Here is a 57,195-nt window from a genome sequence, read left to right as displayed (position 1 = left end):
CCGCGGCATCCGGGAAATCGTGTTCGACCGTTTGCAGACCACGGAAAGCGAACAGTGGGACTACATTATCGCGAACCTGGGCTTCAACGAGCATAATCCGCCCATCGTGCAGACGGAAGCGGCCGCGGCCAAGACGCCGACCCCCAGCGAACTCGCGGAAGAAGCGAAGCGCCAGGCCGAGGAAGGGGCGGCGCCGGAAGAAGAAGCCGTCATCACAGGTGGCTTGGAATGATTGCCGGGTTCAACGTCCGTTGCAACGTGGGCCCCGTCGAAGTCCTGCGTACACCGTTTCTTGAAATTGTTTACAAGCGGCGCGCCGTCCTGACCCGCTCGACGATTGAAATTCCCGACCCGGAAGGCAAGGTTCGCGCTTCAATCGCCAAAGACGACGCCATGCATCTTCGGTTCGGATACCGCGGGGAAACGACGCTCTGGCACGAATGGCAAGGAACGGTCGACAGCATCGACCAGCCGCCGCGGCAGGATTCCGGGCGTGACGCGGTCATCGTCCAGGGTATCGGGCTTGAAAAGACGCTGTCGACGACCATCGTCACGGAATCGTTCACCTCGGAAGCCGCTTCGGCGGTCGCGGCCCGGCTGCTCGCGAAAACCGGGCTGGCCGTCGCGGGCGTCGACATCCCCGGTGACGTTCTTCCGCATCAGGTCTTTTCCGGCGTCACCGTGGCCCGCGCCATCAAACAGCTTGAAATCACGCTTTCCCGCCAGTTCGGGCATGACCTGAAAAAACACGCCGCCTGGCTCGGCCAGAACGGCTTGCGCTGGTCGGCGGACGGGGAACCCGGCGACGTGTACGTCATCGAAACCGCGAAAAACCTTCTGAACCATACGCCGCCCGTCCGCCCTGGTGAAATGGGCGTCGTGCTGTCCGTTCCTCTTCCCGGGTTGATTCACAGTATGGATGTCCGAATCCGCGACGTGCGGCGCGACATCGTCGCCCTGGTGCGGGCCGAGGAAGTCCGCCACGTCATTTCCGAACGCCTGGGGAACAGCACGGCGGTTCTGTACGGCAAGGAAGCGGGATGGGGGTAGCGGTGGAAGAAGACAAAAGCGACGTTCTCGACCTCTTGCGCCAGGCGATAGAATTCGCCATGCCCGACTTGCGCCACTACCTTCGCCCGGTGAAAAAGGGGAAGGTCGTCGCCGTGTACGCTTCGGACGGGAACTATTTTTGCGATGTGCAGCCGCTCCGGAACGACGAGGCGGTCGACGAAAAAGAGCCGGTCATATCGAAAGTCGAAATCCCGGTCCTGTGGGGCGGTCCCGACCGCGGCGTCGTCTGCCCCCCGGTCGTCGGCGTGCATTGCGACATCACCTATTATGACGGCGACCCCAACTATCCGCGGATAAGCAATTTCCGTTGGCACGGCATGAACGCGCCGAAAGCCGACCTGAACGAATTCATCATTCAGCTTGAACCGGGCGTTTCCATCCACATCGACAAGGAAAAACAGGTCGTCACCCTGACGCCGGAAAACGTGAATACCGAGGCGGGCAAGAACTGGACGGTCAAGGCCGGGGATAACGCGCAGATTGAAGCCGGAAAAGACGCCACGGTCAACGCCAAAGGCGGCGAAGTGCGCATCCTGGCCGCGACGCTGATTACGCTCGCGGCTCCGCTAATCAACATCCTGGGCCGTTTAATCTGTAAATCCTTCACCGGTTCCGGCAAGGGATACGCCGAATTTGAAGGCGATGTCGTCATCCGTGGAAATGAAGAGGTCAAAGGCAATACCGCGACAAGCGGAAACGCTACAGTCGGCGGAAGTTCCACGGTCGCCGGAAACTCGCAGGCCGGGACGCGCAGCGGCGGCACATGCCCTCATACCTGCTGATATTAGCCGAAAGTGATTGTTACCGTGTCCCTTCTGCCTTCTTTTTCTCCCCGGACTGTAAGAGTGTTTTCAGCCTCATCGTATGAAAATTTCTGGAACGCAACAGAAAACACCGAACTTACGCCGCCGGCTTGATCTTCAATACAGTCACAGTGAAGTTCAGAGTCTCCAGTCGCATAAAAAGTGCTGCGCCATGCAGTGCCGCCCTCGAAACTTATGGAATTTGGATTGTTTTCCCATTCCCACACGGCTTCCTGAACAGCAATGTATCGTTCAGAAGCATGTTCCTTTACATCCGGGTTGGCATTAAAAGCATCTCCTAACGCTTCTTCATTTTTCCTTTTCTCAGCCGGTTTTAGAGCCATGTCGTCCTCGTTTAATTGGGGGTGAAAGTACAGGTTAAATATACTTCGCATCATGTGCTTAGTCTACAGCAGATAGGCTTTTTTCCGGCTATCATGCTTCCATGAGTACAACCACCGACCAATGGGGGCAAGACGTCGCCCTGGACGAAAACGGACAGGCCCGCGTCGCCGCGAACGGCGAACTGATTCTCACGGACGGCCCGGATACCGGCGTCCAGGACATCGGACTTCGCCTTCTGACCCCCCTCGGTTCCCTCTTTTACGACACGGAATTCGGAAGCCTGATTCACGAATGGATTTTCGAGGAATCAACGGAAGAGAACCGCGCCGGTCTGGTGGCGGAACTCATTATGCGCACGGAGAAAGACCCGCGCGTCGTGCCGTATTCCGTCCGGGCGTCCATTCTCAAATGGAATGAAGAAGAGGTCGTCGCCCCTTTATTCTGGAAATTCATCGGCGAAGACCAGCCGTACAACCTGGTCCTGCAAGCCAACAAATCGACAAAGGAACTGACGGTCAAGGATGCAAAACCGAACCCCGATTACCTTTCCCCGCATATCCCGCACGATTGACGAAATCCGGGAAAGCCTGTTCGCGCGGATTGAAGCCGTGCAAGACGAGCTCGCAGCGGCCGGTTTTCTGCCGCGCCGTCTGAACCTGAACAAGGGCATCGCGCGCGGGTTGATAGAGCTTACCGCCTGGGGAATCTGGCAGGTTTACAATCTGCTCGAAATTCTGGTCAAGCAGGCCGTTCCGGCGACCGCTACCGGAATCTGGCTGAATCTGCATCTGGCGGCTGTCGGCTTGTTCCGGAAGATGTGGACGAAGGCGACCGGCCGCGTCCGGTTCTTCCGTGACGGCAATATCGCCGGAAACATCGTCATTCCGTCCGGGCGCATCGTCCGGACGCTTCCGGACGGCGCCGGGGAGATTTACCGCTTCGTCACCACGGAAGCCGCCGTTCTGCTCGCCGACGAAGACTTCGTCGACGTTCCGGTCACGGCGGAGGAATACGGCACCGGTTCCAACGCGGGGCCCGGCCAGATATGCGAGCTCGTGACGCCCGTAATCGGCGTCCGGGGCGTGACCAATGTTTCCGGCTGGCTCGTCAGCGAAGGCGCGGACAAGGAAACCGACGACCAGGCGCGGGAGCGGTATCAACTCCGCTGGATGGGGCTGAACGGCTGCACGAAGTACGCCTATAAAGCCTGGGCGCTTTCCGTGACGGGTTGCGTTTCCGTTGAAATTCTCGACCAACATCCCCGCGGCCAGGGAACGGTCGGCGTCGTGGTGCGCGGCTCGGCCGGGCTGCCGACCGAAGCCCTTCTCAAACGTGTTGAAGAAGCCATCGCCGAACAAGCCCCCATCAATGACGACTGGTTCGTCATATCTCCCGACGCCGTGCCTGTGGCCGTTTCCGGACGCCTGCATTTTGTGAATGGCGACCCGGAACTGCTCAAGCATGAAGCCTTGCAGCGCGTCTATTCCCTGTTCGCTGAAACGAGCAAGCATAGCGACATCACACCCGTGAAGATAGGCCAGGACGTGCCCCTCGACCTGTTGACGAAAGTCGCGATGGGCGTTTCGGGCGTGAAATCCGTCAACTGGAACAGCCCGTCCGAAGACCTGGTCGTTCCGAAAAGCGGCCTGGCCATCCTGGCCGAAGCGTCCTTCACGACCTGTCAGGAAGCGGAGGAATAGCCGTGGCAAGCCCGTTCTGGACGTATTTCTTCGACCGCCTGAAATGGATTCCGATTCTCGCCGCTGGCCCGGTCCAGGGCATCGCGAAGGGAATCGCGCATCGTCTGGACGGCGTGAAAGAGGACGGGCTTTTCATGCGGGACCAGTGGTTCCCCGGCCGATGCGAAGACGAGCTCGTTCCGGAACACGGCCTATCCCGCGGCCTAATCCGGCACAGCAAGGAAACGCCCGATATGTTCCGCCAGCGCGTCGTCAACGCCTGGAATTGGAACATGATGGGCGGAAAGCAACAGGGATTGCCGAAAATTCTCGCCTTCTACGGCTTCAACGTGGGAGAGGTCGAAAACCTTCGCCGCTACCAGGCGACCAGGTGGGCGGAATTTCAACTCGCCTTGCAGGACGCGGCCCTCGCGACCGACCTCGACACGGTTCTGGAAGTTCTGGACGTGCTCGTCTGGCTGATAAACGAATACAAGCCGGCGCGCTCGGTTCTGGCCCGTTTGTATAACGATGTCTACGACCTGCACCCGACCATTTATTCGGACGGCCCGGCATACAGTGACGGCCTGTATTCCTACTTTTCCGGCGTCCCGGCGTCGGTTCTCGGCGACGGATACGACCCGGAACTGCTGCTTTCCTTCGGCGTCCGCCACAACAGCCAGGCCGAAGGGCTCGAAGAACAGGAACCGAACTTTCACGGGAAGGAAATATACGTTTTCGAGGCTCCGTATATCAACGCCGCTGTTTATAGCGAATGTTACTACGGCGATTCTTTCCTGACGAATAACGGTGTTTTTGTCGGAACCCTGACCAATCTTCACGCTTGCGAAAACCTGATTTCGTCCCACGGATGGGCGGGCTTGTGGGATTCGCGCCGCTGGCAGGAATCTTTGTCATGGGGCCGCATCTGGCCCGACTTCACGTTTTCATACCGGCAGCGGTCGAAGGTTCAGGCGGTCTATTCCGAAGCTGGCGAGGGTTACGGCAGATATACCGGCCTGAATTGCATGTACGGCGTTCCGGAAGTCGAGCTCGTCGACAAGGCACCGCGATACGGCGATAGCGAATATTCCGGCACCATCGGGCACCGCCTTGTGACCGTTCACGAACAATTCAGGGAAACCCGGCTTTCCACCTGCGAGCCTGTGGGCCCCGCGGAGGCGTCCTCGGCTTATCAGGAAGTCTGTAATTTCGCGGCTTCCCCGGCAAGCAATCCGGGCTGGTCCGGTTCCTGGGACAAACGCACCTGGGCCGGATATGAGCCCCGGTTTTTCATTTTACAACCAACGGAGGAACAATGAGCGGAACAATAACCGACATCGGCAAAGCCGCTATGGCAAAGGCAATTAGCGAACGGACGCTCCATTACGCCTGGGGAACAGGTGAAGAGGAATGGGACAGCGACCCCAACAGCAAGCCGTTCTGGAAACAGAGAATCGCCCTGGTGAACGAGGTCGGCAGACGGACAGTGACCAGAGTCGGATTCGTGCTTCCGGACCCGGACGGCGACATCCTGGTTCCGACCGTTCAAAAGGACGGAACGGTTCAGGTCGTCCCGTACAAAATGTCGGAACCCGGCCCGACGCCGTACCTCTATCTGCAAGTGAACTTCGGCTTCGAGGACGCGGCGAACCTGACAATCCGGGAAGTTGGAATCTTCATGGATACGGTGACAAAGGAAGGATTGCCCCCCGGACAACGGTATTTCACTCCCGGCGAAATTGAAGCCCCCGGCCTGCTGCTGGCTGCCGAGTGTCTTGATATGGGCATGAACCGGCTTCCTTCGACGCAGCCGGTATTCGGATTCATTCTTCCCTTTTAAGGATTTACAATGGAAAACCTCAAGAAAATATCTATTGCTGATTACTACAACAGAGACAACGCGGCCAAGAATTATGAAAAAATTCTATACCGCGACCGCAAGGGCGTTCAGGCGTCCGAACACAACGAACATCAGGAGATATTCGAGCGCCGCCTGACTTCGGCCTTGAATGCGCTTTTCCGTGACGGCGACATCATTCGCGATGCGCAAATCGCTGTCAACGCGCAAACCGGGGAAATACAGGCCGGTTCCGGCGCCGTATACCTGAACGGGGCCGTTCGTGGAGTCGCGCCGGCAACGTTCACGATTCCGATGAAAGGTTCCGTGGCGGTAGGTATTTACCTTGAATCGCGCATCGTCAGCGAACTTGAAGACCCCGACCTGCTGAACCCGGCCAGGGGCAGCAACACAGAAGGCGAACCGGGCGCCTGGCGCCTGCAGGTCAATACCGCCTGGGGCTACGAAGGCGACGGCCGGGACGGCGATTTTTATGTCGTGCACGTTGTCGATGACGGCGTCGTCCGGAGCAAGGAAGCGCCGCCGAACCTGGACTCGTTCAACCGGGCGATTGCCGGGTACGACCGGGATTCCACCGGGGGCGGCTTGTATGTGGTTTCCGGCCTGAAAGTGCTCGCCGCAGAAGATAGCGGCGGGGGCGCGCAGATTTATACCATCGGCGAAGGCAAGGCCCGCGTTCACGGCTTCGGAATTGAACTCACCACGTCACGGCGTCTGTCCTATGACGCCACGCCCGACTTGCGCTATCTGGATACGGAAATCATCACGGCTACCGGCGAAGCCCGGCAAAGAATCGACGTAGCCCATGCTCCGATTCATAACATCACGCTTCTTCGCGCCACGTTGCAGAAGACGGTCGAACTTCGTCACGGCTCCTATGGCGGCTGCACTGACGCGCTTCCGGATACGGCCATCGTCGCGATTTTGGAGTGCAAACAGGGCGATACCGTGTTCGAGGCGTCGGAATACAAAAAGACGGGCGACGGCGTAGACTGGTCGCCAAGCGGCAACGAGCCCGCTTCCGGTTCGACCTATTCCTGCACGTATACCTACATGACGGCTGTCGAAGCCCTGGAACAGGACTATGACGGGTTTTATGTGGAAGGCGCGGTCGCCGGAACGAGCATCATTATTTCCTACAATCAGGCCGTACCGCGCTATGACCGCCTGTGCATCACCTCGGACGGGGCTTTCGTCTGGATTCAGGGCGTCGCCGCTGAAATCAACCCGCGCCTCCCTGTCGCTCCGGAGGCGATGCTTCCTATCGCGACCGTCTACCAGACCTGGCGGAAAAAGCGGGACGTTATCAATGACGGCGTGCGCGTCGTGGGCTTCGATACCCTGGAAGCGCTTTTCAGCCGCGTAGACTACGCCCTACAGGAAATCTCCCGCCAACGCCTTGAAGCGGAAGCCTCTATCCGGGAGGATGGTACCCGCGTCGGTATCTTCGTCGACCCGCTGTTCGACGATTCCATGCGCGACCAGGGCGTCGCACAGACAGCGGCTATTATCGACGGTTCGCTTGTTCTGCCCATCAGTCCGAAAGTTCACGCCCTGGCGGCTCCGCTGGCGGCCCCCATCGCGCCCGTTTATGCGGTCGACATCGCCCTGGCGCAACTCCTTCGTACTTCGGATATGAAGGTTAACCCGTATATGTCCTTCGGCATCCCGCCCGCGAAAGCCGTTCTGACGCCCGCCGTAGATAACTTTACGGAGGTCGAAACCAACTGGGCGAGCGCGGTTACAAAGCGCTTTGATACTGGGCATTATGTCGTCGGTCGGTCTACACTGACCAGCCAGTCGGTAACGACCACAAACCAGGTATTGAGTTCGACCACGACCGACCTCGAATATCTGCGTCAGATATACATACAGTTCATGCTTGAAGGCTTCGGCCCGGAAGAACGTTTGCAAAGTGTCGTATTCGACGGCGTCGAAGTGGATTTCGAGCCTGACCCCTGCATCGCCGATGAATCCGGCATCGTGCGCGGGCGGTTTATGATTCCGCCGAAAATTCCGGCCGGCTCGAAAAACGTCCTGTTCCGGGGCAACGTCGAAGGCGGTTCTTCCGGAAGCGGAATCTTTGTCGGTCAAGGGAAACTGACCGTCCAGACATTGCGCCAGGTGCATACGGTCGTAAACTATTGGGTCGACCCTCTCGCGCAGACCTTCGTTCTGGATACCGCGGACCAGATATGCGGCGTCGACCTGTGGTTCACGGCCAAGGGCGGCGACGCCCGCGTCCAGATTCGCGAAGTCAGCAACGGTGTTCCCACAAGAACGATTCTGGCGGAAACCATTATTCCGGAAGCATCCATCATTATCAGCGGCGGCGGACATACCCGCGCCGAATTCCCCGTTCTGGTGAAACTGGAGGCGATGACGGAATACGCGGTCGTTGTTCTGTGCGACGACCCGACCACCGCCGTCGCCATCGCCGAAATGGGCCAGTTCGACAAAACCGCGCAGAAGTGGGTATCCAGCCAGCCTTACACCGTGGGCGTTCTTCTTTCTTCGAGCAACGCTTCCACCTGGACGGCCCACCAGGACAAAGACCTCACGTTCCGGCTATTGAAGGCCAACTTCACCGAAGGCGTTCACACCTTCGACATGGGCGTCGCGCAAATTGAGAATACGACCGACATGGTTCTTCTCGCCCTTGATGAAACCCCCACGGCGGACACTCGCGTCGAATTTGAACTGACCATGCCGGGCGGCGATGCGATGACGCTCGCACAAGGTCAGCCGGTTCGCCTTGCGCAGCCCGTGAACGGCGAAGTTTCGGTCAAGGCGAAGATGACGGCGAAAAGGGGCGCGGGGCCGCTTCTGTGGCCCGCTCCGCAACTTCTGACCGGGGAAGTGGGCCAGACGGCGGATTACGTCAGCCGTTCCATACCCGCGGTCGGCGCCATCAAGGCCGTTCTTATTTTTGACGCCTACGTGCCTTCCGGTGCGGCCATTGCTCCGGAGTTGCAGATAGACGCGGGAGCCTGGCAGGGGATGGAACTCAAGAACACGGTCAATCAGGGCGACGGCGTAGTCGAATACCGGTATGAAACGGCCCTGACGACCGCCGACGAGGTCAAGACGAAAATCATTCTTTCCGGAACGAGCGCGGCCCGGCCCGCTGTCTCGAAAATCCGTTTCATGGCCTTGAAGTAGGAGGCTTCACGATATGACTCAAACAACCAACACCGCCGCCGCCCTGACCGAAGCCGAGCTCCAACAGCTTCGCGACAAGCTGCCTTTGTTGCTGAAAGTCGTCGGCATTCTGGAAGCGGAAGTCGCCGTCATTGATGACGGTATAACGGTCGACGACCGAAGCGATTTCCTTGAACTGCTGTTGCCGCATTTTGCGAACAGACTCGACAAGGATATGCCCCGTCTTCGGCAAACGCTGGAAATGCTCGACGCCTTCGCCGAGAACATCAACGAAGCCTTGACAGCGGAAGGCAAAACGCGGTCGGAAACGGCCGCGGCAATCCAGAAGGAACTTTCCGCAGGCGACCAGGCAGTTTTGCACGCCCTGGGCGAAGCCGTTCAGGAATTGAACAACAGCCTGGAACGGGAAATCGAACAGGAAGCGGCGACACGGTTCGCGACCGACCAGGCGCTTGAAGCCGCTCTCGATGCGGAGAAAGCCGAGCGCGAACAGGCGGCGCAAACGCACGATGAAGACCCTTCCGCGCACGACGCCCTGGTGCGGCGGATAACGGTCGGGGATATTTCGCCGGTAATCGGCGTGTGCTGGCTGGAAACCGGGAACTGCACAGGGCTCTGGTACAACTGCGACGCCGAAGGCCAGCCGGTAACGCCGAACAAGCGTTATTTCGACCACCATCCCGTTTATTCGGCGATGAAGCGCGTTCTCGTGGACGGGCAGGTCATGGTCGAGAACGCGCCGTTCTGGATAAAGACCATGAAGCCCGAAACCGGGCCGTTCGCGGGGAAACTCTGCAAGATTATTTCTCCCGGCCCGGCTGACGGCTTTCATCCTTACCCGGCCTTTCTGTCGCCGTCTGGCGACGTGCTGGAAAAGATGTATATCGGCGCTTACCAGGGAACCGGTGAAGCGAATAACATGGTCGGTTCCCGGCCCGGCAAGGTTCCGCTCGTCAGTCTGGATTTTCCCACGATGCAGACCCGTTGCACGAACCGGAACACGGGCGGCGTCGAAGGTTTCCGGATGTGGGATTTCTACCAGTATTCCGCTCTGTGCCTGTTGTTCCTCATAGAGCATTGCACGACCGAGTCTCAAAGCATCATGGGCCGCGGCTATGTGGACGCTTCCGGGGCGACGTATACGGATGATTACAGAAATACCGAATGGCGGGGCTACGTGGGGCTTTACGGCAACGTCTGGCAGATGTGCGACGGTTTCCGCATTGCGACGAACGGGCAAATCGAAATGTTCAAGAACGATGGTTCGCGGGCATGGGTTAATACTGGCAAGACGTGCCCGGCCTATAACGGCTCGGCTGCTCAATACGCGATAACCACTTTTGACGGGGAAGGCGCCGGATTTAATTTCGACGATGTGTTCGTCCCTGCAACGCAAGGCGACTATACTGCCGGAACCTTTCCCGATTATTTTTACGGTCGTAACGGCTCTGCCGGAAACGTCTTATATGTCGGCGGTCAATGGAATTACGCCAGTGGTGCTGGCCTGTTCTGCTGGTATTTGTACAGCCCCGCCAGTCATAGCGCGACTAGCATCGGTTGCCGCCTCGCAAAAGGATAACTGCCTACGGCTTACTGTACTACTGTACCGCGAAGCGGTCGAAATTTTTTTGAGGACAGACACAATGCAAATTACTTTTACACATAAGAAGAAAAAGCCTGAGGCTTCCGTTTCCGGCCCGTCAGAGGTCAAACTGTACGCCGTGCCAACCTCCTATAGTGACGATGGCTATTATCTGGCAGCTTGGTCGTCCGGCGATTACGAGCCCGTGCCTTCGTGCGCGGTCAACGATGCCGAACTTCTCGCGCATCTGGCCGTTGAAGGGAACGACCAGGGCGAACTTGCCATGCGTGAAATCTTTTGCGCGCAGGGGGTGAAATATGCCGCGAATTGAAACAGGCGAAAACCCGAAAACCGGACTGACGGGACTTGAAAGCCAAAAGAAATTGAAACTCGCCGCTATCGACGATGAAACGAGCGCCGCTATTCTCGCCGGGTTCGATTATGCGGTCCAGGACGAAATGTATCACTTTTCGTATGATTCGTTCGACCAGGGCAATTTCACGGACGCGGCCAGCGCGGCGACCTTGGCGACCATGATGCAGCAAGACCAGTCCGTTACCTGGAACGCTTATCGGGCAAACGGCGAGCTCGTCCGTCTTGACTTGAACGTGGCGGATTTTCTCGGCCTGTTCACAAACGGCGCCCTTGCCCACAAATCGGCGATGATGGAACAGGGCGGCATCCGGAAAGCGGCAGTCATGGCCGCGACAACCGCCGAGGAGGTGGACCGGGCATGATGAAGCGCATCACAACCGCCGTTACGAACTATATCAAGCGGGTTCTCATTTCTCTTGACCAGGCGGTAAACGTCATCGTCTTTTTCGGGCGGGAAGACGAAACGGTCAGCGCCCGTTGCTGGCGGCTCCGGAGTATCTTTCCCTGGAATATAGCCCGCTGGCTGATAGACCTCGTCGCGCTCCTGTTCAAAGACAAGAATCATTGCGAAGTGTCGTATCAGTCGGAATTGCAGGGAAGGCAGCTTCCCAAGGAATACAGGCCGCAGGATACTGCGGAATCATAGACTTTTGTTGCAACGCTTCTGCTTCGCTTTCACTTAGGTGCATAAGGTGCTTGTATTCATTTCCCGGTAGATACAGGGGAAATGAGGCGAGTCAGAAAAAAAATAGCCGGAGTCGGCGTTGCAATCAGGGAGTTTCGGCAACAAACGGGGCTTTCACAGGATGCGCTTGCGGACCGTATGGACGTGGTGACGTCTTATATATCCATGCTGGAAAGCGGCAAGCGCTATCCTTCTATAGAAATGCTCATACGGCTTGCCATTGCTCTTGAAGTGCGACCAGGGGCTATTTTAGACCGCATAGCGGAACTTTACACCCCGGACGAGGACCGCTTCCCTTGGGGAGCGGGAAAGTAAGATGTCACTGAAAGATTTTACCCTACTGGCGAAGCTGGAAGCGTTGGATATTGAAACGCACAAAATCGTCAAACGCTTTGAAAAGTCGGAACGGCACGTTTTGTCAGCGGAAATCCGGCACACCGTAGCAACGCTTCTTCACCTCGTAATCAAGGCGACAAAGACGCAACTTGAGGAAAAACGGAAGAAACGCCCACCGGTCACAACGCGGGAAATCCTTTGGCAGACAGACGTAGAACTGGAATATCTACGAGTGCAGGTTCGCAAAAGTTTCGCCCTGCGCTTGATTAACGAAGGCTGTTACGAAGTATGGAGTCGCCAGATTGCGGAAGTCGGTCAGATGCTCGGCGCCTGGATAAAGCGAAACGGCGAAGACCTCGAAAGGTTCCAAGGCCAATCCCAAGCAAAACGAGCGCAGCAAGGTTCTTTGATATAAATTTGGGATGCAAACGCATGTCGGCGGTCAATGGAATAACGCCAGTGGTGCTGGCCTGTTCTGCTGGAATTTGAACAGCCCCGCCAGTAATAGCGCGACTAACATCGGTTGCCGCCTCGCAAAAAGTACCCGAAGCCGTATATCCCAAGAGATTGCGGACAGCGTACCCTTTGGCGTTTGCATTCCTTCCCCGGATGCGGGGAGAACAGCGACCGGCCGGGGCGGTCAGTAGGCGAGAAGCCGAACACGGCCCCGGCCAATGCTGCAAGAATTTAGGGATATGGGCGTATGTCGGCGGTAATTATGGTAACGCCAGTGGTGCTGGCCTGTTCTGCTGGAATCTGAATAACCCTGCAAGTAACGCTAACGCAAGCATCGGTTGCCGCCTCGCAAAATGTACCCGAAGCCGTATGTCTCACGAGATTACGGACAGCGTACCCTTTGGCGCTTATATTCCTTCCCCGTAACCGGGGAGAACAGCAACCAGGCTGGGGCGGTCGGTAGGCGAGAAGCTGAACACGGCCCCGGCCAGAAGTGAACGGGCATGGCGAGAACGGTAAAGAATCTCTGGCGGGAAATCGCCACATTTACGACTCTGGCGCGGGCTTTCCAGAAAGTGCGAGAAGGCAAGCGTTTTGATTCCGACACCTTGCGGTTTTACGCCAGCCTCGAAGATAATCTCTTCGCCCTGGAAGAGGCACTTCAAGCCCGGACGTGGAAACCGAGCCCATTCCGCGAATTCACGATAACTGTTCCCAAACTTCGCCGGATTCAGGCGCCGGAATTCGGCGACCGTGTCGTTCATCAAGCCGTCATGCTTCATGCCTCCCCTGTGTTCGAGCGCCGCTTCATTACAGATTCTTATGCGAACCGTATCGGCTTCGGAACCCATGCCGCCAGTCACCGGCTCCGGGAGTTTTTACGCTCGGCGAGCCGGAAGTATGAAAGTCCGTACATAATCAAGGCGGACATCAGCAAATACTTTCCGAGCATCCCGCACGACAGGCTTATGGACCGGGTACAGCGTCTTTTTTTCGACCAGGCAGTCGTCTGGTTCTTTGATACGCTGATTCGGAACAGCGGCTTTACCGAACGCGGTCTTCCCATCGGCTCGCTTACCTCGCAATGGCTGGCGAATCTCTACCTGGACAGGCTCGACCACTATATGAAAGACGATCTGGGCGTTAAATACTACGTCCGGTATATGGACGATTTTATCATCGTCGGGCCTGATAAGACGTGGTGCAGGGAAAAACTCGCGTACATCGACGAGTATGTGCAGGGCCTCGGCCTGGCGCTGAACCCGAAGACGGGGGTTCTCCCGATTACGCAGGGAGTCGATTTCGTCGGCTACCGTCACTGGACAGACCACGTTCTGCCGAGGAAAAGCACGGTGAAGCGGGCAAGAAAGCAGTTCAAGAGCCTACAGCGGCGCTATAACGCAAAACAGATAGATTTTGATTACGTCCGCTCGCGGGTGGTTTCGTTCACCGGCTACATGAAGCACTGTAACGGGAAAACGCCCCTGGGGCACATATTGGACAGGTTCGTACTGACCGGCGCGGGAAAGCAGGAGAAAGAAGAATAGTTCGCATGTTCCGCATGGCTCACGGCAGGAAAGGGCAAGGGCTGGCATAGTGCAGCAATCGGCAGGCGGGGCGCGGGAACGCCCCACCGAGCGACGTCGAAGCGCCGCCCACGGCCCACGAAAAGAACAGGTCTTTTCGCTTCGTTCCGCTGCCTTAGTCCTGCGCAGGACGAGGAAAGGAGTAGCAGAACATCGGGCAAGCAACAATCATCATGTGAGTAATGGAAGAAATTCGTTGCGCGAAATGCAAAAAGAAAATCGGTGAAGGAGAACTCAAGAAGTTTGAATTTTATTGTCCGCGGTGCTCCGCGTTCAATTCATTAGTGAGAGCCATAGAGCCCCAACCAAGCGCCCCCAGAGAGCCACGAAAGGAAAGTGAATGTGGCTCTACATCCCCAAAATTTTAGCGGCGTCGCGCTCGCCGCAGGAGCCGGAGGGCTCGAACTTGGCGTTTCACTCGGAATACCTGACTATCGAACTGTTTGCTTCGTCGAGCGAGACGCCTATGCCGCGGCCGCTCTCGTGGCCCGAATGGAAGACGCGGCCCTGGATGAAGCGCCTATCTGGTCTGACCTTGTCACCTTCGACGGCAGGCCGTGGCGCGGAAGAGTGGATTTCCTTACTGCCGGTTATCCATGCCAGCCGTTCAGCAACGCAGGAAAGCGCCTCGGCGAAAAAGACCCGCGCCATTTATGGCCGCACGTCCGCCGAATCCTCGGCGAAATACAGGCGCCGTTCCTCTTCGCTGAAAACGTCCTCGGACACGTCAGTCTCGGCCTCGAAAACGTCCGAAAAGACCTTTTCGCAATGGGTTACGAGGTTGAAGCGGGAATCTTTACAGCGGCAGAAGTCGGCGCGCCGCACATCCGGAAACGGTTGTTCATTCTGGCCTACGCCGACGACGAAAAACTCCGGAACTTGGCCGGGCATGTCGGTAAAGAACGGGAAGTTCTACATCGTACCGGGCAAGTATCAGTTGGGGATTCAGCTTGCGGCGATAGCCTGGACGTTGCTTTATATGGCGGGAATGGGGAATCCGCGAGCCTCTTCCCTCCCGATGCAGGTGAATTTGACGCCTGGGAACGCTGGCTCCAGTTACGGCCTGACCTGCAACCCGCGATTTCTCGAAGCGCTCCAGGGCTGGCCTACAAGCTGGACAGATACAGGCTCACAGGTAACGGAGTTTGCCCGCTGGCAGCAGGCTATGCGCTTGGAACTCTGCTTGATGCTGCACAAAGACGCCTGAAAGCGGGTAAAGTTGTGTAAGAATCAACACACAGGGAAAAAAGAAAATCGAGCCGTTTCGATATGTCCGAAAGGCTCGATTTTTCCTTTGAAATTTTCGCGTTCTGTTCTCATTTTATGTGACAGCCGTTCCCAAATTTCGCGACCGCTCACACCAAGATAAATCGCCCTTTTTTCTGCCCTCAGGGTAGCAATAGGGTAGCAAAAACGGCAAAGGCGTCATCTCGAAATCGAGATAACGCCTTGAAATTTCTGGAGCCAGCATGCGGAATTGAACCGCAGACCTGCTGATTACGAATCAGCTGCTCTACCAACTGAGCTATGCTGGCAAAATGAGAAGCGCTTTATAGCCCTATGCAGAGGTGTAGTCAATAGGGTTCCGCTACAGGAAATTAACTTTTACAGAAGCAGAAAAAACAGTTGAGGCTATTGCCTTAACTCCCCCATCGGAATACCTTCTCATTTACTTGGTTAGGGATAAGTCACAAAGATCACCATTATCAGGAATCATTCTTGACAAGAATAGCCACTCTGAGTATCAAGAACACAACTAAGTAACAGAACACACTCTAATCCAGGAGACATTTGGATGAAATCTTTGAAAGGAACCCGTACAGAAAAAAATATTCTCACCGCTTTCGCTGGTGAATCTCAGGCACGCAACCGCTACGACTACTTTGCAGGTCAGGCGCGTAAAGACGGTTATGTGCAGATTGCTCATGTTTTTGAAGAAACAGCACTGCATGAAAAGGCCCACGCAAAGCGTCTGTTCAAATTTCTTGAAGGCGGAGAAGTAACCATTTCTGCAGGTTATCCTGCCGGAGTCATCGGCTCTACTCTTGACAACCTTTTTGCTTCTGCAGAAGGTGAACATCACGAGTACGAGCAGATGTACCCTGAATTTGCCGCCATTGCTAAAGAAGAAGGCTTTCACGAACTGTCAGCTGTGTTCATGAGTATTGCAACGGCAGAACGCTATCACGAACGCCGTTTTCTGGCATTCGCTAACAATATTGAAAAAAATATCGTTTTCCAACGTCCCCAGAACGTAGTCTGGCGCTGCAGAAACTGTGGCTACAATCACGAAGGGATTGAAGCCCCCGATCTCTGCCCTGCTTGCGCTCATCCCAAAGCATTCTTTGAACTGCTTGCACCCGAGTGGTAATCAAAGGCTCATAGCGACCTTACAGCGGCACCTGCAACAGCGGGTGCCTCTTCTTTTTCCTAATACGCAAAAACAAACCACAAATCCAAACATCACCATTTTGTAATAATCAGCCAGACAAGCCTTTCAAAGCGCCTTCCAATGACAAAAAAATAAAAAAATTGAAAAATTCTCAAAAAACTCTGTTTTTTACATTTTTGTATACATGATGCAATTAACTATACTAAGCACTGTATTATAGAATAATCATACAACTACACCCTACCAATAAGACATATAAAAACACGCAACGCAGGCAAATCTAACGAAACCAGCACTGCTAAAATATGATCTACTCAAATTATACATTGCCATATTTCTACTTATTATCAACTAGACACCACCAGACACACATCAATGAGTGAGCACTATCGCAACACAAAATAAAACACATCAATTCTAACTCCTGAATCAACATGCGACAGTTTATCCACTCAAAGTTTGCTTCCCCCCTGATTTCCAAGCTATATGAGCGCCTCAGTACGAAAAACACACCTTGGAGGCGCTATGAATACCCCCGTGAAGAATAATGACGTCCTTGGCACCACAAACCGTGGCAATATTGTAGAATCCGGCCTTTGCACACTCTGCCGTGCAGACTGTATGGGCAAGTGTGAAACCTGGCTGTCCTGCCTGAAAGGCCGTGACACCCTCTACCCCCGCGACTTTGGCCTTGTGACTGCAGGCAGCGGCAACACCACCCATGTAGGTGTGTCCTACAATTCTCTGCGTATTCAAGGGTATAACTACGGCGCCCACGGCATGGGAGCAAACTGTTCTAAGGCACAAACTGGTGATGCTCTTTTTACTGATGCATCTCTGGAAACATCTTTCGGTGCCGAAGAGAAAACCAAGTGCCGCTTCCCTGTAATGACCGGCGCTCTGGGCTCTACCTTTATTGCAGCTAAGTACTGGGACTCTTTTGCAGTGGGTTGCGCCCTTAGCGGTGTACCGATTGTTGTCGGCGAAAACGTAGTTGGCGTTGACCGCAAGTCTTCTCTGGCGAACGGTCGTATTAGCAGCGCTCCTGAACTTGAACGCCGTATTGACACCTACCTGCGCTACTACGACGGCTATGGTGCCATTATCGTTCAGATGAACGTAGAAGACACCCGCAACGGCGTTGCAGAATACATTGCCGAAAAATACGGCGACAAAGTGATTCTGGAACTGAAGTGGGGTCAGGGCGCTAAAGACATCGGTGGCGAAATTTTTGTCGAAAACCTCGACTACGCAGTATTCCTGAAAGAACGTGGCTATCTGGTTGATCCTGATCCCACCCTTCCCGAAGTTCAGGCTTCTTTTAACTCCGGCGCTATCAAGGGCTTTGCCCGTCACAGCCGCCTTGGCTACACCGACCTTTCTTCATGGGAACAGGTTCGTGAAAACTTTATGAACTCTGTTGCCTACCTGCGCAAACTCGGCTTCAAGCGCATTTCTCTGAAGACCGGCTCCTACGGCATGCAGGCTCTGGCTATGTCCATCAAGCTGGCAACTGAAGCCAAACTTGACCTGCTTACCATCGACGGTTCCGGCGGAGGCACCGGCATGAGCCCTTGGGATATGATGGAAACCTGGGGCGTGCCTTCCATTCTGCTGCACGCAAAAGCATACGAATACGCATCTATCCTTGCCGCCAAGGGTGAACGCGTGGTTGATATGTCCTTTGCCGGCGGTTTTGCAAAATCCAGCCAGATCTTCAAAGCTCTTTCGCTTGGCGCACCTTACACCAAGCTTATCTGCATGGGCCGCGCAATGATGATTCCCGGCTTCCTCGGTTCCAACATCGAAGGAGTACTCCGCCCCGAGCGTCGTGAAGCTGTATGCGGCAACTGGGACAAGCTGCCCCGTACCGTTTCCGACTTCGGCACCACCCCCGAGCAGATTTTTGCCGGCTGGTACGAAGTTCAGGCAAAAGTCGGTAAGGAAGAAATGAAAAACATTCCTTACGGCGCAGTAGCCATGTGGACCATGATGGACAAACTGGGCGCAGGTCTGCAGCAGCTTATGGCCGGTGCCCGTAAGTTCGATCTGGCTTCCGTTTCCCGCGAAGACATCGCATCCTGCAACCGCGAAACTGAAGTGGAAACCAAAATTCCCTTCATCACCGAAGTGCAGGACGAATTCGCTAAAGCAATCCTGCGCGGCTAGTTTACGGCATACCTATCCGGCTCCGATACAGGTTGGGCGCATCCGAAAGGATGCGCCCTTTTTACTGCGCTGACCAGTCAGACCAGAGAGTTGCCGCCCAAACAATATGACACACGAATAACGAGTCTAGATGAAACAATTTGAGGCACTAATAGGGTAACAAGAAAGTATACGGATGAATCCATCAGACGCCTGCGAGTCCTGCCCACTGTGAGGTAAAAACTCACCCGACAACTTGCTAAATTCAGCAACGGGCAGGTATGCATTTTCCACTACTAAAGTTTCCTAAAACAGACCTCCTATCACTCTGTCCTCTGAAATATTGCTTGAGAGCAGCCAGTATTTGCTCTGACAGGAATAACCGCTCCGGGCACACCGATAAGGCTTGCTGTTTTTTTATCTTTTGCCGCCCCTGCAAAAAGTAACGCTCCCACAACAGCCGTGAATGGAGCGACTAACACAAGCCCCAAGCTTCCGATAAGCGTCTTTACGATTTCTGCAGAGACGTAAATCATGTTGAACATGTTGGCGAGGGGCACTCCTTGTGCCATAAACGCCATAAGCAGTGTGATAAACCCACCGGAGTATGCAAGCAGTAGAGTTGTGGTCATAGTCCCTACAACAGCCCTTCCCACCCTGATGCCGGAGAGAAAAGCCCCGCTTCTGCTTATGTCGGGGTTGCTACAGGCCACTTCGTACTGACTGGCTGCAACATCCATGGCAAGATCCATCACCGCGCCGGAGGCTGCAACAAAAATTGCCGCAACATATATATCTGTTATGTTCAGATGCGCGTAGCCCGCGTACAGCATGGTTTCTGCAAACGGCATCACAGCACCGTGCAGATGCAGCGCATCCGCAACCCACACAGCCAGCAGCGAGCTTGCCCCGACACCTGCCATCGCCCCCAGAAAGGCTGTCACGCCAAGACGTGTAAGTCCTGCCACCAAAAACACAATAACAGCCGTAAGCACCGCCACCACACAGAACGCCAGCGGTACCGGTGGAACGCCTTTAAGCAATAACGGCACAAAAATCTTCCAGAGGACGAGAGCTGTAAACACAAAACTCAGCAATGCTTTTGCACCTGTCCACCCCCCGAATGCGAGCAGCAACAGGCCAAAACCCAATAACAGCCATACCTGCATTCCCAGCCGATAATGATCCTGCGCCACCACCGTATCAACTCTGCCATCTGCCTTGTGAGTAATAACCAGCAGAGCTGCATCTCCTGTTGAAAAAACTTTGTCTATGTCCATACGGCCTTGTAATTGGTTCAGTACGGAAAAACGCTGCCCTTTATACGGACCGTCAAGGGCTTCCACCTCAAGCGCCTGATAGCCGACCTTGATCAGCGTATGCTGCTGCAACCCTTCAGAACTTTCTGAAACGACTCTGCCCTTGCAACGTATGGCATTCGCATCCATACGGTTTTCAAACCCCGTAGGCGTATACCACAGCGCCAGCGACAACACGGCGAACACAAGCACCAATACTGTATCCATTTTGCCTTTATGCATTTTCACCTCTGAAAACTGCCGGACCTGCACAACAATAAATAGAAGAATGGCGGCACACCGTTAACAGGCATGCCGCCGAAACAATTACAGCATCAGCAACACTATTGCGCAGCTACGTATACTCTGGGCTTAACTCCCATAGCAGACATAATCTTTTTGGCGATGGCGGCCTGATGGTAGCTGCCGCCAAAGCTATCTGCACCAGCGCCGATAGCCGTAGTGCCTACAGGCACAGCTGTGTGTGAAAATGACGTCCAGGCAAGACCGGCTTTGTTATTCAGAATATGGGTAATGGAGACAATAAGCGGGTCGTATCCGCCATACAGTTTTTTTGAAACTGCATCGTTTAGTTCCATAGTGTCACTGGCAACGGACCGTACAAAGGCATCTTGCAACTGAGCCAGCTCATGCGGCTGCACAACCATCGGGTTCGCAGCATCTCCTTCAAACTCAAGCCCGAAATAATGTGTAATCGTAGGCTTCAAATGATCGAAGGTAATATGCCCTTTATTTTCTTTTTTAAACAATTTCAGCACGTCTTCCTGAAAGAACTGGAACGAAACATACTGTTTTTTCAAAACATCAAAGTCAGATTCGTACGCAGTACCGGCAAAGCCAAGAGTCATACCGCCGCATTCATGGTCGCCGGTAACCACGATAAGTGTTTCCTTGGGGTGCTTTTTATAAAACTTCACTGCTTCTGCCACTGCGTTATCAAAGGCAACAGTGTCCATTATAGCAGCTTTGGCATCGTTGGCGTGACAGGCCCAGTCAATTTTGCCGCCTTCCACCATCATAAAAAAGCCTTTGTTGTTATCCAGCAGTTCAATGCCCTTAGCGGTAAATTCTGCCAGAGAAATATCTTTACCTTCGCGGCGGTCGATCTCGTAAGGCAATGCGCCTGAATCTTGCAGCCATGCGTTGTAGGCAAGCACCTTACCGTCTTTTCCGGACAGCTTCATAAAAGATTCGCGATCATTCACCACGGTATAACCGGCACCTTTAATGGCTTGCAGAGCATCGCCGCGGGGTTCCACACCCTTACGTTTGCCTGCGGGGTCTTTAATGCCGCCGCCAGCAAAGTAGTCGAAGCCGGATTTTGCAAGCGCATGGTCTATGTAATGGTACAGATTGCGGCTTTCTTCATGAGCATAAAAAGCCGCGGGAGTGGCATGATCGATGGAAACGGACGATACAATCCCTACCTTCATGCCGCGGTCACGAGCCATTTCTGCAATCGTCTTCACTTTAGTTTTATCAGGGGCCATACCGATCATGCCCACATCAGTAATCTGGCCGGAGCTCATAGCCGTGCCCGCCGCAGCGGAGTCTACGATGAAGCGGTTAGCTGCAGGCGTGGTTGTGACGCCATGAACAGGAAATGTATCAAGGGTAAGCTTCTTGCCGATAAAAGCTTCTGTTGCCTGCTTCTGAGGCAGCCCCATGCCGTCACCAATAAACAGGAAAACATACTTTGCATCCGCAGCAAATCCCTGCTGCAACGTTGCCAGCACAACAAACAGACAGATTGCAGCGCACACCGCACGCCGCATAACAACACTTCGCATGATTGACTCTCCTTGCACTAGGTTTAGTTAGCCGGTGTGTACCTGCGCGTCACATGACGGGTACACACCATTCTCCGACAAGTTTGTGCAATATGCCCTGTGACAGATTCATGCCGTGCAAGCGACAGTTGCAATACAGGTATGTAGCGCTGGTGCTGAGAGCGATAATGCAGCCTCCCTTTTCACCATATCTGCCATAATTTTCTAAAACAATATGATTCGCGTAGGACTTTGCTGAGGCAAAATGAAAGCGGGTACCCGAAACGGGCACCCGCAACACGACTTAACAAATATATCCTGGAGCTAAATTCCTCAGAGGGCTCAATTGTCACTGAGCCTGCTTTTCCTCTTCAATCGCTTTCTGCCTGGCATATTCTTTACGGTCTTCATTCAGAGTGACCAACTCTGAGGAAATAAGCTTACTGCTATGTTCGATTACCTTATCAAGTGCGAGTTTGTAATCTTCATTCGATATCGCACCATTTACGTTCATAATGCAGAGAATAAAGCTGGCATCCCTGAAGTACTGCAGGCCTTGAGTCCTATCAATCAGCATCTGATAGTCTGACATCAAGGTACGAGATAGCTCTGCGGCAACTTTGACGTCCACTTTTTGCCCGGCATCCCCTGCAGCACTCAGTGTCTTATTTACAGACGTAAACAAATCATCAATTGCGTCCGGTGGTGCTTCTGCACACATTTTCCCTTCATGATTTACCACCACGACTCTTCTGTCGGCACGAGTTGCAAACAGGCCTATGATCTTCGTCGGCCCCTTTGCGTACACAGCCAGATGCTCTTCAATGAGCGGAGTTTCATGCTTTGGAGCACACCCCGTCAACGCGACGGCCACCAAAACTGCCATTAATAATCTCATAATTCCTCCTGTAGTTGTGTTCTTTCACCTCCTCGATTCAAACACACAGATCGATATAGAAAAACATATATCATTAATAATAACAGTAAGAAAAAATGCTCTTGAAATCATTTTCTTTTCATATGCTAACAATACACGTAGCAATTAACTTTTCCGTTTTAGCCCCTACACACCCCCTGCAGGAAAAAAACGCCCCGCAACAAGACGTTACGGGGCGTATCAGTACAATCCGCCAGTACCACACTGTGATACTGTTAAATGGCAAAGGTTACTTGCGCAGCATTGCCATCAGCTGTTTCAGGTGCTTGCGTTCTTCAGCAATGCAATTATCAATGTGCTTTCGCTCAGCTTCCGGCACAAAGTCACGCATTTCTGCAAAGAACAGCATTGTGTCTTTTTCAAACTGCATGGCAAGGCGTACAGCCTCATCACGGCCAAGCTGCTCGGCAGGAACAGCGTCCGGGCGGAACAAAGCGTGGCTGTCCAGCAGCGAACGCATGTACATAAGGTAGTCGCTTTCATCTGCCCATGCGGGCAGCTCGACAGGCGCCAGACGCTCTCCCATAGCACTGAAAACAGCACGGTGGGTCATTTCCTCTTCCATCAGCCAGTGGAAAAGCCTGCGGGCTTCTTCATCTTCGGAAGATGCCACAAGGCGACGGTAAAAATCCTCACCGCGGATTTCAATCTCTTCCGCTGCGCGAACGATATCGCCGGCTTTAAAAAGGTCAGCCATGATGCCTCCTTTCAGGGGCTAGAGTTCGTTAGGCAGGTCCTTAAGTTCGGAATACCGGAAAACAGGCCCGTCAACACAGACATACTTTGTGCCGATGTTGCATCGCCCGCACAGCCCTACGCCACATTTCATACGCTTTTCCAGCGTAGTGATGATCTGCTCATCTGCAAAGTTCAACTTTTTAAGCGCCTGCAGAGTAAACTTGATCATAATGGGCGGGCCGCAGGTAACGGCAACGCAGTTCTCGGGTGCGGGGTTCAGATCCAGCAAAACGTTAGGAATCAGGCCTACACGGTGTGTGTCGGACTCTTCCCAGCCTTCCGCAGGTGCATCAACAGTCAGCACCACATCCAGATCATCGCGGCCCATCCACTCTTCCACATCATACTTATAGCTTAAGTCGATGGGAGAGCGGGCACCGTACAGCAGTGTGATTTTACCGTAGTCGGCGCGGTTGTCCAGCATATAGACCAGCAGCGTACGCAGGGGAGCCATACCGATCCCACCCGCTATAAACACCACATCTTTGCCTTTCATTTCATCAACGGGGAACCAGTTACCAAGCGGAGCACGCACACCCACGGTGTCACCGGCTTTCAGCTGGTGAATACGGCTGGTCACTTCACCCACCTTCATCACGCTGAACTGCAGATAGTCCATGCGTGTGGGGGACGAGTTGATAACGAAAGTTGATTCACCCGTACCGAAGATGGAAAGCTGGCCGACCTGACCGGGCATGAAGGAAAACGATTCCATCAGGCTTTCGTCGTTAAAACGGACACGAAAAGTCTTGATGTTGGGTGTTTCCTCCACAACCTCCAAAACAGTTGCCAGAGCTGGCAGGCTGGGGTTGTTATGCATTGGCTTTCTCCTCGGAATCTTCAGAGGCTGCTTTGTAGTCCTGGGCAGCCTGCACAACAGCACGGATATCTACAGATGCGGGGCAGCTTTTGATGCAGCGGCCGCAACCGCAGCAGGCAATCAGCCCTTCATGCAGATCGGGGTAATAAGAGAACTTGTGTCCCATACGGTTACGCAGACGATGCGCCTTGGTAGGACGGGGGTTATGCCCGCTGCCTTCCAGCGTAAAGTCAAACGACATACAGGTATCCCACGAGCGCACGCGTTTGCCCTGCAAACCGGACTGTTCATCCGTCATGTTAAAGCAGTAGCATGTGGGGCACAGGTATGTGCAGGCACCGCAGCTGATGCAGATGGAAGACTGCTCGTTCCAGAAGTCCATGTCGTCAAAACGCTCAAGCAGTTTCTGCGGCGCATCGGAATAGTCATGCGCTTCGCCCAGCTGCTCGAGTGTTTTTTCCGTCACTTTCTGCGCTTCGGAAACACGGGCATCAGAAGCCGCTTCAAAGCGGCCTTCTGCAAGCAAGGCACTGCCCCGCTCGGTTACGCCTTCCGCAACATAGCCACCTTCAACGGGAACCAGCAGCACGTCAGAGCCTTCAGTGTCCGCAGGACCGCTGCCTACACTGTTGCAGAAACAGGTGCTGGCCGCTTTACTGCAGGCAACCGTGACATACATCGTATTTTCACGGCGGCTGGCGTAGTACGGGTCACGCATTTTCTCGCAGTTGTATACACGGTCCAGAATAATCTGACCGCGTGCGCCACACGGACGGCCGCCCACGACAACAGCCTTCTGCTCGGGCAGGGTTTCCTTAACCCGAACCTTCACTCTGTCGAGGTTCTCAGGGTCTTTGTCGTACTTGTAGCGCAAAAGCACTTCGTTCTGAGGAAACACACCTTCCTTGGGCGAACGCACGGGCATCTTGTCCAGCAAAGCCTGACGCCCCTTGGTGTAGGGACGGAAGGTCACCGTACCGCAATCGTCCATAGGAACCAGCACGGCGCACGATTCAGACAGCGTATCAAGCCAAGCGGCCATTTTGTCATGGCTGATGAATTGTTTACTCATTACCAGCCTCGCTCGTTAATGGTCTCTTCCTCTACCTTATAGGTAAGCAGAGGGGGCGTGGCGTCTTTGTCGGTACCACTGCTGTAGTCGAACAGCTCCTTCACCGATTCATTCATGGAACGGCGCAGCAGCATAATCGGAATATCCAGCGGGCAGGCACGTTCGCACTCGCCGCACTCCACGCAGCGTCCGGCCAGATGCATGACGTGAATCATCTGGAACATAAAGTTCTCAGCCGTGTTTGTATCCTGCGACAACCAGTGCGGGTCACGCGATGTGGCGATGCAATGGTCGCGGCAGACACACATGGGGCAGGTGTTGCGGCAGGCGTAACAACGTACACAGCGGCGCATCTGCTCCTGCCAGAACGCAAACCGTTCGGGCAATGACAGCTTTTCAAACTCTTCCAGCGTGGGATGCTTTGCGGGAACTTCGCCGTCTTCAGCACGCGGACCGGCAAAGTGGTCGGCATCAATGGCGTTGTGATGACGGCAAGTGGCACACTTACCACTAGCAACGTCTGCCATGGGGATTTCGGTCTTTTTACCGTCAACGGATACAACAACCTTGTCGCCCGTAAATTCTACGGACTCCATGTAGCCGCTGTCTCCTGCAATGGCTTCTATCTTCTGCAGGCTGACAATGCCGTTGCAGCCGAAGCCGAACATAACCACCCGTTCACGCGGAATCAGGTTTTCCTGAATCAGCTGAATCACGGCGCGGGAATCACAGCCTTTTACAACGATACCTACTTTCTTTTCGTTACCGCCGCCACGCAGCAGACCGGGCAGGTACGTCGCAAGGCTGTGCACGCACAGCGGGTTCAGAACAAGGCGTTCAATGTCCTGTTCTTCACGGATATACAAAGGCCGCATGTGCGCAGAGTCAAAGCCCTGCTCCCAGCCCAGCACCATATCGAGGTCGGGCAGTGCGACACGAATCTGTTCTTTCAGTTCCTGTAGTACGCTCATGAGCGCACCTCCTTCAGGTGGCAGGGGCAGCCCGGTCCGGCCTGCACTGCGCGTTCAATGTCGGCCAGCTCGGCATAGCCGTTACCGCCGCTCATTCTGGGCGCGGGGCCAAGCGCATGAATGCGGTTGGTGAACGTAGTCACCACGTGCTGCCAGCGCTGACCTTCAGAGGCGGAAACCCACGTGTACTCGAACCGCTCGGGATCGATGCCGGTAACAGGCAAAAAGCCCTTGAGCATTTCAAGACGGCGACGCGCATAATAGTTGCCTGCCGCATAGTGACAGTCACGCGGGTGACAGCCGGAAACCAGAACCCCGTCAGCGCCGCTGACCAGAGCACGGGTAATAAACAAAGGATCGATGCGGCCCGAGCAGGGAACACGGATAATGCGCAGGTCAGTAGGCTGTACAAAACGGCCTACACCAGCTGTATCCGCCCCGCCGTAGGAGCACCAGTTGCAAAGAAAGCCTACTATTCGAAGCTCTCGTCCATCAGGGGCGGACATAAGGCATTAACCTCCGCAAGAATCTGGTTGTCGGTAAAGTGCTGCAATTGGATGGCACCGTGCGGGCAGGTAGCGGAACAGATGCCGCAACCCTGACATACGGTTTCCAGCACGTCTGCTTTCACATTGCCGCCGCGGTCTGTGATTTCACGCACAGCACCGAACGGACAGGTCTGGGCACACTTCATACAGCCCACGCAGCGGCTCTGATTAACTTTGGCCACCTGCGGGTCCGACTCGAGCATTTCGCGCGAGAAGAGTGTCAGCACCTTGGAAGCAGCTGCACTACCCTGCCCAACCGATGTGGGAATATCCTTGGCACCCTGACAGGCACCGGCAAGGTACACACCGGCGGTGTTGGTTTCCACGGGCTTCAGCTTGGGATGCGATTCCATAAAGAAACCGTAATGGTCGTAAGAAATACGCAGTTTTTCTGCCAGCTGAGGAGCACCGTTGGCGGCTTCTACACCTACGGCCAGAACAACGAGGTCTGCTTCAACCTCTACCTGCGTTCCGGCAAGCGTATCGGCACCGCGTACCACAAGCTTGTCACCACGGGGGTAAATCATGGAAACACGTCCGCGCACGTACTGAACATCATATTGTTCCTGTGCACGGCGGGTGAATTCATCATAGCCCTTTCCGGGAGCGCGGATGTCCATATAAAAGACATACGAGTTGGAATCCGGAATATGGTCTTTGGTCAGAACAGCCTGTTTCGCGGTGTACATGCAGCAGAAACCGCTGCAGTAAGGTCTGCCAACGGCAGGGTCACGCGAACCGACGCACTGGATAAAGACAACTTCCTTGGGTTCCTTGCCGTCGGAAGGACGTTTGATGTGACCGCCGGTAGGACCGGAGGCGTTCATCAGGCGTTCGTACTGCAGCGACGTGATAACGTCCGCGTACTGCCCGCCGCCATACTGACCGTACACCGTGTAATCGAACAAGTCGTAACCGGTGGCCGCCACAATGGCACCGACCTTTTCTGTCACCACTACTTCTTCCTGCTCAAAATCGATGCAGTTCATGGGGCAGAATTTTTCGCACACGCCGCACTTTTTGCCTTGCAGCTTGCGGCAGTATTCGGGGTCGATGGAGGCTTTCTTCGGAATAGCCTGCGGGAAAGGAATATTGATAGCCGTTGTGGTGGCAATGCCCTCGTTAAAGCGGTCGTAGCTCTTTTTACTGGGGCACTTTTCCATGCACAGACCGCAGCCGGTACACTTTGACCAGTCAACGTAGGTCTTTTTACGGCGTACTTTCACCTCGAAGTTCCCGACATACCCGCTGATTTCAGCCACTTCAGCAGCGGCATACAGGGTGATGTTGGGATGCTGGGCGATATCAACCATCTTGGGACCCAGAATACACGACGAGCAGTCAACGGTGGGGAAGGTTTTGTCCAGCTTGGCCATTTTGCCGCCGATACTGGGCTCACGTTCCACCATGATGACTTCGATACCGGCGTCGGCACAATCCAGAGCAGCCTGAATACCGGCCACACCGCCACCGATGACCAGCGCGCGGCGGGTCACTTCGAAGTGCTTGGGGGTAAGCGGGGTGTTAAAGCGCAGCTTCTCAACCGCCATGCGGATGAGGTCCGATGCTTTAACTGTATTGCTTTTAATATCTTTGCCAATCCACGAAACATGTTCGCGGATGTTGGCCATTTCAAGCATGTAGCGGTTCAGGCCGGCACGTTCCAACGCGCGGCGGAACGTGGGCTCGTGCATGCGGGGCGAACAGGATGCCACAACCACGCCGTCCAGCTTTTGCTCGGCGATGGCGTCTACAATGGCTTCCTGCCCCGGTTCGGAGCAAGCGTACATGGTATCTGTGGAAAAAACCACGTCAGGGAACATCCGTGCCGTCTCCGCAACCGAAGGACAGTCAACGGTGGCGGCGATGTTGCTCCCGCAGTGGCAGACGAAAACGCCTATGCGCATAGTTTCATCTCCTTGGCGCTAGAGCACGCCAGCCGCCCGAAGGCAGGGGTTCGGGTCTACGACCAGCTTGGAAAGGCCCACTTCTTCAGCGTTCAGACCAAAGGCCAGCCCCATCAGCTGGGTAAAGTAAAACACCGGCACAGAGTGACGCGAACCGCGGGATCTGTTTACCTGTCCCTGACGCATATCAAGGTTCATCTGGCACAGGGGGCAGGCTGCAACAACGGCATCGGCTCCGCAATCCGCCGCGGCATCAAGCAGACGACCGGAAAGCTCGGAAACGATATCACGGCGCGGCATACCGAAAGCGGCACCACAGCATTCCACCTTAAGGGGGAAAGGCACCACTTCCGCACCGCAGGCTTCCATCAGTCTGTCCATGGCCATGGGGTGCTCGGCATCGTCAAACTGCATCAGCTCGGGGGGACGGTTCATGATGCAACCGTAATAGCAGGCGACTTTCAGCCCTTTCAGGGGCTTGCGGACACGGGCTGCTACTGCGTCGTTACCCACTTCTTCCGCAATAACCTGCAGAGTGGAACGGGCATCAACGGATGCGCCTGTTTCGATGTCGGCTGCGGCATCACCATCGTGCAGCAAAGCGGACACGTCACGGCGAAAGCCTTCGTCTTCCATCTTGTGCGCGGCGGTACGCAGGTTGGAAAGACAGCTGGGGCAAGGGGTAGTCACCACGCTGTGGCCGGCAGTTGCCGCAATGGCAAGGTTGCGGGCAGAAAGCGCTGCGGAAAGCACATGGTTAACCGTGTGCGCGGGGGTGGACCCGCAGCAGCTCCAGTCGGCAAGCTCTTCAAGCCTGACGCCCAGCGTGCGGAACACAGCCTGTGTGGATTTTTCGTACTCGGCGGAAGTTCCACCGCCGGAGCAACCGGGATAGTAGGCTACACTGGTAAGGCTCATTCATTGCCTCCCTTGCCTGCTTCACGGGCATCCTGCTGCCGCTCGCGGAAACGACGGAAAATAGCCGCCACGTGATCGGCACCTTGGATGGTATGAGGACGGAAACCGATCTTACCCTTCGGAAGAACCGTGGGGGCCAGATCGTAATCTGTCCAGAAGCGGCCGGTCTTTAAAACATAGTTAACCAGCATGCCCATTTCGTACACGCGCCCGTGGCGTTCCACGGAGTCCAGAAACGCATCAGAGAAGGTTTTTACCGCACCTTCCGTCGCGTACCCTGCTTCGCGGGCCATATGACGCAGCACGTCAACCACACGCGCCACATCAATGTTATTGGGGCAACGCGTGGTGCACGACTGACAACTGGCGCACAACCACAGCGAATGACACTGCAACACTTCGTCTCTTCTGCCCATTTGCACCAGACGCATGATCCGGCTGACAGGAATGTCGTACGCAAAGGTATACGGACAACCGGCGGTACAGTTACCACACTGGTAACACGTAGCCAGTTTCTGCCCGCTGCGCTTGGCAACCTCTGCGGCAAATGCGGCATCCCGGGACTGTAAGGATATCACTTCCATAATATTCCCTGGACTTTCCATTTGTATGAACAAAAAACGTCGGCAACGGAGTGCGATGCCGATCCGTCGGACACATTAACAAATATGGATTTACCATCATCCGCCCCGAAAGCCGGACAATAACAGTAAGGGTAATTCTGAAAACAAGAAGTGCTGTTTAAGACAACAGACGAAAGACGGGCATAAGATACCCGAAGGAAAAGATTCCACAGACTGACGACGCAGGCTGCAAATCGCATATGGCAGAACCGTCTGGTCATGCTGGCAATACAGTCACTTACTTTGTTAGGCATTACACACACACCGATAGACACATCGCAGCACCAAAGGCACATGCAATGTTCTGACCGGAACAACCGGTGTTGCCCGCCGAAGTAGGCCTGGCAAGGCGCTTTACAGCACCCTCCTGCAAGCTAGACACATCACGGCAGGTTGAAATTCCGCCCCTTGTCAGCAGGCGTTGCGTACTGACATTTTTGTGCGGATCATTACAACTGGGTTTACCCATACGATAAACACCGCCTTTGAATCAAGCATGATTTTGTATCTGCTGAAACAAAACTGTCGCCATAAAGCGGCCTGAAACGTTCAGGCCCCCTACATACCACCGCAGGGTATATTATCGTAACTACCTACAACCCCACAAACAACAGGTCAACTCTCTCCCCATGTTTTTACACCTCTTCCGGCATGGCGTCCTTTGAATTTTCTTCATCAATTTCCCCGGAACCGGCAGAACCGGCAATCAGCACTCCCACAAGAACCATGGCCACCCCGACATACTGCATGGTCGTCAGCCGTTCATCCAGAAAGATGTAGGCAAATACCATGGTTGAAATGGGAATCATGTTGGCAAACTGGATCACCAGCGCAGCCTTGATGCGGGTAAGAGCATAATTAATAACGAAATACACAAAAAAAGTGATACCGAGACCAAGGTAAACCAAAGCTCCCGCCACTTCCCAGCTCAACAGCGTTTCTACAGGTGGCAGCGGCTGCATGACGGCGGTAGGAAGAAACAGCACGGTAGCCCCGAATACCTGCACCGCGGCAAGGTACATGTAATGATACCGTGTACACAGGTGCTTCACGCTAAGGGCATAGCAAGTGGACGAAAGCACTGCGCAGAAAATAAGCAGATTACCCAGAAGCGGATTACTGGCCTGTTCGCTGGCGGTGGCTAACGCGGAAACCATGATCACCCCGCCCACAGCCAGAACAATACCGGCAAGGCACCTCATGCTTATACGTTCACGGTAAACCAGAAACGCGCCGAGAGCCACGGTCAGCGGAACACAAGCCACAATCATTCCGCCCTGCGAAGCAGACGTATACTGAAGGCCCAGCGTCTCGAAAAGAAACAGCAGGAAAGGTTCGCACAGGGCAAGCAGCAACAGCACTTTCCAGTCGCCCTTACGGTATTGCGGTTTGGGAATTCGCTTCCATAGAAGCAGATACAGTACGGAGGCCAGAAGCACGCGGCCCAGCAGAATATGTTCAAGAGTAAGATACTGCTGAAGCACCTTAAGGATAATAAAGCCGCCGCCCCAGATGATGTGCACAATAGCAAGCGCGGCAAGAGTCATGGAGTAAGACATGTCACGTCTCGTGTATCAAAAAAGGTTGAAGACTCAGGCTGCAGGCAACGGGCCGCCCGTCGGGCTGACATCACGTGCCGCCGCCGTTTTCCCCCATGCGGCCGCCGGAGCAACCGCATGGGGAAGACTTTGGGTATGGTATGCAAGAGACCGGAGTTACAGCCGGAAAGGAGGACAACCGCCTGTAATCCCGGTTACAGGAATTAGAAGGAGATCCACTGCCAGTAGGTAGCGCCTACTACCCACACAGCTACACCCGCGCAGATCATACGGGCAAACATGATCATCACCAGATAGCGCATGCGCACATAGCCGGTGGCGAACATAATAAGAGCCGCTGCCAGTTCGTACGGGAACAGGAACTGGTCAAGGCCGTAGAAGAAGCTGTACAGAAGCGGCTTGATTTCCAGGCCGAGGTTAACTGCAATTTCTGCCAGCGGAATGCTGAGCGAGCTGGCCGCCGCAACAGGTGTCAGAGCAAAGTTAGCCAGAACACCGGTGAAGTATGCCAGCATGGAAGTTGCTGCCAGACTGTTCATGGATTCAAGGTAGGGCACGATCTTTGCGGCCATCAGTGCCGGAATGCCAAGGCTGCCGGCCACGATGCCGATAGCCATACAACCTACGACAAAGAACAGAATGGAAAACTGAACCTGCTCCACATCTTCTTTTTTCAGCAGATTGAACGCAGGGGTAAAGCCAAGCAGCACTACGCCGCAGAAGGCATAGTAACCGGGAATACCGTGAAGGCTTTCGGTAGCAAATGCTGCCAGAGCAAGACCGGTAAGGATAAGGGTCTTGATCTCGTCAGCACTCATCTTACCAATTTTATTCAGCTCTTCCGAAGCATGAGCAAGGCACTGTTCCATGTACTTGCCCAGTTCACGCGAACCGAACACGTGCAGAATACCGATACAGGCAACAGCTACCAGCAGCGAAAAAGCAAGGTTTTCTATAAAGAACGGGAGCCATTCAATGGGGACACCCATTTCTTTAACCATCAGCAGGCCGACAATACCCACGTTGTTGGGCAGGTAGTTGGTTGCCGGAACAGTAGCGCCGAAAAATGCAGCCATAATCAGCGTGGTGGCAGCAACGGAGCCTTTTTTCAGCTTCATGCTTGAACACATGCCTGCGGCGATGGTCATAAACAGAATGGTAACCGTCACAACGTCAGGAATAATGGCACCAATGGCGTAACCGGCCACAATCATGGATATATACAGGCGGATAGGTGTCGTACCTATGCAGGCAATCGCACGGAGCGCAATACGGTTGGACAGCTTCGTGCGCTCCATCAAGGCGCCGACAAGCATACCGCACATAATAACCCACGGGATGGGGGTAGACCAGCCGACAAAGGCCAGATCGGGCGAGGCAATGCCGGTAACAATGTAAGCAATCATCAGCAATACTGCGGTGGCAAACATGGGCATAAGCTCAAGTGCAAACGCAGCGATGGCAAAGATGGTTTCAAACCAGTACAGGCCCAGCTTGGGATTTTCGGGGTTCTGCAGGAAAAAGGCACCGCCACCGGCCACTGCAAAGGCGATCAGCCAGTTGCGCAATGTAATTTTTGATACGGACATGGGTAGACTCCGTTATGAGCGGATGTAGCGTTCGGCAGCCAGAGCTGCAATGGTTCCATCCGCCATGGCGGTGGTAATCTGACGATAGTGCTTGTCGTTGATGTCACCGGCGCTGAATACGCCGGGCACGTTAGTGGCCATATGCTGGTCTGCAACGACATATCCGCCCTTGCTCAGAGTAACCACGTCCTTAAAAAGTTCATTGTTCGGCAGCTGTCCCAGAAATACAAAGACACCGTCAACAGCTACAGTTTCGCGCTCGCCGGTTTCCACATTTTCCAGCACGGCGGCTTTCAGCGTGTCGCCTTCCACTACCAGATCGTGCACGATGGTGCTTTTGCGCGCATCTACTTTGCCTGTACCCAGCAGAGAATCCTGCGTGGACTGAGCTGCAAAGAAGCGGTCCATTTTTTCCACCAGCGTGATGTGCTCAATGCCGATGCCAAGCATGTACAGGCTTTCATCAAAGGCACTGTTGCCACCGCCTACCACCAGAACCCGCTTGCCCTTGTAAGGGCCCCCGTCACAGATGGCGCAGTGATGAACCTGATCGCATTCGGTGGGTACGTCCAGCGGAATGGGTTTACGGCCGGTAGACAGAATAACTGCCTTTGCATTGTACACAACTTCGTCAGTTTCAACGACCTTTACGTCGCCTTCAAGGGAAACAGACTCGATATCGCAGACTTCTTCCACTTCCACATCAAGGCTGTCTACATGCTCACGCATTTTCTGCATCAGTTCCATGCCGTGAATGGTGGTATAAGAAGGAAAATTCTCAACAGTATAGGTAGAATTCACCAGTCCGCCGGTAACGCTTTCTTCCAGCAATACCGCAGACAGGTTTGCCCGTGCCGCATAGATAGCTGCGGTCATACCCGCGGGACCGCCCCCCAGAATGACAACGTCTACGTTTTTTTGCTCTTTCATTTGCGTATCTCTTTATAACTATGCCCGCCGCCTTCCCCATGAGGCAAAGCGGGCAGTTGATCATAAACAGCTGACTAGGCCGCTGCGAAAAACGCCTTCATTTCTTTGGGGTTCATCAGGCCGGCCTTGCGGGCGACCACTGCCCCGCCCTTCACCACAAAAATGGTAGGAGCACGTTCTGCTTCCAGCTTTGCCGTGGTTTCGGGGTTTTCTTCGCTGTCCACGTTGAACAGAGCAACTTCAGGATTCTTGGCAGAAAACTTTTCCAGAACCTTTTCCATGTTCTTGCAGTGCGGGCACTGCTTTTTGAAAAAGATCACCACACCGGATTCGGTAGCGGCTACAGTAGAGTCAAAGTTTGCGTCAATAAGTTCGGTAAACATGAGTCACCTCGTATAAAGAAATGAAACCCGCCGCCGGAAGCCGGCCCTGCCGGAACTTCCGGCGGCGGAATAACGGTTTTATATGAATTAAGTGGTACGCAGTTCGCCGATAACCAGCTTCAGCCGCTGCAGCAGTTCTTCTGCCACTTCAGGCTTTTCAGCTGCGATGTTCTTCAGCTGGAAGGGGTCGGTACGACGGTCGTACAGTTCGTTATGCTCCGGCATCTGAACCTTTGCGCCTGCAGTGCAGGTCCACATTTCTTCAGACATTTCCTTGTCAGCGCCTTCCACGCAGTCTGCGCGGTTCTTTTCTTCTTCGCTGACCAGCCAATGCACGTAGCTGTAGTCTTCAGTGATGATGGACCAGGACATGCCGTAGTAACCGGCGATGGCATAATCACGAACGGAATCCACTTCGCCCTGCATAAGCGGCACAAGGCTTTCGCCCTGCATGCTTTCAGCGCCGAAGGTGTTCATGCCGTGGTCAGACACGCCGTCTTCAGTGTCGGCAAGCCCCATCACATCCATGATGGTGGCGGTCACGTCTACGTTCTGCACAAAGGAGGAAATGCGCTTGCCGCCTTCCACGCCGGGAATGTGCATCATCAGGGGCACGTGAACCAATTCTTCGTAAGGCCACGGGCGAGACTTACGCATAATGCCGTGACCGTGTTCGCCTTCACCCATGGGCTGGCCGTGGTCAGACATGATGACAACCATGGTTTCGTCCATCAGGCCCTGCTCGCGCAGAGAGTCAAGAATGCGACCTACCCACTTGTCCACCATGGTGACCTTTTCCATGTACAAGGCACGGACGTGTTCGCATTCACGCTCGGAAATACGGCCTTCTACGGGGGTCCAGGGGGCAAGCAAAATGGGGTTGCCTTCATAGTCAGGGTCGTACGGGCAAGGCGTACCTTCCCATACTGATGGCGGATCCCAAGGCTCATGAGGATCAAATGAGTCTACCCACAGGAAGAAAGGACGACTCTTGTCGCGGCGTTCGCGCAGCCAGTAGTCGGTGCGGTTCATAACCTTGGCAACGTAACTGTCAGAGTCGCTGCGACGGTGCTGCATCTGACGGAGGAAGCAGCCGATTTCGTCCAGCAGTTGCTTGCTGTCATCGTCAATCAGATTACCGTCTTTATCCCATACCATGGTGGGTGACGTAAAATCTTCAGGCTTCAATGCAGGGTCAAGCGGCAGATCGGCAAAAGTGGTGTGGTCCAGCTCCTGACCGGGGCAGAAGTCCACGTAGTCGAAACCACGGGAGTAACCGAATTTGGCAAGACGCATAGGAGCGGTGTCGTAAATGAGAGCAGTCTGCATGTTTCTGCCCCACAGAATGTCGGTGATAGTGGTATCATCACCGGAAAGGGGCTTCCAGCCGCCGTAAGGCAACGTAAAACGGCCGGTCATCAGAGCTCGGCGTACCGGAATGGTAGGCAGGCCTTCGCTGTATGCGTTTTCAAAAAGAACAGACTGGCGGGCAAACCTGTCAAGATTCTGAGTCTTTACAGTTTCGTTGCCGTAGCACCCGAGATAGTTGAACTGCAGGGTGTCCAGCATGATCATAACAACGTTTTTAATTTTGCTGCGATCAATAGTCATGGAAATCCTCTACTTGCTTGTTTGTGATAAACCTCACCTGCCCAGTGGCGTGCATGGTGCTGTGCCGTGGCAGCGAGTGGCTAATTCGCAATGTGATGTTTTTCACATATCAACGAGCAGAGAATTTAATTCTGTCTCACATGAGACAAAAAGCAATAAAATTTGCATTCCTTTTTTGCCAGCAATATCGGCACAAAAGGATACACAAACAGTAAAAACAACGGGTTGCACGGCAAAAACCGTACAACCCGCTTGCAATAACAACAGGAAAAAATCAGAGTAAAACGCTCAATCGCTCATGTGCCTATATGAACAAGCCCTGTCAGACAACCCTTCCGGCTGAAAGATTTCAAGCGTTTTTTTAGAAAATTTGCCGATGATTCCTTGCTCCCGCAACGAATGCACCACGCGACACAGCGAGCTGCGATGGATACCCAGCATGGCTGCGGCATCCCCCTGCGACAAGCCGGGGTTCAGAACGCGTTTTTTACCTTGCTTTCTCCACAGCTGGTACAACCAGCGACACACCCTGCCATCAACCTCTACCAGGCCGGAATCAAACAGCTGGGCAAAAAAAGCTCCTGCCTTGAGGCCTAATGAATGGACAAGGCTTTTAATAAGATGCGGATGGGTGCGGTAGAAGTCATCGTCTTCCAGCAAAGACATGGGAAAGCGGGCAACCTCACACTCTTCCAAGGTTCTCAGGCTATGCTGATGCAGATCTGACAGGTGCAAGTGCGCAATTTCACCAAACAGCGTGCCCGCACCGATAATCATGACAACCCGCTCGTGCCCGTCTTCCGCAAGGCAAGAAACCTTCAGCGAGCCACTCACAAGCAGGTAGAAATCAGAAGGACTGATACTGGTAAGTTCGTACCCTTTGGGCAGCTTTGACAGAACGGAGCGATCCAGAATTTCCATCCACTCTTTATTTGCCCCTTCAATGGCAAACAAGGCTTCTCTGTCCTGTATATTGTCGGGTTTCGCTTGATTCATATCAGTCTCCAGCACGGCATAAATCGTTACAGAACTGCACAACTAGCTATCAGGCTGCAAAGTGTAAAGCGAACAAGCATGTCCGGCAACAGGATATAAAAAAGGCACCGGACAATCCGGTGCCTTCTGGTATTAGCAAAGCTTCGTTTAACAAGCTTTTCTTAATTCAAGGCTGTTCTGCGCCTGAAGACCCAGAGAATACCCAGCCCCGCTGCCAGCAAAATCATGGTCGCAGGCTCGGGGGTAGGAGTCGGATTTACTACCGGCCCGGTACCTACATTGATAAGCGAAGCGTCCACACCTTGTGTAAAGTCGTAGTAGTTATCCCCGAAATCCACGTCATCCAATGAGTACTCCACAGAACCACCGGCAAGTGACGCATACAGATTGCTGAGGAATGTCGAATCATTGCTGTAGAAAAATCCAGTATTGAATGTCTGATTACCGAAACCGTATTCAGAAGTACCAAGGCTTACTCCGAGTCCGTCTGTGGTTTGGGTAAGAACATCACTGAAATCCTGCATGGCAAAGCCGTTAAGCAGGAAGTTGTTGTCCTGATAATCAAACTCTCCGGCAGCAGTGTCACCATCCCAGAGGGAAACACGTACAGCCACTTCCGACAGCCCCCCGCCCAGAGCATCAACCACAGCGGAACTGAAACCCGTCTGAGTTCCGATGACTTGAGGGTTACCCGCAGCATAGCCGATGTACAGGCCGGATGCAGCCAGCTGAGCAACAACACGGTTATCATTCAGACCGACAAGATCAATAACAATACCACCCACTTCAGACACTGAACCAGGCAACGTCCCCTTGGACGTAAGTGAATTCATAGTGAATACGGAAGCTGAAGCAAAAGCAGGCATACACACTAAGATAAATGCAATGACGATAATATTAAGATGTCTCATAAGAACCCTCCAATTCCTTCTTCTTAGCAATACTGATGCCATTACAGTTACGCCTTGTAATGTTTTGCAATTAATTCTAACACAATCTAACGTGATCTAATGCTATGTAAATTGATCCGACACTCAATGATGCATTTTTTGTAATTCTTTACACGGCAGAAAGGCATAAGACCGCACCAGCAGCGCAGGAGGGGGATCAGCTTCGTCTTTTTGCGGGACTATAATTGAACAAGCCCCTCTCCGGTTGCATAGTGACAATAGTTTGCTATAAAGAATGGACAATCAGAATCCCAATTTTTCAAAAGGGTGGTACTCAATGTCTCTTTTTTCCTCCAGCAAGCTCGGCTCGGGCAACCGAACCGGCACCCTTGCGGGTTCTTCTGCCGGCGTAACCGGAGGCCTCGCCAGCGGCATTACAGCGGGAAGGTTACCCACAAGCCAGCTAGGACTGCGGAAAACAGCCAAAATTTCTGATGCGGAATTCGAAAAACTTGCTGACTTTATCTACAGCAAAACCGGCATCAGCATCTCAATCAAGCGCAAGTACCTGCTTGAAAACAGGCTGGGAACCAGACTGAACGAGCTGGGCCTGAAGACATTCAAAGAATACTATGACTACCTGCAGCTTGATAAAAACCGTGCGCAGGAAATGGAAGTCATCTGCGAAAAAGTGACAACCAACGAAACCAGCTTTTACCGCGATGTCCGCCAACTGGGTATTTTTCAAAACGAAATCCTTAAGGAAGCTTTGAAAAAACAGGAAGATCTCGGACACAAAGAGCTGTTCATATGGTCTGCCGGCTGTTCTTCCGGCGAAGAGCCGTACACGCTTGCCATCATGCTGCACGAAACGCTGGGCATGTCCATCATCGGATGGAACATACGCATTACTGCCAATGATCTGTCACCGGCCATGCTGCGCCTTGCACGGGCAGGAGTCTATACCGACTATGCCCTGCGCACTACGCCGAAAGGCATCATCGCCAAGTACTTCGACAAGGTAGATGCGGGATACAAAGTAAAACCCCGCGTGCAAAAGCTGGTTCAATTCGGGCCGGTCAACCTCAGCGATCCTGCCTCGACTCGCAGGGTGCCCCGTTCGCATATCGTTTTTTGTCGCAATGTTATCATCTACTTTGATGACGCCATGAAAAAGAAGGCCATCACAGCTTTCTATGACAACCTGCTGCCCGGTGGACATTTATTCCTCGGGCACTCGGAAAGTATTCATAAGCTTTCCACAGCGTTCAGGCCTGTGCCCAAGCCCGGCGCCATTTGCTACAAAAAGGAAGAATAGCCGCCTATTGCGGCAAGACAGAAGCGATACGGGGACAAGCAGAAGCTAGATCCCGCACCGATTGTAACCAATCCCCGCCACGGAGGGACGGCATGAGCCAAAACGCATTAAGCGAACACATGGCCCTGAGCGAGGACTATGTAAGAAATTTCTTCACGTATGCCGATCCGGACAACGAAGCAATGCTCCAACTGTACCGGATTGCAGTATATCGCACAGCACAGGCTCTATCTGCAGGCTGGATGATGCCTGACGAAGGTGCGCGTACTGCCAGAAACCTTGAATACCTTAAAGATAATTTCGAACCGGGTCAGACATCCGTACAGGAGATCGTCACCAGCGAAACCCAGCTGGCGTCATTCCCTGACATATATTTCCGTATCCGCAAGGTACTGGATTCACCTACCAGCTCGGCTGATGATATCAGTAAAGAAATCAGTAACGATCTCGGGCTGACCGCCAAACTGCTCAAACTGGTCAACAGCCCCTTCTACGGCCTTGCGCACACGGTGGAAGATGTCAGCCACGCAATTGCCATTGTTGGTGTGGAGGAAGTTTCCACCCTTGCGCTGGGTATGTCCGCCATCAACGTTTTCAAAGATATTCCTCCGGAACTCATCGACATGAAAGCGTTCTGGAAGCACTCTGTCAGTTGCGGTGTTTTTGCCAAGCTGATTGCTTCAAAAGTAGAAGGCATGAAAGCTGACAAATTCTTCACAGCAGGCTTGCTGCACGACGTAGGCCGCCTTATTATTTTTAAGAAAATGCCTTACGCATCTGTGCAGCTGCTGCTTTATTCACGCGAAAATCAGCTGCCCATTGTGGAAAGCGAAGAAGATCATCTCGGCTTTGAGCATACCGAAGTGGCTAAGCAGCTGCTTACCGCGTGGAAGTTCCCTGCTGCCATGGTAGACTGCCTTGCGCATCACCATTCGCCCGCGCAGGCCGAAGATCAGCTGGCCGCTTCAATTCTTCAGCTTGCCGACAACATGGCAAACGCTATGGAAATTTCATCCGGCGGCATGTACCTGCTGCCCGGCATGGACAATGGCGCATGGGAGCGCATTCCGCTAAAACCGGAACAACTGGTCGAAATTGTCGGCCTCTTCGATACTCACATCGAAGAACTGTTTAAAGCCATTCTCTAATCTGACTCAAAGGGCGGACAGGCTGTGCGGCCTGTTCCGCCCGTAATGCAAAGCAGTATTCAACACGGGCGGACGGACGACCTACTTGACACTACGCCCCAGTTCTGGGAATCACTCGCCATGAGCAATAAATACGATGTCCGCTTCATTAATCCTTTTCTCAGTGCAGTCATTGATGTTCTGGGCACCATGGCCATGGTTCAGGCCACACCGGCTAAACCATACATCAACACCAAACGTGTTGCCGTGGGGGATGTAACGGGGCTGATCGGCATCAGCGGTCACGCTACCGGCGTTATTTCCCTGACACTGGAAGAAAAATGTATTCTTAATATCGTCAGCAATATGCTGGGCGAAGAATACTCACGCATCAATGATGACATCGCAGATGCCGTAGGTGAATTAACCAACATGATCGCAGGTCAGGCCCGCGCACACCTTGCCAACGAAGGGCTTAAATTTCAGGCTTCCACCCCCACTGTCGTGATAGGCAAGAACCACACACTCAGCCACGTCAGCAAAGAGCCGATTCTCGCTATTCCTTTCACCACCCCCAGTGGCGCACTAGTTGTCGAAATTTCCATAGGTGAAATTGAAGAGTAGTCATGACTATCCTTTCTGTTGATCAGAATCTTTGTATCGGCTGCGAAGAATGCGTTCGCGACTGCCGCATGAATATTATCCGCATGGAACAGGAAGTGCCCGCCATCGCAGCCAGACGCGAAAAATACTGTATCAAGTGTTTCCACTGTCTAGCAGTCTGCAAGCCGGGAGCTCTTTCCATTCATGGTGTCTCGCCAGAGCAATGCACCCCCGTAAAAGGACGCTTCCCTGCTCTTGATGCCATGGAAATACTCGTGAAGGGACGACGATCCGTACGCAGCTTTTCACAAAAACAAGTCGATAAAGATCTGATCCACCGCCTTATCCATGCAGCTTCACATGCGCCGACAGGCAAAAACAACAGAGGCCTGCTGTTTACTGTTGTTGATGATGCGGACACCATGCGCACATTGCGTACAGAAGTAATGGAAGGCATCCGTGAGACACTGCGGCAAGGTTCATCGCATCCGGAGGCAGCTTTTTTTGAAGCAGCTCTTGCCCGTTGGGACGATGGTCAGGACATTATCTTCCGCGGTGCTCCGCACCTTTTGTGGGTTACGGCTCCTGCCACAAACACCACGGCGCATGTTGACCCTTATATTGCGCTCAGTACGTTTGAACTGCTTGCCAACAGTGCCGGTCTGGGCACGTTATGGTGCGGCTTTGCAAAGTGGGCCATGGCCGATATGGTCCCGCAAGTGGCAAAACGCATGAACATTCCTGAAGATCACCATACAGGATACGTAATGATGTTCGGCAAGCCCGCTATCCGCTTTCACCGGACAGTGGAACACGGACCGGCTACCATCAACTCCGTCCGGCTTTAACCCGTTTACAGCATTACCGGCCGGTGGTTGTACCACCTGCCTACTCCCAAAAAGTGTCCGTTTCGTGCCCCAGACGTAACACTCTACGTTTTTAGAAAATCACAGCAGTACGCCGCAAAAAGCACCACTGCCACACTTGCAAATGAAAGTCGCATGAGTATATCGTGTACAGTTCATTGCACGTTATTTTACTACATACGCACAAACAGCATGCAACTCAGCACATATTTACAACATATTACCTGCAGCATAACACTAGTATTGATGCTGGCATCGCTCTGTGCAGCTGGAATGCCTGTTCCGCAACAGACGCTGGTAACAGGCGCCACGGTGACTCCGCCATGGTTTATGGATGAAACGCCATTAGCTACAGACGGTTACTGTAAAGCTGTTTTCAAAGAAGCATTCAGCAGATTGGACATGCTCTTTGTTGCCATTCCCATGAGCAAGCCCAGAATAGACCAGTCGCTTACGTCCGGTAAGATTGAAGGAGTGCTCTGCTCGTCACCCAAGTGGTACCAGAACAACCAGCTTCCCATGGCAGCAACACTGCCGATCGCATCAGCATCCAACGTCATTCTGATGAACAAAGCAAATGCCGCTGCCATTTCTTCGCCTGACGAGTTGTCAGGTAAGACCATCGCGACTATCATCGGCTTTCAATATAATGACAGCTACCAAGATATCTTTAAGCATACGGATCTTAGAAGAAAGGATGTCACAACCGGAACCAGCGCACTTCAGATGTTGCTGGCCGGCAGAGTGGATGCCGTCATTCTGGACCGCAGTGAAGCCAAGTGGCTGCTGGAAAGAGAATTTGCAGGAGCACCGGTAGAAGAAGTTTACGCGTTCTCTGAAAGCACAGACATCGGCCTTTTGCTGTTTGGCGGCAAACAGCGCCTTATTCCGCTCATCAACAATGCATTAAAAGAAATGCAGCGTGATGGCACATTGGAACACCTGAAAGCGAGCTACTTCAACCCGCCGGTCGAACATTAAAATAAGTACGAAGAAGGTAGGGACAGCGGCACTGGTCCAACAAGGCCCTGACAGCCACACCATATTAAGAGTGTGCGTGCGGTTCTTCGCCATGCGGATGAGCATGTGCATGATGATGCGGAACCAGCTCGGCATCCTGAACCAGTTTCCCCTCTCGGAGTGTGAGAAATTCCGAAGTCGTATGATGTAAGAAATCCCAATCGTGCGAAATTACGATTAAAGCGACGTCCAATTCATTCAGAATATTGATGATATGAAGACGCGTAGCCGGATCAAGTCCGTTTGTAGGTTCATCCAGCAATAATGCTTCCGGCTTCATGGCAAGCACTGCGGCAAGTGATACAAGTTTTTTCTCACCGCCGGACAAGCGATGAGTCAACCTACTTTCAAAGCCCGCCAGCCCCAATGCTTCTAACGTTTCTACCGCACGTTGCCGTGCCTTATCGGGCGGCATCCCCAGATTAAGCGGGCCAAAAGCCACATCTTCCAACACAGTCGGGCTGAAAAGCTGATCGTCCGCATTCTGCAGCAACAGCCCTATCCGGCTGCGTACGGCACGAAATTCTTTTTCAGTGCGCACCGGCTGCCCTTTAAAAAGCACCTGCCCCGCCTGCGGTGCCAGCAATCCCATAACTACATGCAAAAAAGTTGTTTTTCCGGAACCGTTAGGCCCATACAGGCCAAGCCGCGCATGGCGTTTTAGGCAAAAATCCACACCGTCCAGTACATCCTTGCCACACAACGGATATCGATACCGGATGCCTTGCAATTCAAGCAGTGTCTCACCCAAAATTCAATCCTCCCGCAAATTCCACATACACCATAATTCCGGCAACCAGCAGTGCCGCCCCCGAAAAAATACCGTCTGCCGCATGCATCCGAAGTGAGCACAGCGAATGAAAGTTGCCGTTAAAACCGCGGAGCAGCATTGCCTGATATACTCGTTGCGATCTGTCGAGACTGCGTAAAATCACCATCCCCAGCATGTTAGCAACTGTCCGGTAAGTATGCATCCCCGTATCGGGCACAAAACCGCGCAGGCGGGCTGCGGTGCGCAGGCGTTCATATTCCTGCACCAGCACATGCACGTACCTGTAGGTAAACAGAAAAAGAAAGACGAGCTTGCGTGGGATACGCAGGCGGCACAGCGCATGTCCCAGAGCCGCAGCATTAGAAGTAGCCACCAGAGATATGAACAACAATACAATGGCATTTGATTTCAAAGTGACCATAAACGCCATTTGTATGCCCTGCCGCGATACGGGCAGGCCAGCCACCATTGATACCGTCTCACCGGGATAGGTAAAAGGAAGCACCGCCCACAAAAAAAGCACAAAAAGATTTACTGCCAACAGCCTGCGCAGCAACGGTCCCACGGGCAAGCGCGCCGCAACGGTAAGAACACCCCCCAATAGCAAGGCACCGGCAGCCACTTGTATCTGCACACATACAGCGACGATGCACGAAAGAAAAAAGGCAGCCACACTTTTCACACGCGGGTCGAGCCTGTGAAGAATGCTGCTGCCAGTGCTGAACGGTTCGTCAAACATATAGCGTGCTAACTCTTACGACTTTTCAGATATGCTGCAATGCCGAACAAGCCGACAAAATAGCCGAGGCCGCCCATAACTTCTGCCAGTCCCGGGCCGGATTGCTGCTCTTCAAGAAGCATTTCACGTACCGGAGCAATCTTACGTTCAACAACTTCCTCAACAATGCGCCGCATTGCAGCTTCATCCATTGAAATACCCGCATCAGAAACACTTTGCCCTGCAGGTTCTTCAGAATAAGGCTGCATTGTCGAAGTCGATGTGTCATCTGCATCCGCTGCGGCAGGAGCGTATTCTTTCGCCTCCACAATCCAGCTGTCCTGATGACCTTCACCTGCAATCAGGGTAATCCGCAGGTCTGCCCGTTCAGCCTTTGCCGATTCTGGCACATTGAACACAAAAAAGCCCAGATCATCCGTCTCGCCGCGTAAAAATTCGTCCCCGTCCGCCTTATCGGCAACAATCACAGTACCGCCTTTAACAGGCCTCGATTTGCTATACCCGCCCTGTACAGTGATTATGTCACCTTCCGCGTAGGCAAATACGTTTATCCTGTGGGCAGATGCCGCTGATGCCCAGCCCAAAATCATCAGCACGGCGATGCCCGCTGCAATTCTGCCGGAAAAACCGAATCTCATACCTGCTCCTTTTTCCGAGCTCTGTTACTGCCCGCGTAATGCCCCGTGCAGAATCTCAGGGCGCGAACGGGCCAGAAATGATACTGTAAGTGCAGTAATAATACCTTCGATAAGCATGACAGGCAGATGTGCTATTACAATAAGCTTTGCCGCCTGTAAGAAGCCCTCATCCGAAAAGGCCAGACAACCTGCCGTAAACAGTCCGGCCAGCAACACGCCAAATGCGCCGCAGCAGAAAGCACCGACAGTGCGTAACCGCCCTTCGCGCCGCATCAGAGGCGAAAAAACTGCAAAGCAGATAACAGCAGCAGATGCCATGGTAGCCGTATTCACGCCCAGAATGGTCAGTCCGCCGTACTGAAAAAGCACAGCCTGCAGCAGCAATGCCGTAAAAATAGCCGGAAAAGCGGCCCACCCGAGCACTGCGCCCAACAGGCCGTTTAAAATAAGATGCGCGCTGACAGGGCCGACAGGAATATGGATAAGCGACCCTACAAAAAAAGCGGCAGAGAGCAAAGCAACCGTCATCAGGCGATCATAGTCCACCTTACGCAGACCGATTGCTATGCCTGCAGCCGCCACAGCGGCACCGCCCAGAAGGACAGGCGCTGACAACACCCCTTCAGAAATATGCATTCATCCTGCCTTTGCTTGCATCAGACGCCTGCCACGCCTGCGGTAAAAATTCAAAGTCAGAAAAAATGCGGCGACCAGCGTCTGGCAGCCGCACTCAACTTGGTGCATAGCCTTATTTTTTCATCGGTTCAAGAAACTCGGTCCACAAAACTGCTCCGAGTTCAAGGTCTTTCTGCTCACCGTTATGGTCAATCTTTTCCGGCGCAGTATTAAGGGCTGCAAAGCCCCACCAGCCGCCCCACGGTACAGCATAGGTAAATACGCCGTTATCATCGGCAACAACAGCTTGTGTTACATAGTATTCATTAGGAATCGCGTACTTGTTATCCTTGTTATAGTATTCCACTTCTACAACAGCACCGGCAACAGGCTTGCCGTCCATCAGCACGCGGCCCTGAAAAATGTTTCCGGCATAGTTGCCGAAAGGACGTGTAAGGGGAACAATCTCGGTACGAAGCCCTACCGGTTCCTCCCAGCCTTCTTCTTCGCCAAAGCTGGCAACATACGCTTTGGTCAGATGCTGGATATAGCAATCTTCTGCGGGTTCCCAATAAAGCTGAGGTACCACGTAAAATTGTGAAACACCGGGGCGTTTGATGCTGTAATCAATACGCCATGCCTTGTGTTCCATCACAGTAGCGGCCTGCAACGTTTCAGAAAGGTCGGTCTTTTCCCCGTCAGTCACCACAGCAACTTCCAGAGGCTTGACCATTTCCATGCCTACCATTTCCATAGGGTGTGAAAATGAAATCTGCAGGCTCAGATTACGCTGATTTTTTTCAACCGCCATAGAGGTGGAAGGAATAACCATGCCGAAATGGGCAAAAGCCATTCCGGCAGAGGTAATAAGCAGACAAAGCACAACAAGTGACTTAAACATCAGGTTGTTGAAGCTCGCTTTCGCCCGACAGGAACTCAGAGACAGTATACCGTTGATCACAATCCACTCCTCCGTTTATGCCTGCAACACCCCATATGTATTCTGCCCGGTGCCCGCAGACAATATTAATGACACAATCTTGAATCTCAAGTGCTACTAAAAATGACATTAGTAACACTAGCCAGGACACTACTTCTCACAAGTATTACTGTCAACCGGGGTAAGCTTTTTTCATATACCATAACGGTATGTTGCCCCAACGCCCCGGAAGAATGATGGTGCCAGCTCAGATTAAGCCAGTCCCCCTGCTCCTACTGTCAAGCAAAAAAACAGGGGCGCCACAAGGCGCCCCGTCTGAAAAAACAATCTGAATGACAATTATGCCGGCAAGGAAGCAGACAACGCCAGCCATGCAGAGTAAGCAAGATACGCAACCAGCAAAGCCGAACCTTCAAGTCTGTTAATCCGCCCTGCACGGTGTACGGGGTAGCCCATTACAAAAAGGGCTACGGTGAAGCCGCCCATTACCAGCAAATCACGGCTTAACGCGGCAGGGTCAACCTGCATCGGCGACACGACACCGGCAATACCGACTACCGCAAGGGTATTAAACAGGTTGGAACCCACAACGTTGCCCAGAGCGATATCATGCTCTCCGCGACGTGCAGCAGCCAGTGAAGAGGCAAGTTCCGGCAGCGATGTACCGATAGCTACAATGGTCAGGCCGATCACAAGTTCACTTAGCCCCAGCGAAACCGCAACCTGCACGGCACCCCATACCAGCATCCGCGAACTGACAATAAGAAGGGCCAGCCCTAAAAGTGTCCAGAAAAGACCGGCCTTAAAGGACAGCCCCTGTTCCTCAACCTGCTGTTCCATTTCCTCACCGAAAGCGTCTTTGGAAGAGCGCATCCCCTGATAAATGGACCAGCCCACCAGCACGGCAAAGACCACCAGCAACATGGCGGCATCTGTTCTGGTCAGACTGCCATCCCACAAAATAACGCCGGTCATCAACGTCACACCTATAAGGATAGGCAGCTCTTTGCGCAGCACCTGCGAACTGACCATAATAGGCCCGAGCACAGCAGTAGCCCCGAGTATAAGGCCGATATTGGTTATATTTGAGCCATATGCGTTGCCTAGTGCGATTCCCGGCGTTCCATCAAGCGCAGCCATAAGAGACACCAGCATCTCAGGTACAGAAGTGCCGAAACCGACAACAACCATACCAATAAGCAGTGGCGGCATGCCAAAGTGCCTCGCAGTAGCAGATGAGCCCAGAACAAACCTGTCTGCACTGTAAACCAACAACAATAGACCAGCGATAATTGAAACAATGGGAAGCGTCATCGTCATCCTCGGCGGCATCTGCCGCTGCAAATAAATTTTCCGGAACCGCCGGTACGGCGGAAACACGCAGGTGCCCGCCCGCATGTTTCCGAGGCGTTCAGGCATTACAGCTCCCTAGTGACGCCTTGCTGCCTCATACAGTGTTGCTTGTAAGTATGACATACCTGCATGGCAAGATACCAACTCAAAAAAGCAGTACAAAAAAGCCTCTTACTGAAGACGGAAACTTTGCAACTGCTTCCGTCTGAGAGGTCTTGCTTACAGAAGAAGCCCCCTTCCCCCGAAGGCCTCAAGCCTGCCCTGCCGGCAGGGCACAAAAGGCAATCTCTCAAAAAGAATACAGCCCGATTGAAACATCAACCTTGCCAAGAAGCATTACAGGCGACATTATAGCCATCTTTCATACATAGTATTTTTAAGGAGCCTTATATGTCTTCTGTGCAACAAATTGTCGATCTTACCAGTGACCTTATCAGATTTCCTTCCATGCATAGCAGACCGGAAGAAATTCACCGTTGTGCCGACTTTATTATGGCGTGGTGTGCCCGAAACGGCATCCATGCCGAGCGCATCAATCACAACGGTACTCCCTCCATCATGGTTTTACCGGAAAAAGGAAAAACCAAACTGCTTCTTATGGCCCATATTGATGTTGTTGACGCAGAAGAAGAGATGTTTGTTCCACGGGTGGAAAATGACCGACTGTACGGCAGAGGCGCCAACGATGATAAGTATGCTGTTGCGCTGGGCCTGATTCTTTTTAAAGAACGCTTTGATGCCATCCGTGCAAAAGGTGGCAATCAGGCAGACATGGCTCTCGGACTGCTTATCACCGGTGACGAAGAAGTGGGCGGCGGCAATGGTGCAGCGATTGCACTGCGGATGGTTAAAGCAGACTATGTTGTGGCACTTGACGGCGGCGACCCCGGACGTGTCATTACCAAGGAAAAGGGCATCATTGACCTGAAACTTACCTGCCACGGACAGGCTGCCCATGGAGCGCGCCCATGGAACGGTACAAATGCCATTGAAGTACTCATCAATGATTACGCAAAAATCAAAGCTCTCTTTACGGAAGAGAATGATGAACATTGGCATAGAACTATTAACTTCGGCAAAATACAGGCTGGAGAATCTACTAATAAAGTACCTGACATTGCTGAAGGCTGGTTTAACATCAGATATACAGAGAATGACGATAAAGATGCGCTTATTGACAAAATACGTAAAACGGCTTCCGGCGATGTTACCGTCATACGAACTGTTCCGGTCTTTTTGTCTGATCCGCACCCGCATACAGACCGCCTGTTGCAGATAGCAGGCGCAGTTACCGATAAAGAGCACGGCGCAAGTGATGCGCGCTATCTGGGCGAAAACGGCCTTGTAGGTGTAGTGTGGGGCGCTGAAGGATTCGGCACACTGCACTCAAAAGATGAGTGTCTGCATATTCCAAGCGTGCAAAAGCTCCATGAAACACTGTCTGCACTCACCAGAGAGATGGAAGACGCCTGATAGATTGAGTGGTCATACAACAAGCAAGAACGCCATACTTTCCTCTCTCACATTTTTGTGATACGATGCTTAAGATGACGCGCGCCCTGCTGTCTTAAATGCATGTGCTGCAAAACATGCAGCACATGCAAGACAGTGGGGTGCTTTACGCCATACACCACCATCTTTACCGGGAGGCTTGCATGTTGAAAAAACTCTTGCTGCTGATGCTGGCTGCAGTCACTCTGACAGCCTACACGCTGAACGCCCAGCCCGCCGAGGCTGCACCAAAAAAAGGCGGAACACTGGTCTTTGCCCGCGGTGCAGACAGCCCCGGCCTTGACCCCGCGTACGAAACCGACGGCAACTCATTTATGGTGTGCGACAACATCTATGATGCGCTTGTCGGCTTCGAGCCCGAATCCACGGCCCTTACCCCTTCTCTTGCCACTTCCTGGGATATCTCCGAAGATGGCATGACCTACACCTTCCATCTGCGTGAAGGCGTCAGCTTCCATGACGGCACCCCCTTTGATGCCGATGCGGTTGTGTTCTCGCATGGCCGTCAGATGAAAGACAAAACCAGAGCAAAATTTTTCCAGAAACAGTGGGACTGGCCTGTAAATGCGCCCGCTCCCGAATACTGGCTTTCCATGGAAATGGACGACATCATCGAGTCCATTGAGGCAACCGACGCCTACACAGTAGTGTACAAGCTCAAACGCCCCGAGGCTCCCTTCATCGCCAACATGGCCATGGACTTTGCCGACATCGTCAGCCCCACCGCAGTGCTGAAGCACGGTGCAGATTACATTACCAATCCCGTAGGTACCGGCCCGTTCAAAATAACCTCATGGCAGAAGAACGACCGCATCACCCTTGAACGTTTCGATGCACACTGGAACGGCGCCCCCTACCTTGATAAAGTTATCTTCCGCGTTATTCCCGACAACTCCGTCCGCTTCCTTGAACTGATGTCCGGCAACGTGCACATCTGCCAGTACCCCAACCCCGAAGATGTTGAACTGGCAAAATCCAACCCCAACCTTGCTGTTATCACTCAGCCCGGCATGAACGTCGGCTACCTTTCCTTCAACCATACCAAGGAACTGTGGCAGGACCCGCGCATTCGCCGTGCTATTGCACATGCTGTGAACAAGCAGGCAATCGTGGATAACATTTACTACGGCATGGGTGTTCCCGCAGTTAACACCATTCCTCCCACCCTGTGGGGCTACAACGACGAGCTGACCGGACACGAGTACAACCCTGAAAAAGCTCGCCAGCTGCTGAAAGAAGCTGATTTTGAAGGCAAGCTGAAAGCTGCGGGTCAGGACAAAATCACCCTGTGGTGCATGCCTGTTGCACGTCCCTACAACCCCAGCGGCATGAAAGTCGGCGAAGCCATTCAGGCTGACCTGAAGGCTGTCGGCATCAATGTGGAGCTGGTAACCATGGAATGGGGAACCTACCTGAAAAAGCAGCGCACTCAGGACCCTGCCATGGACCTGTTCCAGCTTGGCTGGACCGGTGACAACGGTGACCCTGACAACTTCCTTGCCATCCTTCTGGACGGCCTTGCAGACCCCAACGTCCGCACCCAGTGGAAAAACGAAGAATACCACGAGCTGATGGTAGCCGGTAAGCGCACCACCGATCAGGCAAAGCGCGCCGAAATCTACAAAAAGGCTCAGGCTCTCATCCATCAGGACGTGCCCATGATCAACATGGCTCACTCCATTGTGGCTCAGCCCCAGCACAAGCGTGTGCAGGACTTCAAGCTGCATCCCACAACCAGCGTGTACCTGCACAAGGTATGGATGAAGTAACCCCAGCTTAGACAGTCAGTTATAAACTACCACCGGCAGGGGCGCGAAAACGCCCCTGCCGTCGTATTCAACGGGAAGAGCATTGTTACAATTTTTAATCAGACGACTACTGCAGGTTATACCGACGGTACTAGGCATATCGGTGCTGGTCTTTTTCATGATCCACCTTGTGCCCGGCGACCCCGCAGAAATGATGCTGGGCGAACGCGCCAACGAAAAAGCCCTTACGGAACTGCGCCAACAGCTGGGCCTTGATAAGCCGCTGTATGTACAGTACGGCCTTTTTATGGGCAGACTTGTTCAGGGCGACCTTGGCCGTGCGCTACGTACCAACGAAAAAATCACCACGGAAATAGCTACACACTTTCCTGCCACGCTGGAGCTGGCGCTGGTAGCCATCACTTTTGCGGTGGTGCTGGGTATGCTTGCGGGCATTGTATCCGCAACACGCCAGTATTCCCTGTTTGACTACGGCTCCATGGTGCTTTCACTCATCGGCGTTTCCATGCCTATTTTCTGGCTAGGGCTGGTGCTGATGATTATTTTTTCAGTCAATCTGGGCTGGCTGCCGCTATCAGGCAGGCTATCATACGATATCACTCTGGAAAGTATCACAGGCCTGTATCTTGTAGACTCGATACTTCAGGGCAACTGGACGGCGTTCAAGGATGCGCTGCACCACATCATCATGCCTGCATTTACGCTGAGCACCATCCCCATGGCGATCATCGCCCGCATGACCCGTTCCAGTATGCTGGAAGTTCTTCGTCAGGATTACATCCGCACCGCAAAGGCAAAAGGCCTTGCCCCTCGCGTGGTACATTATAAGCACGCGTTGCGTAACGCACTAATTCCCATTGTCACCATCATCGGCCTGCAGTTCAGCATTCTGCTGGGCGGCGCCATTCTTACCGAAACCATCTTTGCATGGCCCGGTATCGGCTCGTGGCTGCTGAACGCGGTCTACGCGCGAGACTTCAACGCGGTTCAGGGCGGCACAATGCTTATCGCCACGTTATTCGTGCTTATCAACGTGCTTGTAGACCTGCTGTATGCGGTCATCAACCCGAGGATCAAGGTGTAGTCATGTCGCAGGCACTTACTGAAAATACGACCGTACAGGAAGAAAAGTCCCATTCCCCCATAGTGGAAGCCATGCTGCGGTTGCACAAAAACCGCACCGCCATGGCCGGACTGATTATCGTAGGATTCTTTATTTTTCTGGCACTGCTCGGACCGTTTATCGCTCCGCATGACCCGCTGGAACAATCGCTGTATTCCAAACTCAAACCACCTGTCTGGGACGCTAAAGGCAGCATCACGCACTTTCTGGGTACCGACGATTTTGGACGCGACCTGCTTTCGCGCCTGATCTACGGCGCACAGATTTCCATGCTTGTGGGCGTGGTATCAGTCTCCATCTCGCTCTTTTTCGGCACTATTGCCGGAGCCATAGCGGGCTTCTATCGCGGCTGGACTGATATTGTCATCATGCGCATCATGGATATCCTGCTGGCCTTTCCCAGCATCCTGCTGGCCATTGTCATTGTTGCGTTTCTGGGCCCCAGTCTGGAAAATGCCATGATTGCCATCGGGGTGGTTTCCATACCGCGATACGCACGAATCGTGCGCGGCAGCGTGCTGGAAGAATACTCGAAAGACTATGTGCAGGCGGCAAGGGCACTTGGTGCATCCGACATGCGGCTTATCTTCCAGCATATCCTGCCCAACTGTCTTGCCCCGCTGATAGTCCAGACCACACTCGGCTTTGCATCCGCCATTCTGGAAGCGGCAGCGCTCAGCTTCCTCGGTCTTGGCGCACAGCCGCCCACTCCGGAATGGGGTGCCATGCTGGCTGGCGGACGTGCGCTTATTCTGCGCGCATGGTGGGTTGTCACCTTCCCCGGCATTACCATTCTGCTGGCGGTATTGGGCTTTAACCTGCTGGGTGACGGCCTGCGTGATGCACTTGATCCCAGACTGCGCGACTAGGGGGAACTATGACAAAACCGCTTCTTTCCGTCGAAGGACTTTCGACGTACTTTTATACAGACAGGGGCATAGCCAAAGCTGTCGGTGATGTGAGCTACTCCATCAATCCCGGTGAAACACTGGGGGTTGTTGGTGAATCCGGTTGTGGCAAAAGCGTAACCGCACTTTCCGTTATGCGCCTTATCCCCGAACCGCCCGGCCGCATTGTTTCCGGGAAAATCATGTTTGACGGCACCGACCTGCTGACGCTTTCTGAAAAACAGATGCGGACAGTGCGCGGCAACAAGATTTCCATGATCTTTCAGGAGCCCATGACATCGTTGAATCCGGTGTTCCGCGTGGGCGACCAGATTGCGGAAACGCTTATCCTGCACGAAAACATCAGTAAAAAAGCTGCGCACGACAGAGCCATTGAGCTTTTGCAGCAGGTAGGTATCCCCTCTCCCGAATCACGGGTTGAGGACTATCCTCACCAGATGAGCGGCGGTATGCGCCAGCGCGTTATGATTGCCATGGCGCTTGCGTGCAGCCCGAAGCTGATCATTGCAGACGAACCGACTACAGCGCTGGACGTAACCATTCAGGCTCAAATTCTGGAACTGATGGACAACCTGCGTGAAAAAACAGGCACGGCTATCCAGCTTATCACGCATGACTTGGGTGTAATCGCCGAAACAGCCCAGAAGGTTGTGGTCATGTATGCAGGCAGGGTTGTGGAGCAGGCAGATGTGCGCGAACTCTTCAACAACCCGCTCCATCCGTATACACGCGGACTGATGCGCTCCATCCCCGGACTTGGTGCCCATGCGGATAAAGAGCGGCTGGAAACAATTCCCGGAATGGTTCCATCATTGCTCAATCTGCCTCAGGGCTGCCGTTTCCACGACCGGTGCAGACATGCATTCGATCGTTGCCGTCTGGAGGAGCCGCAGCTTGACCCCGCAGCCGACGGTCACCTTGTCCGTTGCTGGTTGTGTCAGGAGTAGTCTTTCCGCCGGCTAGCCATGCCGGCCCCCGTGTCATTCAGGAGAAAACATGGCCAACAATAATCTGGGCGGCAGTTCGCCGGAAACACTGGTAGAACTGCACGGCCTGCGTAAATATTATGAAGTGAAAGGCAGTCTGAAACGTGCAGGCGGCTTTGTAAAAGCTGTGGACGGAGTTGATCTGGACATCATCCGTGGAGAAACTCTGGGCCTTGTGGGAGAATCCGGCTGCGGCAAGTCCACACTGGGCCGCGCAATCCTGCGGCTGGAAGAACCCACCGCCGGTGCCGTAACCTTTGACGGAACAGACATTCTGGGTCTGGGCCGTAAAGAGATGATTCCGCTGCGTGCGCGTATGCAGATTATCTTTCAGGACCCGTATTCATCGCTAAACCCGCGCCAGACCGTCGGTCAGATCATCGGCGAGGGGCTGCTCATCCACGGCATGGGCAACAAGGCAGAGCGCCTTGACCGCGTTCGTTATCTGATGGACAAGGTAGGCCTCCGCCCCGGGCACATCCGCCGCTACCCGCACGAGTTCTCCGGTGGTCAACGCCAGAGAATAGGTGTGGCGCGGGCACTTGCTCTGCAGCCGGAACTTATCATCTGCGACGAGCCAGTCTCTGCGCTGGACGTTTCCATTCAGGCTCAGGTTATCAACCTGCTGATGGACCTGCAGGATGAGTTCAATCTGACATACCTGTTTGTTTCCCACGACCTTAGCGTTGTAAAGCATATCAGCGACCGTGTGGCTGTAATGTATCTGGGCAGAATTGTGGAGCTGGCAGACAAGCATGAGCTGTACGCCAATCCCAGTCACCCTTATACCCGCATCCTGCTGAGCGCGGCCCCTGTGGCAGACGTTAACGTAACGCCTGCCCGTGAAGGGCTGAAGGGCGAACTGCCCACCCCGCTTAATTCGCCTGCGGGGTGTCATTTCCACCCCCGCTGCCCCGATGCTATGGAAAAGTGCAGCCAGAAAACTCCCGCACTCAGCACTCTGGAAAACGGGCACAAGGTCCGCTGCTTCCTGTATTCGGACGAAACTATCGACTAATAAAACAAGCACACAGAATACAGAACGGCCCCGTACATACGGGGCCGTTTTTGCTTAAGCCAGCGCTTCTTCCTTTCTTGATTTCTTTGTCTTCACCTACTGCACCGCTTTCGCGTTTTCGACGCCAGGCCCACTCTTTGGCAATTATATAGCAGGGCGAAATACTACCCTGATAAGACTATAACATTTTTCCACTGATACCTCATCTCATACTGTCCGCCCCTGACAAACGGAACTCTCCGCAAGGGGGTGAAATAAAGACAAGTCAGTAGCCAATCAACAAAGCGTAGTTTCTATCTTTATTGAACGCGGCCGCCAGCAACTGCACTTGCTTCTGTTACTTTCCAGTGACCCAGCCAACTACAATAGCGCATCTGCTTTTTATATATAATAAAAAAACATTTACCACACTTCCAGTATCATTTTCTGCCCGTTCACGCCCTGAGATGACGTTGCCCTCATCCGAGGCCGCTGTCATCTGTTTGCCTATCAAATATATCGTCCTTGAAAACGAAGTAATTGAATAAGGTCAAGCCGCCGCAATTATTGGCGCATAACCATGCGTATGCCGAGGAATGCACACGGTTCCCTTCCCTTTCCCGATTTTCTGCTACAATGACACCTTGCACCTTGACTGCAACAGAACAATATCTATGTTTAAAAGCAAGGTAAAACAGACATCATGAATAACATCAAGTATACAAAACTGATTTGAACATACAATATTAGAAATAGTAGAAACATATTTCATTCTATATTTATTACAATTGGCACATGAGCCTGACATAAAAAACAGACTCTTTTCATTATCATTTAACAGAATGGAGTTAGTTAGATGTTCAAATCACTTTCCACAATCTGCATGTTGACCCTTGCGCTTATCATTATTTTTTCAGCACCAACCAAAGCAGACTTTACCGGTCCCGGAAGCACCCCGCCCGTAAAAACCGTGGCGCAGGCAGAAAAAGCAGCAGATAACACCCCCTGCGTCCTTCAAGGACAAATCATTGAAAAGCTGCAAAGCGCCAACGACAAGTACACCTTTCAAGACAGCACCGGCAAAATCACGGTAGAAATAAACCATAACATGTTTGCCGGACAGGAAGTAACTCCGCAAACCACTGTCCGCCTTTTCGGTGAAGTAGATAACGACACATTTGAAGAACTCTCTATCGAAGTAAGCCGCCTTGAAGTGCTTTAGCGCATGGTGAGACGGCACATGAGGAGTTCTTGACGTATCCGGCAAAACTGCCGTTAACGATCACGAAGGAATATCAGACCCTTAGGCTCGGCTTTCCGACATGGCGCAGATGACACGCCAGTCGCACCGGATGCCCCTTAATCCACAACGAGGGCGGCTTGGGCTTATCCCCATGCTGCCTTTTCAATGAGCACCTGTTTGTTCTTCTTCCCGCAACACACCGCACAGCACGGCACCGGCGCACTTCTGACGCACCCCGCAAAGGCTTTGTGCCCACTTTCTACCAGACTTCACAACACAATAAAAATATCTTCATATGTTGCAACGACACATAGCGTTACCGGAAGCTCTTTTTCACAACCTTTCACTACAGTCCAAAAAGGTACCCCCCAGCATAGCTGGGGGTTCTTCATATGCGCCTATAAGGCTTTCTTACTAGCAGCGCCCTAGCAGGCGCACGTTCGTCTGGCATCTGCATCTCTGTTACTTGCGACCCGTAAACGGGTTTCCAGAATATGGAAGAGATAATTGATCACCAAGCTTATCATGCTCAAGTTGGTGCCTAATGTAATCTTGTATCTTTGCCTTATTTTTTCCAACTGTATCTACGTAATATCCACGGCACC

The 57,195-nt window shown here is 53.3% G+C and carries 56 protein-coding genes, 1 tRNA gene and 1 pseudogene (1 of these 58 only partly in view); 31 read left to right on the top strand and 27 right to left on the bottom strand.

The window, feature by feature from the left end; genetic code table 11:
- The 3 genes in view from ACK5LI_RS16350 to ACK5LI_RS16340 are tightly spaced (each overlapping or abutting the next) and all read left to right on the top strand, a layout consistent with a single transcriptional unit that may run on beyond the window.
- Positions 1-232: the 3' end of a hypothetical protein gene (locus tag ACK5LI_RS16350; protein WP_416951344.1), read on the top strand. Its footprint begins 308 nt before the window's first position; the window shows 232 of its 540 coding nt (coding positions 309-540); the start codon falls outside the window, past its left edge; the stop codon is at positions 230-232.
- Positions 229-1,050, top strand: a complete 822-nt coding sequence (locus ACK5LI_RS16345) for a hypothetical protein (RefSeq protein WP_416951342.1) — start codon at positions 229-231, stop codon at positions 1,048-1,050. The genes ACK5LI_RS16350 and ACK5LI_RS16345 overlap by 4 nt, the downstream gene beginning before the upstream one ends.
- Positions 1,041-1,853 (top strand): baseplate assembly protein, encoded by an 813-nt coding sequence (locus ACK5LI_RS16340; RefSeq protein ID WP_416951340.1) that lies wholly within the window; start codon positions 1,041-1,043, stop codon positions 1,851-1,853. Before ACK5LI_RS16345 ends, ACK5LI_RS16340 begins: the two co-directional genes overlap by 10 nt.
- Before the next feature lie 2 nt (positions 1,854-1,855).
- Here the strand turns inward: ACK5LI_RS16340 and ACK5LI_RS16335 are convergent, their stop codons facing one another.
- Positions 1,856-2,218 carry a hypothetical protein gene (locus ACK5LI_RS16335; RefSeq protein WP_416951338.1) on the bottom strand — a complete coding sequence of 121 codons (363 nt, stop codon included), beginning with the start codon at positions 2,216-2,218 and terminating at the stop codon, positions 1,856-1,858.
- Positions 2,219-2,319: 101 nt separating this feature from the next.
- Here ACK5LI_RS16335 and ACK5LI_RS16330 point away from each other — a divergent pair, with 101 nt between their 5' ends.
- The 14 genes from ACK5LI_RS16330 to ACK5LI_RS16265 all read left to right on the top strand — a co-directional run bounded on the left by ACK5LI_RS16330 (position 2,320) and on the right by ACK5LI_RS16265 (position 15,168).
- Complete coding sequence (locus tag ACK5LI_RS16330) at positions 2,320-2,790, top strand: baseplate assembly protein (RefSeq protein ID WP_416951336.1); 471 nt, start codon at positions 2,320-2,322, stop codon at positions 2,788-2,790.
- Complete coding sequence (locus tag ACK5LI_RS16325) at positions 2,741-3,919, top strand: baseplate J/gp47 family protein (protein ID WP_416951334.1); 1,179 nt, start codon at positions 2,741-2,743, stop codon at positions 3,917-3,919. Before ACK5LI_RS16330 ends, ACK5LI_RS16325 begins: the two co-directional genes overlap by 50 nt.
- A gap of 2 nt (positions 3,920-3,921) precedes the next feature.
- Entirely contained in the window at positions 3,922-5,220 is a 1,299-nt protein-coding gene (locus tag ACK5LI_RS16320; protein WP_416951332.1) for a phage tail protein, read from the top strand.
- Complete coding sequence (locus ACK5LI_RS16315) at positions 5,217-5,741, top strand: hypothetical protein (protein ID WP_416951330.1); 525 nt, start codon at positions 5,217-5,219, stop codon at positions 5,739-5,741. The genes ACK5LI_RS16320 and ACK5LI_RS16315 overlap by 4 nt, the downstream gene beginning before the upstream one ends.
- A 9-nt stretch (positions 5,742-5,750) precedes the next feature.
- Complete coding sequence (locus ACK5LI_RS16310; protein ID WP_416951328.1) at positions 5,751-8,921, top strand: DUF4815 domain-containing protein; 3,171 nt, start codon at positions 5,751-5,753, stop codon at positions 8,919-8,921.
- A 13-nt stretch (positions 8,922-8,934) separates the two neighbouring features.
- Positions 8,935-10,500 (top strand): hypothetical protein, encoded by a 1,566-nt coding sequence (locus ACK5LI_RS16305; protein WP_416951326.1) that lies wholly within the window; start codon positions 8,935-8,937, stop codon positions 10,498-10,500.
- A gap of 64 nt (positions 10,501-10,564) precedes the next feature.
- On the top strand, positions 10,565-10,834 hold the full coding sequence (locus ACK5LI_RS16300) for a hypothetical protein (protein WP_416951324.1): 270 nt from the start codon (positions 10,565-10,567) through the stop codon (positions 10,832-10,834).
- Positions 10,821-11,240: a hypothetical protein gene (locus ACK5LI_RS16295; protein WP_416951322.1), complete on the top strand. Its 420-nt coding sequence runs from the start codon at positions 10,821-10,823 to the stop codon at positions 11,238-11,240. Before ACK5LI_RS16300 ends, ACK5LI_RS16295 begins: the two co-directional genes overlap by 14 nt.
- Complete coding sequence (locus ACK5LI_RS16290; RefSeq protein ID WP_416951320.1) at positions 11,237-11,524, top strand: pseudouridine synthase; 288 nt, start codon at positions 11,237-11,239, stop codon at positions 11,522-11,524. The genes ACK5LI_RS16295 and ACK5LI_RS16290 overlap by 4 nt, the downstream gene beginning before the upstream one ends.
- A gap of 81 nt (positions 11,525-11,605) precedes the next feature.
- Positions 11,606-11,878: a helix-turn-helix domain-containing protein gene (locus ACK5LI_RS16285; RefSeq protein ID WP_416951318.1), complete on the top strand. Its 273-nt coding sequence runs from the start codon at positions 11,606-11,608 to the stop codon at positions 11,876-11,878.
- Position 11,879: 1 nt separating this feature from the next.
- Positions 11,880-12,314, top strand: a complete 435-nt coding sequence (locus tag ACK5LI_RS16280; protein ID WP_416951316.1) for a four helix bundle protein — start codon at positions 11,880-11,882, stop codon at positions 12,312-12,314.
- A 544-nt stretch (positions 12,315-12,858) separates the two neighbouring features.
- Positions 12,859-13,902 (top strand): reverse transcriptase domain-containing protein, encoded by a 1,044-nt coding sequence (locus ACK5LI_RS16275; RefSeq protein ID WP_416951314.1) that lies wholly within the window; start codon positions 12,859-12,861, stop codon positions 13,900-13,902.
- A 221-nt stretch (positions 13,903-14,123) separates the two neighbouring features.
- The gene (locus ACK5LI_RS16270; protein ID WP_416951312.1) at positions 14,124-14,309 is read left to right on the top strand and encodes a Com family DNA-binding transcriptional regulator; all 186 of its coding nucleotides are present in this window, start codon (positions 14,124-14,126) and stop codon (positions 14,307-14,309) included.
- Positions 14,278-15,168, top strand: a complete 891-nt coding sequence (locus tag ACK5LI_RS16265) for a DNA cytosine methyltransferase (RefSeq protein WP_416951310.1) — start codon at positions 14,278-14,280, stop codon at positions 15,166-15,168. The genes ACK5LI_RS16270 and ACK5LI_RS16265 overlap by 32 nt, the downstream gene beginning before the upstream one ends.
- A 232-nt stretch (positions 15,169-15,400) precedes the next feature.
- Here the strand turns inward: ACK5LI_RS16265 and ACK5LI_RS16260 are convergent.
- Positions 15,401-15,476 (bottom strand) — tRNA-Thr (locus ACK5LI_RS16260).
- Between the two features lie 260 nt (positions 15,477-15,736).
- On the opposite strand from ACK5LI_RS16260, the gene rbr reads away from it, so the two are divergent.
- Both rbr and ACK5LI_RS16250 read left to right on the top strand, forming a co-directional pair.
- Positions 15,737-16,312, top strand: coding sequence for a rubrerythrin (gene rbr / locus ACK5LI_RS16255; RefSeq protein ID WP_416951308.1), 576 nt, complete (start codon positions 15,737-15,739; stop codon positions 16,310-16,312).
- Between the two features lie 546 nt (positions 16,313-16,858).
- Positions 16,859-18,502, top strand: coding sequence for a glutamate synthase-related protein (locus ACK5LI_RS16250; RefSeq protein WP_416951306.1), 1,644 nt, complete (start codon positions 16,859-16,861; stop codon positions 18,500-18,502).
- Positions 18,503-18,804: 302 nt separating this feature from the next.
- Here the strand turns inward: ACK5LI_RS16250 and ACK5LI_RS16245 are convergent, their stop codons facing one another.
- From ACK5LI_RS16245 to ACK5LI_RS16160, 18 genes are all read right to left on the bottom strand, one after another.
- Entirely contained in the window at positions 18,805-20,022 is a 1,218-nt protein-coding gene (locus tag ACK5LI_RS16245; protein WP_416951304.1) for a YibE/F family protein, read from the bottom strand.
- 101 nt (positions 20,023-20,123) lie between these two features.
- Complete coding sequence (locus tag ACK5LI_RS16240) at positions 20,124-21,590, bottom strand: alkaline phosphatase (protein WP_416951302.1); 1,467 nt, start codon at positions 21,588-21,590, stop codon at positions 20,124-20,126.
- Between the two features lie 328 nt (positions 21,591-21,918).
- Positions 21,919-22,467: a hypothetical protein gene (locus ACK5LI_RS16235; protein WP_416951300.1), complete on the bottom strand. Its 549-nt coding sequence runs from the start codon at positions 22,465-22,467 to the stop codon at positions 21,919-21,921.
- Between the two features lie 268 nt (positions 22,468-22,735).
- A complete protein-coding gene (locus ACK5LI_RS16230) occupies positions 22,736-23,203 on the bottom strand; it encodes a ferritin-like domain-containing protein (RefSeq protein ID WP_416951298.1) in 468 nt (155 codons plus the stop codon).
- An 18-nt stretch (positions 23,204-23,221) separates the two neighbouring features.
- Positions 23,222-24,064, bottom strand: coding sequence for an FAD/NAD(P)-binding protein (locus tag ACK5LI_RS16225; RefSeq protein ID WP_416951296.1), 843 nt, complete (start codon positions 24,062-24,064; stop codon positions 23,222-23,224).
- Complete coding sequence (locus ACK5LI_RS16220; RefSeq protein ID WP_416951294.1) at positions 24,057-25,136, bottom strand: 4Fe-4S dicluster domain-containing protein; 1,080 nt, start codon at positions 25,134-25,136, stop codon at positions 24,057-24,059. Before ACK5LI_RS16220 ends, ACK5LI_RS16225 begins: the two co-directional genes overlap by 8 nt.
- On the bottom strand, positions 25,136-26,107 hold the full coding sequence (locus ACK5LI_RS16215) for a 4Fe-4S dicluster domain-containing protein (RefSeq protein WP_416951292.1): 972 nt from the start codon (positions 26,105-26,107) through the stop codon (positions 25,136-25,138). Before ACK5LI_RS16215 ends, ACK5LI_RS16220 begins: the two co-directional genes overlap by 1 nt.
- Positions 26,104-26,613 carry a hydrogenase iron-sulfur subunit gene (locus ACK5LI_RS16210; protein WP_416951290.1) on the bottom strand — a complete coding sequence of 170 codons (510 nt, stop codon included), beginning with the start codon at positions 26,611-26,613 and terminating at the stop codon, positions 26,104-26,106. Before ACK5LI_RS16210 ends, ACK5LI_RS16215 begins: the two co-directional genes overlap by 4 nt.
- On the bottom strand, positions 26,580-28,562 hold the full coding sequence (locus ACK5LI_RS16205) for a 4Fe-4S binding protein (RefSeq protein ID WP_416951288.1): 1,983 nt from the start codon (positions 28,560-28,562) through the stop codon (positions 26,580-26,582). The genes ACK5LI_RS16210 and ACK5LI_RS16205 overlap by 34 nt, the downstream gene beginning before the upstream one ends.
- 18 nt (positions 28,563-28,580) lie before the next feature.
- Positions 28,581-29,480, bottom strand: coding sequence for a CoB--CoM heterodisulfide reductase iron-sulfur subunit B family protein (locus tag ACK5LI_RS16200; protein ID WP_416951286.1), 900 nt, complete (start codon positions 29,478-29,480; stop codon positions 28,581-28,583).
- The gene (locus ACK5LI_RS16195) at positions 29,477-30,064 is read right to left on the bottom strand and encodes a 4Fe-4S dicluster domain-containing protein (protein ID WP_416951284.1); all 588 of its coding nucleotides are present in this window, start codon (positions 30,062-30,064) and stop codon (positions 29,477-29,479) included. The genes ACK5LI_RS16200 and ACK5LI_RS16195 overlap by 4 nt, the downstream gene beginning before the upstream one ends.
- Positions 30,065-30,738: 674 nt before the next feature.
- A complete protein-coding gene (locus ACK5LI_RS16190; protein WP_416951282.1) occupies positions 30,739-31,662 on the bottom strand; it encodes a DMT family transporter in 924 nt (307 codons plus the stop codon).
- Between the two features lie 203 nt (positions 31,663-31,865).
- Positions 31,866-33,251: an SLC13 family permease gene (locus tag ACK5LI_RS16185; RefSeq protein ID WP_416951280.1), complete on the bottom strand. Its 1,386-nt coding sequence runs from the start codon at positions 33,249-33,251 to the stop codon at positions 31,866-31,868.
- Positions 33,252-33,263: 12 nt separating this feature from the next.
- Positions 33,264-34,181, bottom strand: a complete 918-nt coding sequence (locus ACK5LI_RS16180; RefSeq protein WP_416951278.1) for an NAD(P)/FAD-dependent oxidoreductase — start codon at positions 34,179-34,181, stop codon at positions 33,264-33,266.
- 74 nt (positions 34,182-34,255) lie between these two features.
- Positions 34,256-34,564: a thioredoxin family protein gene (locus ACK5LI_RS16175; RefSeq protein ID WP_416951276.1), complete on the bottom strand. Its 309-nt coding sequence runs from the start codon at positions 34,562-34,564 to the stop codon at positions 34,256-34,258.
- An 87-nt stretch (positions 34,565-34,651) separates the two neighbouring features.
- Complete coding sequence (locus tag ACK5LI_RS16170; protein ID WP_416951274.1) at positions 34,652-36,175, bottom strand: sulfatase-like hydrolase/transferase; 1,524 nt, start codon at positions 36,173-36,175, stop codon at positions 34,652-34,654.
- Positions 36,176-36,463: 288 nt separating this feature from the next.
- A complete protein-coding gene (locus ACK5LI_RS16165) occupies positions 36,464-37,171 on the bottom strand; it encodes a Crp/Fnr family transcriptional regulator (RefSeq protein WP_416951272.1) in 708 nt (235 codons plus the stop codon).
- A gap of 161 nt (positions 37,172-37,332) precedes the next feature.
- A complete protein-coding gene (locus tag ACK5LI_RS16160) occupies positions 37,333-38,082 on the bottom strand; it encodes a PEP-CTERM sorting domain-containing protein (RefSeq protein ID WP_416951270.1) in 750 nt (249 codons plus the stop codon).
- A gap of 316 nt (positions 38,083-38,398) precedes the next feature.
- On the opposite strand from ACK5LI_RS16160, the gene ACK5LI_RS16155 reads away from it, so the two are divergent.
- The 5 genes from ACK5LI_RS16155 (at position 38,399) to ACK5LI_RS16135 (ending at position 42,956) form a co-directional block, all read left to right on the top strand.
- Entirely contained in the window at positions 38,399-39,379 is a 981-nt protein-coding gene (locus ACK5LI_RS16155; protein WP_416951268.1) for a CheR family methyltransferase, read from the top strand.
- Positions 39,380-39,471: 92 nt separating this feature from the next.
- Positions 39,472-40,527, top strand: coding sequence for an HDOD domain-containing protein (locus tag ACK5LI_RS16150; protein WP_416951266.1), 1,056 nt, complete (start codon positions 39,472-39,474; stop codon positions 40,525-40,527).
- Between the two features lie 120 nt (positions 40,528-40,647).
- Entirely contained in the window at positions 40,648-41,130 is a 483-nt protein-coding gene (locus tag ACK5LI_RS16145) for a chemotaxis protein CheX (RefSeq protein WP_416951264.1), read from the top strand.
- A gap of 2 nt (positions 41,131-41,132) precedes the next feature.
- Positions 41,133-41,957 carry a nitroreductase family protein gene (locus ACK5LI_RS16140; RefSeq protein WP_416951262.1) on the top strand — a complete coding sequence of 275 codons (825 nt, stop codon included), beginning with the start codon at positions 41,133-41,135 and terminating at the stop codon, positions 41,955-41,957.
- Between the two features lie 291 nt (positions 41,958-42,248).
- Complete coding sequence (locus tag ACK5LI_RS16135; RefSeq protein WP_416951260.1) at positions 42,249-42,956, top strand: substrate-binding periplasmic protein; 708 nt, start codon at positions 42,249-42,251, stop codon at positions 42,954-42,956.
- A gap of 64 nt (positions 42,957-43,020) precedes the next feature.
- On the opposite strand, the gene ACK5LI_RS16130 is transcribed toward ACK5LI_RS16135, so the two are convergent.
- From ACK5LI_RS16130 to ACK5LI_RS16105, 6 genes are all read right to left on the bottom strand, one after another.
- Positions 43,021-43,746 carry an energy-coupling factor ABC transporter ATP-binding protein gene (locus tag ACK5LI_RS16130; RefSeq protein ID WP_416951258.1) on the bottom strand — a complete coding sequence of 242 codons (726 nt, stop codon included), beginning with the start codon at positions 43,744-43,746 and terminating at the stop codon, positions 43,021-43,023.
- Positions 43,739-44,506, bottom strand: a complete 768-nt coding sequence (cbiQ, locus tag ACK5LI_RS16125; RefSeq protein WP_416951256.1) for a cobalt ECF transporter T component CbiQ — start codon at positions 44,504-44,506, stop codon at positions 43,739-43,741. The genes ACK5LI_RS16130 and cbiQ overlap by 8 nt, the downstream gene beginning before the upstream one ends.
- A gap of 8 nt (positions 44,507-44,514) precedes the next feature.
- Positions 44,515-45,144, bottom strand: a complete 630-nt coding sequence (locus ACK5LI_RS16120; RefSeq protein ID WP_416951254.1) for a hypothetical protein — start codon at positions 45,142-45,144, stop codon at positions 44,515-44,517.
- Positions 45,145-45,168: 24 nt separating this feature from the next.
- Positions 45,169-45,780, bottom strand: coding sequence for a cobalt transporter CbiM (gene cbiM / locus ACK5LI_RS16115; RefSeq protein ID WP_416951253.1), 612 nt, complete (start codon positions 45,778-45,780; stop codon positions 45,169-45,171).
- Between the two features lie 112 nt (positions 45,781-45,892).
- Complete coding sequence (locus ACK5LI_RS16110) at positions 45,893-46,660, bottom strand: DUF4198 domain-containing protein (protein WP_416951434.1); 768 nt, start codon at positions 46,658-46,660, stop codon at positions 45,893-45,895.
- A gap of 378 nt (positions 46,661-47,038) precedes the next feature.
- Positions 47,039-48,013, bottom strand: a complete 975-nt coding sequence (locus ACK5LI_RS16105) for a calcium/sodium antiporter (RefSeq protein WP_416951251.1) — start codon at positions 48,011-48,013, stop codon at positions 47,039-47,041.
- A gap of 429 nt (positions 48,014-48,442) precedes the next feature.
- Here ACK5LI_RS16105 and ACK5LI_RS16100 point away from each other — a divergent pair, with 429 nt between their 5' ends.
- The 7 genes from ACK5LI_RS16100 (at position 48,443) to ACK5LI_RS16070 (ending at position 56,569) form a co-directional block, all read left to right on the top strand.
- Positions 48,443-49,525: a M20 family metallopeptidase gene (locus tag ACK5LI_RS16100; protein WP_416951249.1), complete on the top strand. Its 1,083-nt coding sequence runs from the start codon at positions 48,443-48,445 to the stop codon at positions 49,523-49,525.
- Positions 49,526-49,707: 182 nt separating this feature from the next.
- The gene (locus tag ACK5LI_RS16095) at positions 49,708-51,333 is read left to right on the top strand and encodes an ABC transporter substrate-binding protein (RefSeq protein WP_416951247.1); all 1,626 of its coding nucleotides are present in this window, start codon (positions 49,708-49,710) and stop codon (positions 51,331-51,333) included.
- An 82-nt stretch (positions 51,334-51,415) separates the two neighbouring features.
- Positions 51,416-52,417, top strand: a complete 1,002-nt coding sequence (locus ACK5LI_RS16090) for an ABC transporter permease (RefSeq protein WP_416951245.1) — start codon at positions 51,416-51,418, stop codon at positions 52,415-52,417.
- Between the two features lie 2 nt (positions 52,418-52,419).
- Entirely contained in the window at positions 52,420-53,325 is a 906-nt protein-coding gene (nikC, locus tag ACK5LI_RS16085; RefSeq protein WP_416951243.1) for a nickel transporter permease, read from the top strand.
- Between the two features lie 8 nt (positions 53,326-53,333).
- A complete protein-coding gene (locus ACK5LI_RS16080; RefSeq protein ID WP_416951241.1) occupies positions 53,334-54,311 on the top strand; it encodes an ABC transporter ATP-binding protein in 978 nt (325 codons plus the stop codon).
- A gap of 49 nt (positions 54,312-54,360) precedes the next feature.
- The gene (locus ACK5LI_RS16075) at positions 54,361-55,368 is read left to right on the top strand and encodes an ABC transporter ATP-binding protein (RefSeq protein WP_416951239.1); all 1,008 of its coding nucleotides are present in this window, start codon (positions 54,361-54,363) and stop codon (positions 55,366-55,368) included.
- Positions 55,369-56,203: 835 nt separating this feature from the next.
- Complete coding sequence (locus ACK5LI_RS16070) at positions 56,204-56,569, top strand: NirD/YgiW/YdeI family stress tolerance protein (RefSeq protein ID WP_416951237.1); 366 nt, start codon at positions 56,204-56,206, stop codon at positions 56,567-56,569.
- Between the two features lie 483 nt (positions 56,570-57,052).
- Here the strand turns inward: ACK5LI_RS16070 and ACK5LI_RS16065 are convergent.
- Positions 57,053-57,195 (bottom strand): annotated as a pseudogene (locus tag ACK5LI_RS16065) (IS200/IS605 family transposase); the annotation flags it as partial.

The organism is Oleidesulfovibrio sp. (assembly GCF_047973035.1).
Taxonomy (GTDB): domain Bacteria; phylum Desulfobacterota; class Desulfovibrionia; order Desulfovibrionales; family Desulfovibrionaceae; genus Oleidesulfovibrio.
This window is presented reverse-complemented; position numbering and strand designations above follow the sequence as displayed.

Bases quoted from the DNA above. Each gene is read 5' to 3' on its own strand.
- ACK5LI_RS16345 (WP_416951342.1), top strand. From the start codon at position 229: ATGATTGCCGGGTTCAACGTCCGTTGCAACGTGGGCCCCGTCGAAGTC.
- ACK5LI_RS16340 (WP_416951340.1), top strand. From the start codon at position 1,041: ATGGGGGTAGCGGTGGAAGAAGACAAAAGCGACGTTCTCGACCTCTTG.
- ACK5LI_RS16335 (WP_416951338.1), bottom strand. From the start codon at position 2,218: ATGGCTCTAAAACCGGCTGAGAAAAGGAAAAATGAAGAAGCGTTAGGA.
- ACK5LI_RS16330 (WP_416951336.1), top strand. From the start codon at position 2,320: ATGAGTACAACCACCGACCAATGGGGGCAAGACGTCGCCCTGGACGAA.
- ACK5LI_RS16325 (WP_416951334.1), top strand. From the start codon at position 2,741: ATGCAAAACCGAACCCCGATTACCTTTCCCCGCATATCCCGCACGATT.
- ACK5LI_RS16315 (WP_416951330.1), top strand. From the start codon at position 5,217: ATGAGCGGAACAATAACCGACATCGGCAAAGCCGCTATGGCAAAGGCA.
- ACK5LI_RS16310 (WP_416951328.1), top strand. From the start codon at position 5,751: ATGGAAAACCTCAAGAAAATATCTATTGCTGATTACTACAACAGAGAC.
- ACK5LI_RS16305 (WP_416951326.1), top strand. From the start codon at position 8,935: ATGACTCAAACAACCAACACCGCCGCCGCCCTGACCGAAGCCGAGCTC.
- ACK5LI_RS16300 (WP_416951324.1), top strand. From the start codon at position 10,565: ATGCAAATTACTTTTACACATAAGAAGAAAAAGCCTGAGGCTTCCGTT.
- ACK5LI_RS16295 (WP_416951322.1), top strand. From the start codon at position 10,821: ATGCCGCGAATTGAAACAGGCGAAAACCCGAAAACCGGACTGACGGGA.
- ACK5LI_RS16290 (WP_416951320.1), top strand. From the start codon at position 11,237: ATGATGAAGCGCATCACAACCGCCGTTACGAACTATATCAAGCGGGTT.
- ACK5LI_RS16285 (WP_416951318.1), top strand. From the start codon at position 11,606: ATGAGGCGAGTCAGAAAAAAAATAGCCGGAGTCGGCGTTGCAATCAGG.
- ACK5LI_RS16280 (WP_416951316.1), top strand. From the start codon at position 11,880: ATGTCACTGAAAGATTTTACCCTACTGGCGAAGCTGGAAGCGTTGGAT.
- ACK5LI_RS16275 (WP_416951314.1), top strand. From the start codon at position 12,859: ATGGCGAGAACGGTAAAGAATCTCTGGCGGGAAATCGCCACATTTACG.
- ACK5LI_RS16270 (WP_416951312.1), top strand. From the start codon at position 14,124: ATGGAAGAAATTCGTTGCGCGAAATGCAAAAAGAAAATCGGTGAAGGA.
- rbr (WP_416951308.1), top strand. From the start codon at position 15,737: ATGAAATCTTTGAAAGGAACCCGTACAGAAAAAAATATTCTCACCGCT.
- ACK5LI_RS16250 (WP_416951306.1), top strand. From the start codon at position 16,859: ATGAATACCCCCGTGAAGAATAATGACGTCCTTGGCACCACAAACCGT.
- ACK5LI_RS16245 (WP_416951304.1), bottom strand. From the start codon at position 20,022: ATGCATAAAGGCAAAATGGATACAGTATTGGTGCTTGTGTTCGCCGTG.
- ACK5LI_RS16240 (WP_416951302.1), bottom strand. From the start codon at position 21,590: ATGCGAAGTGTTGTTATGCGGCGTGCGGTGTGCGCTGCAATCTGTCTG.
- ACK5LI_RS16235 (WP_416951300.1), bottom strand. From the start codon at position 22,467: ATGAGATTATTAATGGCAGTTTTGGTGGCCGTCGCGTTGACGGGGTGT.
- ACK5LI_RS16230 (WP_416951298.1), bottom strand. From the start codon at position 23,203: ATGGCTGACCTTTTTAAAGCCGGCGATATCGTTCGCGCAGCGGAAGAG.
- ACK5LI_RS16225 (WP_416951296.1), bottom strand. From the start codon at position 24,064: ATGCATAACAACCCCAGCCTGCCAGCTCTGGCAACTGTTTTGGAGGTT.
- ACK5LI_RS16220 (WP_416951294.1), bottom strand. From the start codon at position 25,136: ATGAGTAAACAATTCATCAGCCATGACAAAATGGCCGCTTGGCTTGAT.
- ACK5LI_RS16215 (WP_416951292.1), bottom strand. From the start codon at position 26,107: ATGAGCGTACTACAGGAACTGAAAGAACAGATTCGTGTCGCACTGCCC.
- ACK5LI_RS16210 (WP_416951290.1), bottom strand. From the start codon at position 26,613: ATGTCCGCCCCTGATGGACGAGAGCTTCGAATAGTAGGCTTTCTTTGC.
- ACK5LI_RS16205 (WP_416951288.1), bottom strand. From the start codon at position 28,562: ATGCGCATAGGCGTTTTCGTCTGCCACTGCGGGAGCAACATCGCCGCC.
- ACK5LI_RS16200 (WP_416951286.1), bottom strand. From the start codon at position 29,480: ATGAGCCTTACCAGTGTAGCCTACTATCCCGGTTGCTCCGGCGGTGGA.
- ACK5LI_RS16195 (WP_416951284.1), bottom strand. From the start codon at position 30,064: ATGGAAGTGATATCCTTACAGTCCCGGGATGCCGCATTTGCCGCAGAG.
- ACK5LI_RS16190 (WP_416951282.1), bottom strand. From the start codon at position 31,662: ATGTCTTACTCCATGACTCTTGCCGCGCTTGCTATTGTGCACATCATC.
- ACK5LI_RS16185 (WP_416951280.1), bottom strand. From the start codon at position 33,251: ATGTCCGTATCAAAAATTACATTGCGCAACTGGCTGATCGCCTTTGCA.
- ACK5LI_RS16180 (WP_416951278.1), bottom strand. From the start codon at position 34,181: ATGAAAGAGCAAAAAAACGTAGACGTTGTCATTCTGGGGGGCGGTCCC.
- ACK5LI_RS16175 (WP_416951276.1), bottom strand. From the start codon at position 34,564: ATGTTTACCGAACTTATTGACGCAAACTTTGACTCTACTGTAGCCGCT.
- ACK5LI_RS16170 (WP_416951274.1), bottom strand. From the start codon at position 36,175: ATGACTATTGATCGCAGCAAAATTAAAAACGTTGTTATGATCATGCTG.
- ACK5LI_RS16165 (WP_416951272.1), bottom strand. From the start codon at position 37,171: ATGAATCAAGCGAAACCCGACAATATACAGGACAGAGAAGCCTTGTTT.
- ACK5LI_RS16160 (WP_416951270.1), bottom strand. From the start codon at position 38,082: ATGAGACATCTTAATATTATCGTCATTGCATTTATCTTAGTGTGTATG.
- ACK5LI_RS16155 (WP_416951268.1), top strand. From the start codon at position 38,399: ATGTCTCTTTTTTCCTCCAGCAAGCTCGGCTCGGGCAACCGAACCGGC.
- ACK5LI_RS16150 (WP_416951266.1), top strand. From the start codon at position 39,472: ATGAGCCAAAACGCATTAAGCGAACACATGGCCCTGAGCGAGGACTAT.
- ACK5LI_RS16145 (WP_416951264.1), top strand. From the start codon at position 40,648: ATGAGCAATAAATACGATGTCCGCTTCATTAATCCTTTTCTCAGTGCA.
- ACK5LI_RS16140 (WP_416951262.1), top strand. From the start codon at position 41,133: ATGACTATCCTTTCTGTTGATCAGAATCTTTGTATCGGCTGCGAAGAA.
- ACK5LI_RS16135 (WP_416951260.1), top strand. From the start codon at position 42,249: ATGCCTGTTCCGCAACAGACGCTGGTAACAGGCGCCACGGTGACTCCG.
- cbiQ (WP_416951256.1), bottom strand. From the start codon at position 44,506: ATGTTTGACGAACCGTTCAGCACTGGCAGCAGCATTCTTCACAGGCTC.
- ACK5LI_RS16120 (WP_416951254.1), bottom strand. From the start codon at position 45,144: ATGAGATTCGGTTTTTCCGGCAGAATTGCAGCGGGCATCGCCGTGCTG.
- cbiM (WP_416951253.1), bottom strand. From the start codon at position 45,780: ATGCATATTTCTGAAGGGGTGTTGTCAGCGCCTGTCCTTCTGGGCGGT.
- ACK5LI_RS16110 (WP_416951434.1), bottom strand. From the start codon at position 46,660: ATGTTTAAGTCACTTGTTGTGCTTTGTCTGCTTATTACCTCTGCCGGA.
- ACK5LI_RS16105 (WP_416951251.1), bottom strand. From the start codon at position 48,013: ATGACGCTTCCCATTGTTTCAATTATCGCTGGTCTATTGTTGTTGGTT.
- ACK5LI_RS16100 (WP_416951249.1), top strand. From the start codon at position 48,443: ATGTCTTCTGTGCAACAAATTGTCGATCTTACCAGTGACCTTATCAGA.
- ACK5LI_RS16095 (WP_416951247.1), top strand. From the start codon at position 49,708: ATGTTGAAAAAACTCTTGCTGCTGATGCTGGCTGCAGTCACTCTGACA.
- nikC (WP_416951243.1), top strand. From the start codon at position 52,420: ATGTCGCAGGCACTTACTGAAAATACGACCGTACAGGAAGAAAAGTCC.
- ACK5LI_RS16080 (WP_416951241.1), top strand. From the start codon at position 53,334: ATGACAAAACCGCTTCTTTCCGTCGAAGGACTTTCGACGTACTTTTAT.
- ACK5LI_RS16075 (WP_416951239.1), top strand. From the start codon at position 54,361: ATGGCCAACAATAATCTGGGCGGCAGTTCGCCGGAAACACTGGTAGAA.
- ACK5LI_RS16070 (WP_416951237.1), top strand. From the start codon at position 56,204: ATGTTCAAATCACTTTCCACAATCTGCATGTTGACCCTTGCGCTTATC.